The following is a 57,671-nucleotide window of genomic DNA, read 5'->3' as shown; positions in this document are numbered from 1 at the left end:
TAGCATTGTTGATGAATTCAAAGTTAAACGCATGAAGCAGAGCGTCGCGCACGCGCCAGTCTTGGAATGCCTCACGACGGGTGTTCATGACAAAACCTGTGATGCCCGAGGGCCGTTCATGAGGCAGCACTGACTTCACCACGTCGCCCACATCAATTGCGGGGAAGGCGTATTGCTGGTCCCATTTTTGCGCGTTAAATTCACGGTTTGAGTTCAAAACACCTGCTTTGAACGCCTCGAACTGCGCGGTTCCATCCCCGAAAAACTCCATACGCACTTCATCAAGGTTCATGGTGCCACGGCGGAATGGCAGGTCTTTGCCCCAATAATCGTCGTTGCGCTTCATCACCACAACGCGGCCTGCCTCGTATTGATCAACAACATACGGGGAAGTTGTGATGGGCACGATATCAAGACTGCTGTCGGCGAAATCAACGCCGTCCCATTGTGCCTTTTTCAAGATGGGACGCATGCCCGCGATCAACGCAAGTTCGCGATCTGCCTCGTTGAACGTAAACTTCACCGAACGTTCACCGGTTTTTTCGGCACTTTCGATTTTCTTCCAAAGCCCGTGGTAACGCGGATGCCCGACGGTCCCCAATGTTTCGTAAGACCAGATCACATCTTCGACCGTAACGGGGGTGCCATCGGAAAAACGTGCCTCCGGGCGAAGGGTGAATTCGACCCACTCGCGATTCTCACCCACCTCAATCGATTCGGCGAGAAGTCCATAGAGCGTAAATGGCTCGTCCCAAGAACGCCCCATGAGGCTTTCCACGCCCAAAAAGCGCAACTGCCAAGGTGGACTGCCTTTCAATATATAGGGGTTCAAGCTGTCAAAAGTACCAACTTCACCCGTAGCGATAGTACCACCCTTGGGAGCATTCGGGTTTGCATAGGGGAGAGACACAAAATCTGGTGGTAGCTGCGGCTCACCATACATGGCGATCCCGTGTTTTGGCTCGGCAGCTGCGAATCCCGCGATTGAAACTGCTGTAACTACGACCGCTAACATACCGCTATACTTGAAAATATTTAGTTTCATTTTGGAAACAATCCCCCGTCGACCATGTTTAACTGCTATTGGAGCGCAACCACTGGGCTAATACAACGCAAACATTTCTGCTTGGCGCGCCTTAGCGAAACAGATATACCAGTGTTACTGCTCGATAGGTTTCTTGCCTGTATGAAACCTGCCTCAATAACTTACGCCAGCTTCGTGCTGGCGTTTTTTTTGGCCAATCGATTTGATCCGCAGTCATTCAACACAACAATCCGTGAGGGTAAACGCCATTACACTGGCATTTCGCACTCGCAGCATTATGGTGGCTTTAACACTTTGGTAAGGAGCATTCACGAATGGCAATTGTTACGGATTTGACGGGCAAAACAGCGGTAATTACTGGATCAAACTCTGGTATCGGGCTTGGCGTGGCAAAGGAATTGGCGCGTGCTGGCGCGAATGTTGTGCTCAACAGCTACACAAATAACGAGGAAGATCACGCCTTGGCGCAATCCATCGCGGATGAGACGGGTGTCTCAGCGCAATATATTCAGGCGGATATGTCGAAGGCGGACGAGTGTCGCAAGCTGATCGCGGAGGCGGGCGCGTGCGATATCTTGGTCAATAACGCCGGCATTCAGCACGTAGCCGGTATTGAGGAATTCCCGACAAACAAATGGGATGCCATCATCGCAATCAACCTTAGTTCTGCCTTTCACACATCTGCCGCCGCCATCACCGGCATGCGCGCCGCAGGGTGGGGGCGCATAATCAATGTGGCGTCCGCCCATGGGCTGACCGCGTCACCCTATAAATCTGCCTATATTGCCGCCAAACACGGCATCGTGGGGCTTAGCAAAACCGTAGCTTTAGAAACCGCAGAAGAGCCGATCACCTGTAACGCAGTATGTCCGGGCTATGTGCTGACACCTTTGGTCGAGGCGCAAATTCCCGACACCATGAAGGAATACGATATGAGCCGTGAGGACGTGATCAAAAACGTGATGCTCAAGCGCCAGCCTTCCAAGGAATTTGCAACTGTTGAGCAGATGGGCGGCACGATTGCATTTCTGTGCTCTGATGCGGCGGCCCAAATCACTGGCACGACCATTTCCATTGATGGTGGCTGGACGGCGTTGTGACTGGCGCCAAAACGGGCGGGGCGAGCAAGTCGATAAACCTCGCACTGCAAGGGGGCGGGGCGCACGGGGCCTTTACGTGGGGCGTTCTGGATCGTCTTTTGGATGAAAAACGGCTGACAATTGCGGCCATCACGGGAACGTCTGCGGGGGCCATGAACGGGGCTGCATTCAAGTCCGGTATGGTCACCGCAGGGCGCGAAGGTGCGCGGGAAAACCTTAACTGGCTGTGGTCCCAAATTGGGGCGACGGACGCCAGCGGGCTAAGTGATTGGATGCATGGCTCCGCCGCATCTGTGAGCCGCGCTTTTGAAATGTCACCCGCCTTTGCGGCCATTGATCTGAGCAGCCGTGTAATGTCGCCCTATGCGCTTGGGCCGTGGTACAAAAATCCGCTGGCGCGCATTGCAGAGGCGTTTCGGTATGACACGGTTTGCGCCGATGAGGGCCCTGCGCTTTTTGTCTGTGCCACCAACGTGCGCAGCGGTAAAATCCGCGTGTTTGACCACGATGATATCTGCCCTGAGGCGATTATGGCAAGTGCTTGCCTGCCGACACTCTTTAAGGCGGTTCAGATATTTGACCCCAACACGGGCCGCGATGAGGCCTATTGGGACGGCGGATATACCGGCAATCCCGCGCTGTTTCCGCTGTTTCAAGGCGTGCTTCCCAGTGATATTGTCGTGGTTAATATCAACCCGCTGCACCGAGAAGAACTGCCCGTATCTGCGCAGGCCATCCAAAACCGAATTAATGAGATCAGCTTCAATTCGTCCCTGCTTCGCGAATTGCGCGCAATTGAATTTGTGCAGCGGTTGCTGGGCGATGGAACGATTAGCGAAAGTACGATGAAGGCGATCAACGTGCATATGATTGCCGATGATCCGTTGATGAATGAGCTGAGCGTTGCAACAAAATTGCTGCCATCGGGCTATGTTTTGGGACAACTCAAAGAAGCGGGACAGCGCGCTGCAGATCAGTTCTTAACGGATCACTGGAGCGATATCGGTGTCAAAAGCAGTGTGGATTTACCAGCAATGTTTAACTGACACCCATGGCCAAACAACCAATGCTGGCTTAGGTCTCATCATCGTCCATGTGCGGGTTGTTTAGACCAGAAATTACCACAAAGGCCACAATCGCACCAACTCCCACACCAAGGGCCATCAGCGCATCAAACGCTATCCAAACGGTACCGATCAGGACTAACAACAGGGCTACAAAGATCACGTTTCTAGGCATGAGCTAGCCCTTTGCCGGTGCGGATGGGTCTTTAGAATTGGGGTAAACCAAGCCTGCCGAAATAACCAATTTCGCCGCATCTTCGACACTCATTTCAAGCTCGATAACGTCCTCGGTCGGAAAGAACAGCAAAAAACCCGATGTGGGGTTTGGCGTGGTCGGCACGAACACGGACATCATTTTATCTGCGCCGCCTTTGTCCAAAACCTCTCCCTTGGTTGAGGTCGAGATAAAGCCAATAGCCCAGATACCCTTACGCGGATATTCAATTAGGCAGGCCTTATCGAAGTTCGTATCTGTTTGGGCAAAGATCGTTTCGGCGATTTGTTTGACGCCACCGTAAATGCTGCGCACCACGGGCGTCCGCTCAACGATGCCTTCGGCCCACCGCAACAGGCTGCGCCCAATGAACCCTTTGGCAATCCAACCGATAAACACGGTGAACAGCAAAAACATCACAACGCCAATGCCGCGAACATTAATCTGACGATCAACCTCAAGGCCGAAATAGGTTTGGATCAGCCGGTCAGGTTGCCATGAATGGGGCACAAGCGGCAGAACGAACCCGTCAATCCAGCCGACAACAGTCCAGATCAGCCAAATGGTCAGCCCGATCGGTGCGATCACCACTAGACCCGTTAGAAAATTCGACCGCATGCGCGAGAAAAGACCAACACGGCGGGGCGGAAGATCGGGAGAGAACGGGTCAGTGTTTGGCATTTGATCTGCTTGTAAAACGGGGTGTTGAAGACATAGCTAGGCTATGCGCCCTGCGGATACAACGGGCAGCGCCAACATAACGGCGCCCCAACTGCGTTATCTTGATGCGCTGCTTATTTCCGAAGCAATCTGTGCGGCCAAGCGCGCGTTGTTGCGCACCAGTGCGATGTTGGCAGTCAGGGATGCACCGTCCGTCAACTCAAGTATCCGACCCAATAAAAATGGTGTCACTTTCTTGGCGGTAATGTTTTGCGCCTCGGCCTCAGCAAGGGCCTGTTCAATGATTGGGTGCAGCACGTTTTGTGGAATTTCCGCCCCTTGCGGGATCGGGTTCGCAATCAATTGTCCGCCGGGGACGTTCATCTGCATGCGCATCAGATGGGCCGCCGCGATCTGTGCGGCGCTGTCCATCCGCAAAGGCGCGGCGATGTCAGAAGTCGCAGACCAGAACGCGGGCAGATAATCTTGACCAAACGCGATGACGGGCACCCCAAGCGTTTCGAGAACCTCCATCGTTTTTGGCAGGTCAAGAATGGCCTTTGCGCCGGCGGCAACAACTGTGACCGGCGTTTGGGCCAACTCGTGCAGGTCAGCGGAAATATCAAAGCTGTGCTCGGCGCCGCGGTGAACACCGCCGATACCACCCGTTGCAAAAACACTGATGCCCGCCATCCGCGCACCGATCATAGTGGCCGCAACAGTTGTAGCGCCTGTCCCACCTGTTGCGATGCACGCCGCCATATCCGCGCGGCTCAGCTTGGCGACGTTCTCGGCCTGACCAAGCGCATCGAGTTGATCGCTGTTCAGACCGATATGAAGCGTGCCATTCATCACGGCGATTGTTGCAGGCACCGCACCGTTTTTGCGCACCACATCCTCTACACCGCGGGCGACCTCAATGTTTTGGGGGAAAGGCATGCCATGGGTAATGATGGTGCTTTCAAGAGCAACGATAGGCTGGCCGGCTTTGCGCGCAGCCGCAACTTCATCGGAAAAAATCATGGGAACAGTCATTTATGTGCGCCTCCGGCGGGGATATTTTTGAACAAAAGAAATTATAGCCCCGAGACGTAATGGGCCGCCGCAGCAAGGCCATCGGTCAAGGCATCTTCGGGCGAGCGGCCTGCAAGTTCGGCTGCAATATGGGCGGCCATGAACGTATCCCCCGCACCTGTGACGCGCATTTGGGGCACTTTTGGCGGCGTGGCGGACCAGATCTGGCCACTCTCGGCGAAGGCAGCTTGGCGGGCACCATCTGTGACTAGAACGCGTGTCGCTCCTTTTTGGGCCAATGCCTCAGCACCACTTTTTGCATCGCTCAGTTTTTGTTGGGTCAGCAGTTCGGCTTCCTCAAGGTTGACGTAAATCGTGGCCTTGGGGTGGGTGAGTAGTGGCATCAGCCGCATAACTTTACCAGGTGAGGCAGGCGCAATGCGCAGGTCCGCATCTTTGAAACAGGCATCACTTGCGATTTGCGTAAGCAGGCTTTCCGTAAGATTGCCATCAAGGGCAATTACACCGCTATAAGGTTTCAATGCGCTGCCGAGTGTTCCATCTTGCAAAGGGGTTAGAACTTCGCTTCCCGCGGCCTCAAGCGAATGCGCATCTGCGATCGCCGCGATCAGACCATTTGCGCCCTCAATCGCCATATACCGATCTGTTGGCAGGTCTTTGGGGCGGTAAAGTTGCGTTGTGTCCATGCCCATTGTGGCGCAAGCGCGGACCAGCTCGTTGCCTTCTTCGTCTGTACCAACGGCACTGAGCAACACAGGTTTAAGGTCAAAACGCGCAAGCGTCATTGCAATATTGAGGGCGACACCACCCGGAAGGCGCGTGATCCGGCCGGGCCGGTCATTGCCCGCAACCATCTCTTGGTCATGGCGCCCTATGATATCCCACAAGACGGATCCGATGCATAAAATCTGTGTCATGCCGCGCGGTATAGGGGATCACTCTGGCGTCTGAAAGGTCAATGCCGCCCAAAGCGTATCCCAAACCGCATTTGTTTTCACCTGCCGCTCAGTAGAGGGCACGCGCAATGTCACAGCGTCCAAAAGATAGGTGGTATCGGGCTGCAACATGATGTCAGCCACGCCGTTTTCGTTGGTGCGGGTTGTTGTGATTTCGACTATATCATTTGCTGCGCGGGCAAAAATCTCGATCTGCCTGTCAGGTTGCGGCGCGCCGTTCAAAAGCAGTTGCACGGGCAGGGGAGTATTGGGGGCCAACTGATAAGGGTTGGCGAGCGCCACCAGTTCGGTCTCAAGCCCGATCACCGCATCTTGGCCGTCACAAGTGCCGACGCAGGCAAGCATTTTTACATGGCGGGTGTAGGCCTCAACAAAATCGGTCTCGGGCAGGCCGCGGGCATCATGGCGGGTTTTGATGTCGGTGAAATCTTTATGATCGGCGAACGCCTGAAATTTCTCCCATTCTTTATAAGTCAGCGTCGAAACTGTGCTTTCATAACCGATGACTTGAAGGCCTGCTGGCTGGCTTGACAGGCTCAGGGCAGGGCGGTCGCCGATCGTACCGGATACGGGCTTAAGGCCATCTGTGCTCAATACTTCAAAGCGGGTGAAGCTGCGAGGGTTGTAAATAAGTCCACCTCCCACAAAATTCTGTCCGTTTTTGAGTTCGGCGGTGAGTGTTTCGCTGGTTTCTACTTGAAACTCTTCAGCATCCAGCCACACTTCATGCGACAAAGATGCGCTGGTACAGCAAAAATAAGTAAGAAGGGTAAGACTAATGAGATTTTTCATGTGGCTAAAGGTGTTTGTTTTGCTGGCGATGTCAACTGCTGCAAGCGCACATGAGGTGAACCCCACCGTGGCGGATCTGACCATCTCTGAGGGTGAAGTTACCCTTGAGTTGGGCGGGAATTTTGAGAGTTTTCTGGCGGGGATTGACCTGTCCACGGTGGAAAACACCGATGATGCAGCAAACGCCGCGGATTATGATGCGCTGCGCGCACTAAGCGTTGAGGCGTTTGAAACACGTGTCCGCGAGCAGTTTGGCACAATTGCTCAAAACATCCTTATTGAGCTTGGTGGTGAGACAGGTGTCCTCACGCTTAATTCTGTTGAGGTTCAAGACCTTAGCGATCTTGAGTTGCCACGCCTGACACAGATGTCCGCAACCATAGCAAACCCTGAAAACGCCCCTGTCCAAGCTGGATTGTCGCAGAATTACGGCCAACTGATCTTGCGCCAACAAGGGGCAGGCGAGAACGGTTTTGCGGGCCTTTTGGGGGCAGGTGAAATGTCGCCCATCCTTACTGCTGCGGGTGGGCAATCCGAGGGCGCGTGGGACACATTCGTGCGCTACATCCCCGTGGGCATCGAGCATATCGTCCCGCTTGGCCTTGATCACATTTTGTTTGTTTTGGGTCTTTTCTTCCTAGCAGCGCGCCTGAAGCCGCTTTTGTGGCAGGTCAGTGCATTCACACTGGCGCACACTGTGACATTGGCCTTGGGCGCCACTGGCGCGGTGACAGTTAACCCCTCAATTGTTGAGCCGTTGATTGCGCTTTCAATCGTTTATGTGGCCGTTGAGAACATCTTTACGGATGGGCTAAGCCGCTGGCGCCCGGCACTTATTTTTGCATTCGGCTTGTTGCACGGTTTGGGCTTTTCGACAGTTCTGGGTGTCTACGGCATTCCAGAAGGTCAGTTCTTGCCAGCGTTGATCGGCTTTAACATCGGTGTCGAGCTTGGACAGCTGATCGTGATTGCTGTGGCTTTTGCGCTTGTCGGATATTGGTTCCGGGACAAAGCGTGGTATCGCCCTGTGATTGCTATTCCTGCCAGCCTCGGCATTGCGATCATCGGTGCGTACTGGGTGCTTGAACGCACCGTCCTCTAAGCCGTTCTATATGCCGGTCGAAACTTCGGTTTAGCGCCTGTAAATATGGGGCTTGTGCTGGTTGGAGTGCTGGGTTAAACGCGCAGCACTTCAACTCCGCAAGCGGGGATGGGCCATGTGCAGGGAGACATCCTGCAAAGGTCCGCCGGTTGAGACATTTGTCTCTTCCCCCGCTGAGGCTAAACCGGAAAGGATACGGACATGGCCGTCGATTTCACCATGCGTCAGCTCTTGGAAGCAGGCGTACACTTTGGTCACCAGACACAGCGCTGGAACCCACGTATGCAAGAGTTCATTTATGGCTCACGCAACGGCATCCACATTATGGATCTCACACAAACCGTCCCAATGCTCGACGCTGCTCTGAACGCTGTTCAGGAAACTGTCGCAAAAGGCGGTCGCGTGCTTTTCGTTGGTACCAAGCGTCAGGCGCAGCGCCCGATTGCTGAAGCTGCTGAGAAATGCGCACAGTACTACATGAACCACCGTTGGTTGGGCGGCACGCTCACAAACTGGCAGACTGTTTCCAAGTCTATCGCACGTTTGAAAGCCATCGACGAAGCATCTGAGCGTGGCTTTGAAGGCCTCACAAAGAAAGAGCGTCTTGGCATGGAGCGTGAGCAGGGCAAACTGCAAGCGTCTCTCGGTGGTATCCGCGAAATGGGCGGTGTTCCTGATCTGCTTTTCGTCATCGACGTGAAAAAAGAAGACTTGGCAATTGCCGAAGCGAAAAAGCTGGGCATTCCGGTTGTTGGCATCGTTGACACAAACTGCTCACCATCAGGCGTTGACTACATCGTTCCAGGTAACGACGACGCAGCACGCGCGATTGCACTGTATTGCGATCTGGCTGCACGCGCGGCTCTGGAAGGCATGAGCGCACAGATGGGCGCTGCAGGCATCGACCTTGGCGCAATGGAAGAGGCATCTGTTGAAGAAGCCCTTGCAGAAGCACCAGCGGACGCACCAGCAGAAGCGTAAGCTTTACACATGTGTTGAAATCTACGGGGCGCGCGATGGGAAACCACAGCCTCGTAGATATATCTTATTAAATTTAGGAGAGACTTGAGATGGCAATCACTGCTCAACTCGTCAAACAACTGCGTGAAACATCCGGCGCAGGCATGATGGACGCTAAAAAAGCGCTGACTGAAACTGATGGTGACATGGAAGCGGCAATGGACTGGCTTCGCACCAAAGGTCTTGCAAAAGCTGCGAAGAAATCTGGCCGTACGGCTGCTGAAGGTCTTGTCGCTGTTGCTGTTAAAGCCGGTAAAGGCATTGCAGTTGAAGTGAACTCAGAGACTGACTTTGTTGGCAAAAACGCTGACTTCCAATCTATGGTTGGCAACATTGCTACCGCAGCTTTGGACGTGTCTGACGTTGATGCGCTTAAAGCGGCTGAAATCGACGGGAAAACTGTTGAAACAATCGTAAATGACGCGATTGCGACCATTGGTGAGAACATGTCTGTGCGCCGCATGGGTGTTCTTGAAGGTGCGCATGTTGCGACATACGTCCACAACGCTGTTGCAGATGGCATGGGCAAAATCGGAGTGTTGGTTGCGCTGAGCGGCGATAACGAAGCGTTCGGCAAGCAGGTTGCGATGCACATCGCAGCGGTTAACCCGGCGTCTCTTTCAGAAGCTGATCTGGACCCAGCCGTTGTTGAAAAAGAGAAGAACGTCCAAATGGATATCGCTCGTGAGAGCGGCAAGCCCGAAGCTGTGATCGAGAAAATGATCGTTGGCCGGATGAAAAAGTACATGTCAGAAGTGACATTGCTGAACCAACAATTCGTTGTGAACCCAGACCTGACAGTTGCTGAAGCAGCCAAAGAAGCTGGCGTCGAAATCACTGGCTTCTCACGTTTGGAAGTTGGCGAAGGCATCGAGAAAAAAGTAGAAGATTTCGCTGCTGAAGTAGCAAAAACCGCTGCTGGTAGCTAATTTAACTGACCCATCGGTTGATGCAGAAATAGAGGAGGGCGCCCACATGTGGCGCCCTTTTTTTTAGCTTAAAATATTTCGTGACTATTTGCGCAAATAATCTGCTGCGGCGTGCAGTGCCAACTCATAGCCGTACGCGCCAAAACCGCAGATCTGTCCCACAGCGACAGGTGCGATATGCGAAGTATGTCGGAAGTCTTCACGGGCGTGAATGTTCGACAGGTGCAATTCAATCACAGGAACTTCCACAGACGCAATCGCATCGCGTAGCGCAATTGATGTATGCGTATAGGCACCGGCGTTCAGAATGATCAGATCATGGGTGCTTTTTGCGGCGTGAATAGCGTCGATCAAAACACCTTCATGGTTCGACTGCTGAAAGCTTAACTCAAACCCGAACGAATGCGCCAACGTCAAACACTTGGCTTCAATATCCTTCAGCGTTGTCGCGCCATAAACCTCGGGCTGCCGTGTGCCCAACAAGTTAAGGTTTGGGCCGTTTAGGATAAGAAGTGATGCCATTGGATTGCTTTCGTTTTGTTGCCTACGGTTAGCCTAGTTATACAAAGCGATGCAACCAGTGGATGCAGTCAGACTAGGGTCGACGTAATATCAATGCCTTACGAGCCTTACTTAATCCAAGTCATTAGATCAGCATATACATTATTACCATAATACTAATTATCCGATATGTAGAGTGTAGCCGCAAAGCGATAATGTCACCCCTGTGCGATTCAGGAATGTCACTCTCTTGTTCAAGTGAGCAACGGGAGAACGGACATGGGATGGGTGATGATGAGCGAGCGCGAGTTAAATCGCATGGAAGTGTTGGCGCAGATCGATGATGGCCGGCTGAGCGTTGAGAACGGCGCCAACATGCTGGATGTGACGAAGCGCCAGATGTTCAGATTGCTGAAGCGATATAGAACTGAAGGCGCGCCAGCGATCCGCCACCGTGCGCGCGGCAAGGCTCCGAACAACAAGATCCACAAGGCAAAGCGCGATTACGCTTTGGCTCTGGTTAACGAGAACTACAAGGATTTTGGCCGGACGCTGGCAGCGGAGATGTTGGCGGAACATCACGGTTTCAAAGTCTCTCGCGAGACGTTACGCAAGTGGATGTAAGAAGATGGTATCTGGCTGTCGCGCAAACAACGGCGGACTTTTCATCAACCCAGATTACGTCGCGAGTGCTTTGGCGAGTTGATCCAGATCGACGGGTCTGACCATCGCTGGTTCGAGGATCGGGCTGATCCCTGCACCCTTCTCGTCTTCATTGATGATGCAACCAGCATGTTGATGGAACTGCGGTTTGTGCAATCGGAAAGCACCTTCAGCTACTTCGCCACTTTGGAAAGCTATCTGCTCAAACACGGTCGTCCTGTTGCCTTTTATAGCGACAAACACACTGTTTTCCGTGTGGCAAAGCCCAATGAACATATGACTGGCATGACCCAATTCGGTCGTGCGCTTGCAGAGCTAAACATCGAGATTCTATGCGCAAACAGCAGCCAAGCCAAAGGTCGTGTCGAACGTGCAAATCGCACGTTGCAGGATCGACTGGTGAAAGAGCTGCGCCTTGCGGGCATTTCGAACATGGATGAAGGCAACGCATTCCTGTCGGAATTCATGAAGCGCTTCAACACCAAGTTTGCAAAGGCCCCAGCCAAGCCCGACAACCTGCATCGCGCTCGGAACATCGAACCTGATCGCCTCGCGGAGGTGTTCTGCCTGCGCGACAAACGCTACGTGACAAAGGATCTGACGCTCAAATATGACCGCAAACGTATCAAGCTTGAGATCAACGATCTGACGCGCGGCCTCGTCGGCAAATATATAGACGTCTACGAGATGGCAGATGGACGCATTCAGGTCCGCGCCAAAGGCGTTGCCCTGCCCCATATAATCCTGAACCCAGAGCGCCGGATCACCCACGCCTCAATCACCGAGAACAAGCGCCTCGGCGCGGTGCTGGCACACATCAAAGACGAACAGGACAAAGCCCCTATGACGGTGAAGGTCAAACCTGTAAGCGCCAAGAACGGGTACCAGAAAGCAGGACGCCGCTCGCCTGGTCGTCCCTCGAAGATGGACGCATATTACGCCCAAAAACGCGCTGACCGAGAAGCCAGCCAGAGCTCCGATGTGTGAGGTCTACACTCTGACAGGCTGCGCTACCGTTAGCGCCTGTGGTGACATTCCTGCTTTGCGCAATCGGTGACATTTCTGAATGGCATTTACACAGATAGATAAAAAAGGCGATGTAAGAAAGCCCTACACCGCCCATCTTAATTCGCTGACAATAAGTTATTCGAATGTCCGGCCTTCAGGTCCAGACATATCGAACCCGAATGCACGCGCTACTGTGAAGATGTCTTTGTCTCCACGACCGCACATGTTCATCACCAACAAATGATCTTTCGGAAGTTCTGGCGCGATCTTCATCACATGGGCCAAGGCGTGTGATGGCTCAAGTGCGGGAATAATGCCTTCCCGCTCACAGCTGAACTTAAACGCTTCAAGCGCTTCTTTATCGGTGATGCTGACATATTGCGCCCGACCAATGTCGTGAAGCCACGCATGCTCAGGACCGATGCCCGGGTAATCAAGACCCGCAGAAATCGAGAACCCCTCGAGGATTTGTCCGTCGTCATCTTGCAGCAAATACGTGCGATTGCCGTGCAGCACGCCTGGGCGACCGCCCGTCAAAGACGCACAATGCTCCATCTTTGCGTTTACGCCTTTACCGCCCGCCTCAACACCAATGATGTTAACGCTTTCATCGTCAAGGAACGGGTAAAACAGCCCCATCGCGTTGGACCCACCACCGATCGAGGCAATCACTGTATCGGGCAAGCGCCCTTCTGCTGCGTCCATTTGTTCGCGTGTCTCTTTGCCGATGATTGACTGAAAATCACGGACCATCGCAGGATACGGGTGTGGTCCTGCCACAGTGCCAATGCAGTAAAACGTATCGCGCACATTGGTAACCCAATCGCGCAGCGCATCATTCATGGCATCCTTCAACGTACCGCGGCCTGAGGTTACAGGCACGACCTCAGCGCCCAAAAGCCGCATACGGAACACGTTAGGCGCTTGACGTTCAACGTCATGCGCACCCATATAAACAACGCATTTCAGGCCGAACTTCGCACAAACGGTCGCTGTTGCTACACCGTGCTGCCCTGCTCCGGTCTCGGCAATAATACGTGTCTTGCCCATGCGGCGCGCCAAAATAATCTGGCCCAAAACGTTGTTAATCTTGTGTGCGCCTGTGTGGTTCAGCTCGTCGCGCTTGAGATAAATTTTAGCGCCACCAAGGGCCTCGGTCATGCGCTCTGCGAAATAGAGCGGCGACGGGCGGCCCACGTAATGGGTCCAAAGATCATGCATCTCGGCCCAAAAGCTATCGTCGGTTTTGGCGTTCTCGTACTGCGCTTCAAGCTCGAGGATGAGTGGCATAAGCGTTTCAGAAACAAACCGCCCGCCGAAATCACCAAAGCGGCCGTTCTCGTCAGGCCCGTTCATAAAGCTGTTAAAAAGTTCAGTCATCGGTCTGTTCCTTTAGCTATGGGCCGCATCGGCAAGGGTTTTTACAAAGCTCAACACATCGGCGGGCGCATCGCCGCGACCAATCCGCTCAACGATGGCAGATCCTACAACAGTACCATCTGCGATCGCTGCAATATCGCGTGCAGCTTCGGGTGTTTTCACGCCAAATCCAACAATCACAGGCAAATCAGTAGAGGCTTTGATGCGGTCAACTTCTGGTTTTACATCAACGGCTTGGACTGCGGCACTACCGGTCACGCCGGTCATAGACACGTAATAAACAAAGCCAGAGGTGTTTTGCAGCACCTTGGGCAGGCGCGCAGCATCAGATGTGGGGGTCGCGAGGCGGATAAAGTTCAGGCCAGCTTCTTGCGCAGGCAAGCAAAGCTCCACGTCTTCTTCTGGCGGTAAGTCCACAATAATCAGGCCGTCGATGCCAGCCTCTGATGCGGCGGTAAGAAACGTATCAACGCCCATTGAATAGATCGGATTGTAATAGCCCATCAGAACAATTGGGGTTGTCTGGTTTGTCTCACGAAATTTAGTCGCAATTTGCAGCGTCTTGGTGAGGGTTTGACCCCCTGCCAATGCGCGCTGGCCCGCCAACTGAATCGTGGAGCCATCGGCCATCGGATCTGTAAACGGCACACCAAGCTCAATAATATCGACGCCCGCATCGGGCAGCCCCTGCAACACCTCAAGCGAGGTATCATAATCCGTATCACCGGCCATGATATAGGCGACGAATGCCTTTTGGTTCTGGGTTTTGAGACGGGCAAATGTGTCGTCGATGCGTGTCATGTGGCTTCTCTCGTTTTGCGTTACGTCTTATTGAACGGTCTTTGGCAAGGACGCAATCGCTTGCACACAAATCAGCCAAATCTGTCGCGGTTTTGGGGTATTTCAGACGGGCTGTTAGGTGACGCGGCGTGTGATCTTGAACTCTGGCCTATCCCACAGCCGATCATTCATCACGTGCTCCAATATTTCGGTGGCGCGGATCACATCTGCCTCATCGAGATAAAGCGGTGTGAAGCCAAACCGCATGATGTTTGGCGCGCGGAAGTCACCGATCACGTCTTGTGCGATCAAGGCCTGCACAATCGCGTAGCCCTCGGGGTGGGAAAATGAGACTTGGCTGCCTCGTTCGGCACCGTTGCGCGGGCTTGCAAGTTGCAAATCAGGGCAGCGGGCCTCAACCTGTGCAATGAAAAGCTCGGACAATTCAAGACTGGCGAGGCGCAGTTCCTGCATGTCGACATCGTCCCATGCCTCAAGGGCTTTTTCCAATGCGCTTAACTGCAACACGGGCGGTGTTCCGACGCGCATCCGCTCAATCCCTACCGCGGGTCTGTAAGACGGCTCAAACGCAAAAGGTGCATCATGCCCCAGCCAACCGCTTAGCGCGGGATCAATTTTTGGGATCAAATCGGGACGCACGTAAATGAACGCGGGCGCGCCCGGCCCCCCGTTGAGGTATTTGTAGCTGCACCCAACCGCAAAGGCGCAACCGCTGGCCTCAACATTCACAGGCACGGCCCCAGCACTGTGGGCCAAATCCCACAACATCACCGCACCCGCATCATGGCCCGCATCGCTTACGGCCTGCATGTCGTGCATTTGGCCTGTGCGGTAATCCACTTGGGTAATCATCGCCACAGCGACGTCGCGTGTCATGGCATCGCTCACGTCTTCGGGCGCCACGATGCGCAACTCATGCCCCTGCCCCAAATGTTTGATCAGCCCTTCTGCCATATAGATGTCGGATGGAAAGTTGCCGCTATCTGTCAGAATGACTTTTCGGTCAGGATTAAGGTTTAGTCCGGCTGCTAACGCCTGATATACTTTAATGGAAAGCGTATCGCCCATCGTAACACAGCCCGCAGGCGCGCCGATTAGTGCAGCGATTTTGTCGCCGACGCGCGCGGGTTGCGCCATCCAGCCATCCACGTTCCAGCCTTTGATCAAATGCGCGCCCCATTGATCCACCGCGGCGGTTCGTAGCGCCTCATCGACACCACGTGGCAGCGGGCCAAGGGAGTTGCCATCAAGATAAATCATGCCCTCAGGCAGGTGAAACCGGTCTTTTACGGGCAAGCGGACGGGCGTCTTTGTCATCGGGTTCTCATCTTACGTCTGGGATTGGTCGTTACCAACAAAGCAGGTGGTAAGCGCACTTTGCGGGTCTTTCAGCCCTTCAATGACAGAGAAATGATCATGAGTGCCGTCAATGTGCAAGGTGATCTCTACGTCAAAACCTGACCACACATTATGCAGGAGGCGCGCTTGCCGAATGAACTCTGGCCGCTCACCCCCGCCGACCCATGCGGTCATCCGCGCCGCTTGGTGCGGGTCTTGAAGTGCAGCACTTTCTTGGCGTGCCTCACCTGTATCAAGGCCAAGTTTGTCATTCATTTCCGTACGCATAATGGGACGCAAATCGTGAAGGCCGCTGATTGAAACACAGGCTTCAAGACGCTCCATCACGTCTGCTGCCAAGGGCTTATCTTCACACATCATGCGGCTGACCAAATGCCCACCAGCGGAATGACCAGCCAGACGAATTGGCCCTAAAACTAACTGAGCTGCCGATGAAATTGCGCGCCCAATCTGTGCTGTCATCTGCGAAATACGGGCATCGGGTGCCAGAGTATACTGCGGCAAACACACGGCCCAACCTTGCTGACGTGCACCTTCTGCAAACTGTGACCAGTCGGATTTTCCAGTCCTCAGCCAATAGCCACCGTGAACAAATACTGCCAACCCTTTTGGCTGTGCCCCTGGCCAAAAAATATCAAAACGCTCGCGCGGATCAGTGCCGTATGAATGTTCGTCCCACTGTACGCCGCTGTCGCGATACGCTGCACCATCGGCCTCCCACATCGCCGGAAACGCGTCTGATCCAGCAACATACGCCATATTGGCATAGGCATCATCCCAGTCAGTTTTCGTACTCATGTGATGCTCCCCGCGCTATGTGTCGGGTATCTATGCACGAGGTGGCAGAAGATGGAAATGCCGCGCAGAGGAATTTAAGATACCTAAAACTGGTGTGGCCTAGTTTTGGCGGCGCCCCACTTGACGGCACAAGATGATCACGGGGATCAACCCCAACGCCGCGATCACAAGAGACGGGACTGCGGCGCCTTCCAAGCGCTCGTCCGAGGCAAGCCTATAGGCCTGAACGGCAAGCGTATCAAAATTAAAAGGCCGCATGATCAGGGTGGCAGGAAGCTCTTTCATCACATCAACGAACACGATGACCAGCGCCGTAAGTAGACTTGGCTGCAAAATAGGCACATGCACACGGCGCACCGTCGCCAAAACCCCCTGCCCTAAGACACGCGAGGCCGCATCCATATTGGTACTGACCGCGGCAATGCCCCCCTCATACGCGCCAAGGGCCGCGGCGGAAAAGCGGATCATATACGCGCCGACCAAAAGCCAGATCGAACCGGTAACGAACAGCCCTGTTGAGATACCAAACTGCGCGCGCATCGCCGCGTCAAGTGCGTTATCAAAGGCGGCGAATGGCACGATCAGCCCCACTGCAATAACGCCGCCGGGCACGGCGTAGCCTAATCTCGCCGCATAAAGACTGCTGCGGGTCAAAAAGCTTGGGGCAACCCGCTGAATTGAGCCAAGTACAATCGCGCCCAACACCGTCAACCCCGCAGCCGTTCCTGCAAGCGTGAGCGAGTTGCTTGTAAATGCCAGATACCGCCTACCAAACAGATTTTGCTCGGACCCGATCGCCATGGTCAAAAGGGCGACCGTGGGAATGATAACACCGAACAGCACCGGCAGCGCACAGAATGCCGTGGCAGCCACATTTGCGCCCCCGCTTAGGGGAATGCGAGCAAGGCGTTGGCTCACGCGGGCGCTGTCGTATCTGGCAGCGCCCCGGCTGGTACGCTCAAGAATTGCCAAGAACAGCGCAATGACCAAAAGCCCAAGTGCAAGCTGTGCTGCAGCCGCACGGTCCGCCAACGTGAACCAGCTTGTGTAGATGCCCGTGGCAAATGTTTGCACACCAAAATAACTGACAGTGCCAAAATCAGCGATTGTCTCCATGGCCGCGAGAAGCACGCCAGAGGCAATCGCCGGCCGCGCCATGGGAATGCAAACAGTGCGAAAGGCGTTCCAAGGGCTGCGTCCCAGGGCGCGTGCGGCATGAAATGTTGTCGCCCCCTGCCCCAAGAAAGCAGCGCGCGCGAGCAGGTAGACATAAGGGTATAGCACCAGCGTCAACATCACTGTTGCGCCACCCAAACTGCGGATTTCGGGAAACCAGTAATCGCGTGGGCCAAGGCCCGTTACGGCGCGCAGGGTGGATTGAACAATGCCCGGATGGTCCAGAAGATGCGTGTAGGCATAAGCCAAGACATAAGCGGGAAACGCCAAGGGCAGCACCAATGCAATCTCAAAAATGCGTCTGCCGCGAAATTCGGTCATGCTGACAAGCCACGCAGTGCCAGTTCCCAAAACGAATGTGAAAAAACCAACCAAAGACACTAACCACAGGGTGGTGCCAGCGTAATTCAACAGAACCGTATCAAAAAGGGCGGCAAGCGTGTCTGTCGATCCCGAAAACGCAGCCACAAGCACACCCAAATGCGGCAGCGCAAAGAGCACCCCAAGGGTCAGCGCCAAGCCGGTTAGGAATTTCTCGCCAGCTGATTTTGGCCGCTTTGCCATAGAGCGTTCCCTCAACACCGTTGTTAAGTGCGGGATGCCTATTCAGATTAAAATAGTCAAGTAAAGAGCGTAAGCTTAGACCGACAAACAAGCGACCAAGCTTCCCCAATCTTAGCCCAGTGCGTATCCTGCTCCACGCACAGTGCGCAGCGGATCATTGCCGCCGTGGGTACAAAGTGATTTCCGCAAGCGCCCCACATGTACATCAACTGTCCGCGTATCCACATAGATATCGCGCCCCCAGACCCGGTCCAAAAGCTGATCGCGCGACCACACCCTGCCCGGTTTTTCGATGAACGTGGCAAGCAAGCGAAACTCGGTCGGGCCAAGCTTAATGTCACTGCCATCGCGGGTCACTTTATGCGTTTCACTGTCCAGAATAATGTCATCAAAACGCAACGTCTGGCCAACAGTTGATGGGCGGACGCGGCGCAATTGAGTGCGCACCCGCGCCATCAACTCCACCACCGAGTACGGCTTGACCATGTAATCATCCGCACCTGTTTCAAGGCCGCGCACTTTGTCGACCTCCTCAGAGCGGGCAGACAACATGATGATCGGTGTGCCAACTGTATCAGGCCGCGCCTTAAGGCGGCGGCATACTTCGATGCCACTCACGGCTGGTAGCATCCAATCAAGCAAGATGATGTCTGGCGCCTGCTCATCCACGGCCAACATGGCATCTTCGCCTGTTTCCGCAGTCACGACCCGAAAGCCCTCGGCCTCAAGATTATAAACCAGCACTTCGCGTTGTGCCATCTCGTCCTCAACCACCAATACAACCGGCTGATCAACTGACATGTTTCTTTAGTCCTCGGTCACAGAGGCAGGATCGTAGGGATCACCGGCCACTTTGGGGCGCTCATCATCAGGCATTTCGCCCGTGACTTGATAGATCACTTGCTCGCAAATCGATGTCACATGGTCACCCATGCGTTCGACATTTTTGGCGATGAACTGCAAATGCATACAGCTTGTGATGTTGCGCGGATCTTCCATCATGTAGGTCAGAAAGTTGCGGAAAAGACTGTTATACATCTGGTCCACATCTTCATCGCGCAGGATCACCGCTTGGGCCAATGCGGCATCTTGGCGTACGTAAGCATCAAGTGCTTCGCGTAGCATCGCCTCAACTTCGCGGGCCATCCGGCGCACCGATGCGGGCGCGCCATTTACGGCTTGGACTTCGGCCAAAACTGCTGTGCGCTTGGCCATGTTTTTGGTGTAATCGCCGATGCGTTCAAGCGCGCCGCTGATTTTGATCACAGACAGAACCGTGCGCAAATCGCGGCCCATGGGGGCGCGCAACGCGATCAGGCGCGCAGCCTCATCGTTGATTTTCTCTTCCAGCTCATCAATCCGTTTATCCGCAGCGCGCACTTCGGCGGCCAATTCCAGATCACGGGTTTCAAGCGCTTGCGCACTTTTCAGGATGCTGTCTTCGACCAGCCCTCCCATCTTCATGATCGCAACCATGACCCCTTCAAGATCACGGTCATAAGCAGAAACGATATGTTGTTGGTCACTCATACGCTTATCCAATCCGTCCAGTGATGTAGCTTTCAGTGCGGCTGTCTTGTGGGTTGGTGAAAATCTGGCTGGTGTCGCCAAACTCAACCAGATTGCCCAAGTGGAAGAAGGCGGTGCGCTGGCTGACCCGCGCGGCTTGCTGCATCGAGTGCGTGACGATCACAAGCGAATAGCTTTGACGCAACTCGTCAATCAACTCTTCCACTTGCGCAGTGGCGATTGGGTCAAGCGCAGAGCACGGCTCATCCATCAACAACACTTCAGGCTCCGTTGCGACAGCACGCGCAATGCACAAGCGTTGTTGCTGCCCGCCAGAAAGACCTGTGCCCGGTGCATGAAGGCGGTCTTTAACCTCGTCCCAAATCGCACCACGGCGCAGCGCTTTTTCAACGATCACGTCCAGATCAGCTTTGGACTTTGCCAGCCCGTGCACTTTGGGACCGTAAGCCACGTTATCGTAAATTGATTTCGGGAACGGGTTCGGCTTTTGGAAAACCATACCGACTTTCGCACGCAGCTGAACGGGATCAACGGCGTTGTCATAAATGTCATCGCCGTCTATTTTGATGGTCCCTTCGACACGGCAAATATCGATGGTGTCATTCATTCGGTTCAAACACCGCAGGAACGTAGATTTGCCGCAACCGGACGGGCCGATGAAGGCCGTCACAGTCTTGTCTGCAATCTCAACATTTACGTCTTTGATGGCCTGGTTATCGCCATAGTAGATCTGCACATTGCTGGCGGAAATCTTGGTATCTTGGTCCACGGGCATCTCCATATATCTTAGATCGTCCATTGTTCTTACCCTTCTACCTACCAACGGCGCTCAAAGCGACGACGAAGTAAAATTGCGATGATGTTCATGGTCATAAGGAAGACCAACAAAATGATGATGCCACCCCATGCGCGCTCGTAGAATGCAGGGTCTGCGCGCTTGGCCCACTCAAAAATCTGGGCAGGCATGGCCGAGTTAGGGTCTGTGAAGCCAGACAACACGCTGTCGGGGTAGTTTGACGCGATATAGCCGACCATGCCGATCAACAGCAGCGGTGCAGTCTCACCAAGTGCTTGGGCAAGGCCAATAATCGTGCCTGTCAAAATTCCAGGCGCGGCAAGAGGCAACACATGGTGGAAAACAGTCTGCATTTTTGACGCGCCAACCCCAAGTGCCGCATCCCGAATAGAGGGCGGAACCGCCTTTAGGGCCGCGCGGGTGGAAATGATGATCGTCGGCAATGTCATCAACGTCAGCACTAGGCCACCTACCAACGGGGCACTTGCTTTCATAGCTGCAATGCCAAGATAGCCGCCACAAAACTGAATAAAGAACGCAAGGCCCAAGATGCCGAACACGATCGAAGGCACCGCTGCGAGGTTAGAAATGTTCACCTCGATCAAATCAGTCAGGCGGTTTTTCGGCGCGAATTCTTCAAGATAAATCGATGCGGCAACGCCAATGGGAAGTGCCAAAAACAGCACAACCAACATCATAAAGAGCGAGCCTAACATCGACACGCCAAGCCCCGCCTGTTCTGGCCGGCTTTCTGATGCGTCTGCGCCGAAAATGAAACTTGGGTTGAACTTTTTGCGTACAACACCCGCCTCAATCATCTGATCGACCAGATCAAGATGTTCAGCAGACAGGTTCTTGTCGCGGGCCAAATCTTCACGGGTCACGCGGCCCTTGATATAACCATCGACGCGCGATGAGGCGAAGAAATCAAAAGTCACGGTCTGGCCGATTTGGTCCGTGTTTTCAATCACATAGGCGCGCATTTGCCCGACAGCACTTGAGGACAGAAGTTTGCGCAACTCTTTGCTTTTGGTGATTTCAGTTGTGAAGCCACCTTCTGCAATTACAGCGGACAAAGCATCGCCCAACAGCGGATTATAACCAAACGTCGAGACCTTTTTGATGTCTTCAAGGTTTCGATTGCCCTTTTTGTCTAGTTTATCTTCGCGCAGCTCAACAGGCACCGAAATGAACGTTTGGGTGAATGCACCAGTACCGCGACTGATAATCGTTGTCAGCAGAACCGCCAAAAACAACAGCCCCAGCGTGATGGCGATGATGCCATACATCTTGAAGCGCGCCTCAGCGGCGTTTCGTTTCTTGGTGCGCGCATCAACGACGAGCAGGGATTTTTTCTCGCGCAGCGGTGCTGCGTTGCTCGCATCGGTCATTCGTATTGCTCCCGATATTTACGCACAATTCCAAGTGCGATGACGTTCAATCCAAGGGTGATCACAAAAAGGGTCATGGCCAATGCAAAGGCTACCAAAGCCTCGGGGCTGGCGAAATCCGCGTCGCCTGTAAGCTGGGACACGATCTTGGCCGTTACGGTCGTCATTGCATCAAACGGGTTCATCGACAGGCGCGCGGCGGCCCCTGCCCCCAAAACAACGATCATCGTCTCCCCAATGGCGCGGGACGCGGCCAACAAAATTGCGCCAACAATACCGGGAAGTGCCGCAGGTATCACCACTTGGCGGATGGTCTCCGATGGCGTCGCACCCAGCCCCAACGATCCATCTCGAAGCGCCTGTGGCACCGCGTTGATGATGTCGTCTGACAGTGAAGACACGAACGGGATCAACATGATGCCCATGACCAAACCGGCGGTCATCACAGCTGTGCCGCCTTGCATCCAATTGACGCCCAAAATGCCGCCGTCACCGAACACGTTCACCAACAAAGGTCCAACCGTCAAAAGCGCAAACAAACCGTAAACGATAGTGGGAATGCCGGCCAAAACCTCAAGCAAGGGTTTGGCAAAGGCGCGCACTTTGGGCGACGCGTATTCAGACAAATAAATCGCGGAAAAAAGTCCCGTTGGAACAGCAACCATCAGCGCGATTAAGCTGATGTAAAGCGTGCCCCAAAGAAGCGGGAAAACACCCAATTCAGAACCGCCGCCGAAACTTGGGGACCACGTGAGACTCAGGAAAAAGTCTTTTGCGGGATAAAGTTGGAAAAACTCGATCGTGTTGAAAATCACCGAAAAGACAATACCAAGGGTTGTGAACACCGCCACACTGGCCGCCGCAATCAGCGTCCAGCGCATGCTGCGTTCAACGGAGTTTCGTGCGCGGTACGTGGCCGATGTCTGCATGAAACCGTAGGTCAGCCCCAAAAGCGCTACGCCAATCACCGCAATCATTCGCAGAGTTGCGCCGCTGCTTTGCATCGCCCTGTAGCTCTGCGCAGCCTTCAAAATGGCAGGATCAACATCTGCACCAAGCGCCACACCAACCGAACCAAGAATGCCCCGAATATCATCCGCGCCCGTGCTCAAGGTTGCTGCAGCGTCGCTGCTAAGCGCGCCTTCCGCAACGGCTGTATCAAGACCGTTCGCAATCCGCTGCACATCCCCCATCAAAAGGCCAACGGTCTGGCCTTCCGCAATCGCAGATGCCGGTATCAACTCAGCAACCGAGGATTGCACCAGAGTAGATTGTCCAAAGCCCCAAACGACCATAAGCGCCACAGCTGGCGCGATCGTCAAAATAGAGGCCGAAAATCCGTAGTAATGTGGACGTGAATGCAATGCGCGCTGGTCACCGCCAACAGAAGATAACGCTTTGCCGCGCGCAAGAATAAAAGCCAAAGCACCAAGGCCCAAAACGATCAATAAAAGAACAATTCCAGACATTTACAGACCTCAGCTAATGTAGATCGCCAAATTCACTGGCGCCGTCTTTATGCAACACACCGCCGAGTCGCCCTCGGCGGTGTGTTATGTCTTTAACCAATCGCGCCCTTATGAGCCAGATGCGATGGTCTGCTCGTTTGCAATCGCTTCTTGAGTAAGAGCCAACTCTGGGTCTGAAACCAGACCGTACTCAGCCAACGGGCCATCTGGGCCAGCAACTTCGTCACTCACGAAGAACTCAGCATATTCTTTCAAGCCAGGGATCACGCCGATGTGCGCTTTTTTGACATAGAAAAACAGCGGGCGAGACACAGGGTATTCACCTGTTGAAATGCTTTCTGTTGTTGGCGTCACACCTGACATTGTCGCCACTTGCAGCTTGTCTGTGTTGTTCTCATAGAACGCCAGACCAAATACGCCGATGCCGTCTTTGTTGGCATCAATCCGTGCAAGGGTTTCAGTGTAATCGCCATCAATGTCTGTAGACAGACCGTCGGTGCGCACTTTGATGCAAGCGTCTTCTGCGTCATCCTCGGACATGCCAGCGGCTTCCATCGCCTTAAGCGCGCCGGTTGTTTCACAGCCAACAGCCAGAACTTTTTCTTCAAACACTTCACGTGTGCCGTGCTTTGTGCCTGGAATGAACGCCGCAATCTGCTGTGCCGGGAACGCAGGGTTCACGTCGGCCCAAGTCTGGTTCGGGTTGTCGATGATCGCGCCGTCGACAAGCACTTTTGGTGACAATGCGTTGAACCAGTCAGCGGGGGTGAATTCGAATGTCGCACCATCAATGTCGGACGCAAATACGATGCCGTCATAACCGATGCGGACTTCCATAATGTCAGTCACGCCATTGTCGGCACATGCTTTGATCTCTTTTTCGCGGATCGCGCGAGATGCGTTTGCAACGTCAACAGTGTTTGCGCCAACGCCTTCGCAAAAGCGCTTCAGGCCCGCAGATGAGCCACCGGATTCAACAACAGGTGTCGGGAAATCAAAGTTCTCACCGAAAGCTTCCGCAACGATTGATGCGTAAGGCAGAACAGTAGAAGAACCGGCAACTTGCACGTTGTCACGCGCGAATGCAGGTGCGGAAACAGCAGCGATCGCAACGGCTGATGCGGTGAGTTTAAGAAATGACATAAGGCAGCTCCTTTTGGTTATGTCAGCCTCACAGGTCGGCGTATCCCTCCTGCAAGCAACTTATGGCGTCTGCCTAAGCTGGTCTCGCTAAGCTTTTGTGACAGGAACGTAACAGCTATGTGACAAAACCTGAAAATGACGGATTTTCGCGGCTAAATTGCCCGAAATTTGTGAAAAATTAAGGTGCTGACGTATCAGCAGGCAAGATCGCCGTGAAACGACTACCGATTCCCAGTTTGCTTTTGATCTCTAGACGTCCGCGATGCCGCGTGATGATGTGTTTTACGATGGCAAGGCCAAGACCGGTCCCCCCCACCTCACGAGAGCGGTGGCTATCCACGCGGTAAAACCGCTCTGTCAGGCGCGGGATGTGCACCGGATCAATCCCCTGCCCGTCATCCTCAATAATCAAACGCACCCCGTTTCCATGCAGCGCCACCTCATAAGCAGGCGCGGTCAAACGCACGCGCACTTCATTGCCACTTGGTGAGTAGGCAATGGCGTTTTCGGCCAGATTACGTAACACCTGAACCAGCTGCCGCTCATGCCCCGTCACGTGACATGGGGCGTCGGGTAGCTCGATCTTAAGCGAAATACCTCGGGCTTCCGCCAACGGCTGTAGTACTTCCGCGGTGTGCGACACCAGTGCGTTCAGCGCAACGCGGTCCATGGGGCGGACCTTTTCATCGACCTCAACGCGGTTCAGCGACAACAGATCATGGACAAGACGGTTCATCCGCTCGGCCTCTCGGGCCATCAAAGATAAAAAGCGGTTACGGGCGGCTTCATCATTGGCCGCGGGCCCTTGAATGGTTTCCACAAAGCCAAGGATCGATGTGATGGGCGTTTTTAATTCATGACTGACGTTTGCAACGAAATCACTCCGCATGGCTCTGATTTCGCGCGAAGACGTGACATCCTCAAAGCTAAGCGAGACATGGGCGCGTCCTTCGACCTCAAGCGGGCTGCAGATCACTTTGAAGTGTGATGTTCGGCCTTTGATGTTTTCAGAAAACTCCGCCTCTTCCGTGGCGCCGACACCGAACGCACGCTCAACCGCATCCAGAATACTGGGACGGCGGCAGGCACGGGTATAATGGCGATCAACGATGTCCTCGCCCAACACGTCGCGCATTGCTTGATTGGCCGCCACAATTGTGCGGCGCGCATCAATTACAGCGAAAGGCGTGGGGAACGCATCGGTCAGCGTGCGCATCGTGCTCAGTGCTGTCATGGCCTTGCCCCCTTTGTCTTTCGTCAGACCCCGTCCAGTGCCGCGGTGAATTCAGAGATAAGCATGTCCACATCCTCAACCCCGACCGAGACGCGGAAGAACCCTTCGGGCATGCCCAACGCCAAACGCGCCTCAGCACTTAGCGCGCGGTGCGATGACGTGGCGGGATGCGACAAGGTTGTCCCGATATCGCCCAGAGTTGGGGCAAACGCGATATGCTCAAGCGCGCCGACAAACGCATTTGTTTGCTCGCGCCCGCCGCGCAGCACGAAACTGACCATATTGCCTGTCTGATCTCCTAACATGTCGCTCACACGGTTATGGTCCGGATGATCTGTGCGCGCAGGATAGAGCACTTTTTCAACTGCGCTATGTGTGGCCAATGCGTCCGCTAGCTTTGCGGCATTTTCTTGGGCGCGGTCATAGCGCAACTCAAATGAATAAAGCCCGCGTTCCGCCAGCCAGCAATCAAATGGTGATGGCGTAAATCCCCATGTGACCGCCTTGACCACCATTGCATCGCGCAGTGCCGGATCACGGGTCGCCGTGTAGCCCAGTGTCACATCCGAGTGCCCGGCCAACAGTTTGGTGACAGAGTGGATCACGATATCAGCGCCGTTATCAAATGCACGGTATCCCCGCGGAGTGGTGAACGTATTGTCGATCATCACAAGAACACCGCGTGCGTGGCAAGCCTTTGTAATCGCAGAAATATCTGAAAGCCGAAGCGTTGGGTTGCTCATAACTTCGAGCAGAACAAGCCGCGTGTTGGGCTGGATCGCGGCAGCAAACGCGGCCGCATCTGTGGGATCCGCCAGCGATGTTTCAATGCCAAGGTCAGGCAAATCTTGGCTAAGCATCCTGAGCGACCGCCCATAAAGTTGATCCCCACCCAGAACGTGATCACCCGCTTTGCACACCCCAAGAATTGCAGCAGAAATCGCCGCCATGCCGCTGCTGGTGATGAAGCCTGCGCCCATCTGCGGTGTCACACCTTCAAGCTGGTCGATCTTGCGCGCCAAAACGTCTGCATTGGGGTGCCCTTCACGGGCGTAGGTATAGCCCTGCGCACCACCCAGATATTGCGCATCCAATGCATCAGGCGTGTCGCTTGCATAGACAACAGACGGCTGAAGCGGCGTGACGACCGCACGGCTTGAGCTTTGTGGAAACGCCATGCGGCGCACCATTGAGGGTGTGTTGAGGCGTTTGTCACTCATAGTGCGCTTAGTCCTTTTCTGAAGCGTTCTGCATTTTTCTGGTAGCCGAGCGCTGATTTCAACAAACTGTCAATCGCCTCTTTGTCGAGCGCGCGGCGCACTTTTGCGGGCGCGCCAACCACAAGCGAGCCATCTGGGATAACTGCGCCTTCTGTGACCAAAGCGTTCGCCCCAATCAGGCAGTTCTTGCCGATAACAGCCCCGTTAAGCACCGTGGCGCCCATCCCGATCAGCGTGCAATCACCAATCGTGCAGCCGTGCAAAATAGCTTTGTGCCCGATCGTGCAGTTAGCCCCGATAAAAAGTGGGAAACCCATGTCCGTGTGCAAAACGCTGCCCTCTTGCACGTTCGCCCCCTCGCCCACGGTGATCCGTTCGTTATCACCACGCAGCGTGGCGCCAAACCAAACGCTGCTTTTTGCGCAAAGAGTAACCGCGCCAATGATGTTGGCATCCGCTGCAACCCAAGCGGTTGGGTCAATTTCGGGGGTGATTCCATCAAGCTTATAAATCATTGGCGGGCCTCAAATTCTGCGTTCAAATCACGTACAATATCGGACATTTGCGGTTGTTGGCTAAGGCGCAGACGTTCTGCGCTGACGATTGATTTCAGCCGTTCTTCCGTTTGATCAAGATCATCGTTGACCAAAACATAGTCATATTCGGGCCAGTGACTAATCTCATCGCGGGACTTTTTCATTCGTCCTGAAATAACCTCGTCGCTATCCTGTCCACGTCCGCGCAACCGTCGCTCCAACTCTGCAATTGAGGGCGGCAGGATAAAGATCGACAACGTGTGCATTCCCAAAACAGAGTTGCGTATTTGCTGCCCACCTTGCCAGTCGATATCGAACAGCACATCGCGCCCGTCGTTGATCGCCGCTTCAACGGGGCCCCGTGGGGAGCCGTATAAATTGTCAAACACCTCGGCGTGTTCCAGCATATCGCCCCGCGCGACCATATCTTCGAAACCTGTCCGGCTTTCAAAATAGTATTCAACGCCGTGGGTCTCACCTTCGCGCGCAGCACGCGTGGTGGCTGATACACTAAACGCCAGGCTCGGGTCCCATTTCATAAGCCGCTTGGCCAGCGTCGATTTACCCGCACCGGAAGGCGAGGACAAAATGATCAACAGCCCACGACGGGCGGCGGTACTTTTGGGGGCAGACATCACTTACTCCACGTTTTGGATTTGTTCACGCATTTGGTCGATCACGGCCTTAAGGGCAAGTCCGATTGTCGTCAGTTCCGTGTGGTTCGCCTTGGCGCACAGAGTGTTCGCTTCGCGGTTGAATTCTTGGCTAAGAAAATCAAGTTTACGGCCCTTGGCGCCTGTTTGGGCCAATAATTCCCGCCCCGCAGCGATATGCGCGCGCAACCTATCCAGCTCTTCAGCCACATCAGCCTTCACTGCCAAAAGCGCAATTTCCTGTGCCACACGCCCCGCGTCGATGTCATCTGAAAGGTTTGCAGAAACCCGTGTCAGACTTTCAGCAAAGCGCGCCTTCATGTCGTCTGCACGTGTTTCGATGATGTTTGCGGCCTGATACGTGAGCACTTCAATCTGGTTTAACTGGTCTGTCAGGATGCCGTGCAAAGCCGCGCCTTCATCGCTTCGCATCTGGTTAAAGCTGTGCAACAGCGTTGGTAAATCGCCCAAAATTGCCGCTGATAAGGGCGCCGTATCAGTACTGGCTGCCTCTGTGTCCACAACCCCGCGGTAGGCTAAAATCTCGACGGTGCTTGGCGGCGTTGTGTCTAGACCGTGATCCGCAGCCGCTTGCGCAATCTGTTTGAGCGCGCTCAAGACATCATGAAGCCGTGCCTCATCTACCGTGAACCCTGCGCCATTATCTTGCCGCGTTACTTTGCAATTCAGCGTGATGTTGCCACGCTCGGCAGCACCTTGTGCGGCTTTACGCGCAGCGACCTCAAGACCCTCAATCCATTCGGGGACGCGGATGCGCAGATCAAGACCACGGCCGTTTACGGCACGTATTTCCCACGTCCAACTATAGCCGTCTAATTGCCCTGAACATGTGGCAAAGCCAGTCATTGAAAGTGTCATTTTGGCCTCGCGTCAGTGGATCCTTAGCCCCATTTGTGACGCCCTGCTGAAAGCAAGGCAAGGCCTGATACGTGCCCCGCGCCAGATGCGTTAACCACTCGTTTACATTTTGCACCGCGACACGCTAATTTACGGTATAGTGAGGATTAGTCGACTTGCAGATTTTACACGGATCCTTGAGCCATGACCTCTAAACCCAATGCGCCACGTCTTGCGCCCCCTACCAATGTTGTCTCGATCTTTGATCATCGTGCAGAGCTTCGGTTCCCAGCGATTGCGCAGACAGAGGCCTATTGGGAAGCGCTTCGCGGTACACGCTTGATGCCAGATCGGGCGGATGTGAACCCGCGCGGCATAGAGAATCTGTTGGAATACGCATTTATTGGTGAACGTATCGCCCCGGGCCTTGTACGTTTACGGCTTGCGGGCATGCACATGTCTGATCTGATCTGATCTGATGGGTATGGAAGTGCGCGGCATGCCATTGTCGAGCTTTATTGTTCCGCACGAGCGTCAACAGATGGCCGAGGCCATTGACCAAATGTTCGACAGCCCTGCTTGTGTCACCCTTACGCTGCGCGCTGAAACAGGTGTTGGGCGTGACAGTTTGGACGCGAAGATCATTCTGTTGCCGCTCAAATCAGACTTCGGTGACGTAAGCCGCGTTTTGGGTGCCTTTGTCACCAACGGCAAAATTGGACGCGCACCGCGCCGGTTCAACATTCTTGAGACAGATGTCCGGCCGCTGCTGAAAGACCCGACGGGTAGTACAGCTGACGCAATTCTAAGCAGTAGACCAGCGCCGCAACCAACAGAAGATACCCCTGTAATTAGCGCGGATGAATTTCAGTCTAAGTCCAGTAAAAAGCCAAATTTACAAGTACTTACATTTGACAGATAATCCTTTTTCTTAGGATTAAGAATTTGTTTAGACATACAAAAAGCCCCGAGCGCTAACTTGGGGCTTAGTTTGTTTTATTATGATTACTTTAGATCAGCTCGCTGCGGCCTGTTGGGTCGCATTACGCAGGGCCGATAGCTCTTCGGATACCAAAAACGCCAGCTCAAGAGACTGCGACGCGTTCAAACGTGGATCGCACGCTGTGTGGTAGCGATCAGACAAGTTCTCATCGGTTACCGCACGGACACCGCCTGTACATTCGGTCACATCTTGCCCAGTCATCTCAAAATGCACACCACCGGGGATTGTGTTTTCAGCACGGTGGATTGCAAAGAATTCCTGAACCTCACGCAGAACGCTTTCAAACGGACGGGTCTTGTACCCTGACGCCGCTTTGATCGTGTTACCGTGCATCGCGTCACAAGACCAAAGCACGTTCGCACCCTCTTCTTTGACCGCTTGAATGAGGCGCGGCAGGTGATCGCCCACGCTGCCCGCACCGAACCGCGCGATAAGGGTCAAGCGTCCCTCTTCGTTTGTCGGGTTCAGTTTTGACATCAGAACTTTGAGGTCTTCGGCTGTTGTCGTTGGTCCGCACTTCAAACCAATCGGGTTTTGCACACCGCGGCAGAATTCAACATGGGCACCATCTGGCTGGCGTGTCCGATCACCGATCCAGATCATGTGACCAGAGCCAGCAACAGGCAGACCTGTTGTGCTGTCTTCACGGCACATGGCTTCTTCATATTCCAACAGCAACGCTTCGTGTGACGTGTAGAAATCAACGGATTGCAACGTATGCGCCGTCTCTTGGGTCACACCAGCAGCTTTCATAAAGTCGAGCGTGTCTGAAATACGGTCTGCGACCTCACGGTATTTTTGCGCCTCGCCACTGCCCGTAAAACCCAGTGTCCAAGCATGGACCTGATGAACGTCAGCATAGCCACCGGTTGAGAAAGCGCGCACCAAGTTCAAAGATGCCGCCGCTTGGGTGTAAGCCTGCAGCATGCGCTTTGGATCGGGGATGCGTGCCTCTGGCGTGAAGTCGAACCCGTTGATGATATCACCACGGTAGCTCGGCAATTCCTGATCGCCCTTTGTCTCGGTCGGTGCGGAGCGTGGTTTGGCAAACTGGCCTGCCATCCGGCCAACTTTGACCACGGGGACTTTGGCGCCATAGGTCAAGACCATCGCCATTTGCAGCATGACTTTGAATGTGTCGCGAATGGTGTCTGCAGAAAATTCAGAGAAGCTTTCGGCGCAATCGCCGCCTTGTAACAAGAACGCCTCACCGCGCGATGCGGCGGCAAGCTCGGCCTTCAAACGGCGCGCTTCGCCTGCAAAAACCAGCGGTGGATATCGGCGCAACTGTTCCTCGACGCCGGCCAATGCCGCAGCATCGGTGTAGTCTGGCATTTGTACGCGCGGTTTTGCGCGCCATGCATCTTTGGTCCAGTTGGTCATTGGGTATCCTCGTCACGACGTTAGCGTTAGCACAAAAGCTGATACCCCGACTTTTGCACAGTTCCAATGGGCTTTGTCACCCGAGGCGCGTTTTTCCTTGAATAAGATGCAGTTTGGTGCTGTTGCTATTTGACGTTGCGTTTTCGGGAGAGGCAAGAACATGGCGGAGAAACATCAGATCATCGAGGTGAAAACGGACGGCAAACCTAAACGGATTGTGTTTGTCCTACTCGAGAACTTTACGCTGTTGTGCTTTTCTGCGGCAGTGGAATCGCTGCGTCTTGCAAACATGATGGCGAGCAAGCCGCTCTATGAATGGCGTCTTGTTGGCGAGATGGGCGCGAATGATGATAGTGTCGTCACATGCTCTGCAGGCATTCCGTTTCAGCTTCAGGGCGGCCTTGATGAGTTGAGCCGCGATGACATTGTGATGATTTGCGGCGGCCTTGAGGTACAGCAAGTTACCACCACCAAACTGATGAACTGGATGCGCCGCGAAAGCCGCCGTGGGGTGCAAATGGGTGGCCTGTGCACAGCTGCTTTTACAATGGCGAAAGCGGGTTTGCTTGACGGACGCCGCGCGACGATCCACTGGGAAAACCAAGACAGCTTTGCCGAGGAATTCGAGGATGTGGAACTGACGAAGTCCGTCTTTGTGATGGACGGCAACCGCTTCACCACTGCCGGAGGCACCGCATCGATTGACCTGATGCTCAAGATTATTGCCGCAGAACACGGGCAAGATTTAGCTAACTCTGTCGCGGATCAGCTAATTTATTCCTCTATTCGCACGGACCAGGACAGCCAGCGTTTGTCTATCCCCACGCGCATTGGCGTGCGGCACCCGAAATTGAGCCTGGTTATTCAGATGATGGAAGCCAACATCGAAGAACCGATCAGCCCCGGTGTACTTGCAAAAGACGTGGGCATGTCGACCCGACAGCTTGAGCGGCTTTTCCGTAGATATCTGTCGCGCAGCCCTAAGCGCTATTACATGGAACTGCGTTTGCAAAAGGCGCGGAACTTGCTGATCCAGACGGATATGAGTGTCATTAACGTAGCACTTGCGTGTGGTTTTGCCTCGCCATCGCATTTTTCCAAATGCTACCGGTCCCACTATGACACCACACCCTACCGCGAACGGGGTGCGCACGCAGGCCGAGGCTAAGGATCAGGCTAATTTTATTGCGCATTTCATCTCATTAATCGGCTGTTTACGTTAGGAAACTGCTTCCCTATTTGCGAATCTATGCGTAATGTCGTGAACGGACATTTTAGATCCGACATGGGAGATTGTTATGAAAAAATTGTTGATGGCGACAGCACTTACAGCTGTTACGGCAACAACTGCCTTTGCAGGCGGCCACGGTAAAGAAGTTAAACTCGGAATCATTTTGGGCTTCACTGGCCCGCTTGAATCTCTGGCACAGCAAATGGCTGGCGGCGCAGAAGCAGCGATTGAAGAAGTAACTGCTTCAGGCATGCTGTTGGACGCGGCAAAAGTAACTGGCGTACGCGCAGACAGCACATGTATTGATGCAGCTGCGGCAACGGCTGCTGCCGAGCGTCTGGTCACATCCGACAAAGTCGACGGCATCATGGGCGCTGACTGTTCAGGCGTCACCGGCGCGATCCTGTCAAACGTTGCTCTGGCAAACGGCACTGTCATGATCTCGCCATCCGCGACATCACCTGGCCTTTCCACAGCAGAAGACAACGGTCTGTTCTTCCGCACAGCACCATCTGACGCGCGCCAAGGCGTTGTAATGACAGATGTTCTGCTCGAAGAAGGCATCAACGAAGTTGCGTTGACCTACACAAACAACGATTACGGCAAAGGCCTTGCTGATGCGTTCCAAACTGCGTTTGAAGCAGCTGGCGGCACAGTAACAATTTCTGCAGCACACGAAGACGGCAAAGCAGACTACTCTGCTGAAGTTGGCGCGTTGGCATCCGCTGGTGGTGACCGTTTGGTTGTCGCTGGTTACGTTGACCAAGGTGGTTCGGGCATCGTTCGTGCGGCTCTCGATAGCGGCGCATTCGACACATTCCACTTCCCTGACGGTATGATTTCTGACGCGCTTGTTGAGAACTTCGGCTCAGAGATTGACGGCTCAACAGGTCAAAACCCGGGCACAGACAGCCCAGGTGCGATGAAATACGCAGAGCTGATCGGCGACAAGTTCAACCCAACATCACCTTTCTCTGCAGAAAGCTATGACGCGGCAGCACTTATCATGCTGGCGATGCAAGCAGCAGACAGCAAAGATCCGTCTGACTACAAAGACCACGTGATGGACGTTGCAAACGCACCGGGCATCGAAATCTTCCCCGGTGAGTTGGGCAAAGCGCTCGAACTGATCAAAGCCGGCGAAGAGATCGACTACGTTGGTGCGTCTGCAGTTGAGCTGATCGGACCCGGCGAAAGCGCTGGTAACTACCGTCAGATCACATTCGAAGGTGGCGAGCTGAAAGTGGTCAAGTACCGCTAAGCCGACCTATCACAAAACTAAAGAACAGCCCGATCTTGTGTCGGGCTGTTTTGTTAAGGGGAACTCAAGATCATGATCAAAGTGGACAATCTGTCCAAGCACTTTGGCGGCTTTCGGGCAGTCGATGGCGCTAGCCTCGAGATCCAGAGCGGGTCAATAACGGGCCTTATCGGACCTAATGGTGCAGGAAAAACAACTCTTTTCAATGTGATAGCGGGTGTTCTTAAACCGTCTGGCGGCCGTGTGACAATGGACGGCGAAGACATTACGGGACTTGAACCGCACCAGCTGTTTCACAAGGGCTTGCTGCGTACCTTCCAGATTGCCCATGAGTTTTCATCTATGTCGTGCCGCGAGAACCTGATGATGGTCCCGGGCGCGCAAGCCGGTGAAACCCTTTGGAACACGTGGTTTGGCCGTAAGCGGATCGCTGATCAGGAACGTGCGTTGCGTGCCAAAGCCGACGAAGTTTTGGAATTCCTGACCGTTGAGCACCTTGCAGATCACAAAGCGGGACAGATTTCTGGTGGTCAGAAAAAGCTGTTGGAACTGGGGCGCACCATGATGGTTGACGCCAAGATTGTGTTTCTTGATGAAGTTGGCGCCGGTGTGAACCGCACCCTTCTCAACACGATCGGGGACGCGATTATCCGGCTCAACAAAGAGCGTGGCTATACATTCGTCGTGATTGAACATGACATGGATTTCATCGGCCGGCTTTGCGACCCAGTGATCTGTATGGCAGAAGGCAAAGTCCTTGCCGAAGGCACCCTGCCCGAGATTAAAGCCAACGAGCAGGTCATCGAAGCCTATTTAGGCACTGGCCTGAAAAACAAAGACAAAGCACAGGCCGAGGTGACGACATGAGCGAGCCATTCTTGATCGGGCGCGACATGACCGGCGGCTACGGCAAAGGCCCCGACATTTTGCACAATTGCACCATTGGCGTCGATAAAGGCGAGATTGCCGTCATCGTTGGACCTAACGGGGCCGGTAAATCAACCGCAATGAAGGCCGTTTTCGGCATGCTGGATGTGCGCCAAGGCGGCGTGTTTCTGAACGGGAAAGACATCACGAAACTCAGCCCTCAGGCGCGTGTGCGCGAAGGCATGGGCTTCGTGCCGCAGACCTCAAACATCTTTACGTCCATGACTGTCGAAGAAAACCTTGAGATGGGCGCGTTTATCCGCACGGATGACATCAAAGACACGATGGAACAGGTCTATACGTTGTTCCCGATTTTGCGTGACAAGCGCAATCAAGCAGCAGGTGAGCTGTCAGGCGGGCAACGTCAGCAAGTGGCCGTGGGCCGCGCGCTCATGACAAAACCAACGGTCTTGATGCTGGATGAGCCTACTGCTGGCGTAAGCCCAATCGTGATGGACGAGCTTTTTGACCGCATTATCGAAGTGGCACGCACAGGCATTTCCATCTTGATGGTGGAACAAAACGCCCGCCAAGCGCTTGAAATTGCAGACAAAGGCTATGTGCTGGTCCAAGGCGCAAATGCGTTTACAGGCACCGGCAAAGACCTTCTTGCGGACCCTGAAGTTCGTAAATCATTCTTGGGAGGCTGAACGATGGACTATCTTAACGCTATCGTCGCACTAACAAATTTCGTGCTTATTCCCGCAACCGCATACGGCGCGCAGCTGGCCCTTGGTGCATTGGGCGTTACGCTGATTTACGGCATTTTGCGATTTTCAAACTTCGCACACGGCGACACAATGGCTTTCGGCACTATGGCCACAATCGGCGCAACGGTTGTACTGCAAAGTTGGGGCGTCAGCTTTGGACCGCTTCCCACAGCCCTTCTTGCGCTTCCCTTTGGGATCGCCGCAACGATCGGGCTGGTTCTGCTTACGGATGCGGGCGTTTACCGCTTTTATCGCACCCAAAAAGCCGCACCTGTGATTTTCGTCATCGTTTCAATGGGTGTTATGTTCATCATGAACGGTCTGGTTCGCATTCTGATCGGCCCCGATGATCGCCGCTTTGCCGATGGTGAGCGGTTCATCATTTCTGCGCGAGAATTCAAGGAAATGACCGGCTTGCGCGAAGGACTCGCACTCAAAACCACCCAAGGCATCACAATCGTTGTTGCTGTGCTGGTTGTTGCGATGCTCTTTTATTTCTTGAACCGCACACGAACCGGTAAATCCATGCGCGCCTACTCTGATAACGAGGACCTAGCGCTGTTGTCCGGCATCAATCCCGAGCGTGTGGTTATGGTCACGTGGATGATCGTGGCAACGCTGGCGACAATTGCGGGTGTGCTTTACGGATTGGATAAGTCATTTAAACCGTTCACATATTTCCAACTTCTTCTGCCAATTTTTGCCAGCGCAGTTGTAGGTGGTTTGGGCAATCCGCTTGGCGCGATCTTCGGGGGCTTTCTGATCGCCTACTCCGAAGTTCTCATCACATATGCGTGGAAAAAAGTGCTTGTCTACACCCTACCCGACGCGCTTGAGCCGACCGGTCTCGTACAGCTTTTGTCCACCGATTACAAATTCGCCGTCAGCTTTGCATTGCTTGTCATTGTCTTGCTCTTCAAGCCGACGGGTCTGTTTAAAGGGAAGTCAGTCTGATGGTTTCTGTCAAAAACACCGCCCTCTTTGCCGCCGTCTTTGGCCTGATCTTGCTGACAGGATTTACCTCTGGTTGGAACTCGGCGCTGTTGATCCTGAACATGGGGTTGATCTCGGCCATTATGGCGATCGGCGTTAACCTTCAGTGGGGTTTTGCAGGCTTGTTCAACATCGGCGTCATGGGCTTCTTGGCGCTTGGCGGCCTTGCTGCTGTGCTTGTCTCGGAACCCGTTACACCGGGTGCATGGTCCGCTGGTGGGTTCCAAGTCATCGCAGCCCTTTTGATGGGGTTTGCCACAATCGCCCTTACAATTTTTGTGCGTGGCAAAACAACAGGGCGCGTGCGCACCATTGTCACGCCGCTTCTTCTTATTGTCGGGTTCTTCATCTACCGCGCCATTTTTGATCCCGCTGTGGCACGTATCGAAGCAATCGATCCTGCGGTTTCAGGCAACATTGGTGGGCTTAATCTGCCCATTCTGTTCGCGTGGCCTGTTGGCGGTGTGTTTGCTGCCGCAGCTGCTTGGGTGATCGGCAAAACGGCTCTTGGCCTGCGCAGTGACTATTTGGCCATTGCGACCCTTGGTATTTCCGAAATTGTCATCGCGGTGATGAAAAACGAAGACTGGCTTGCCCGTGGGGTTAAAAACGTCATCGGTATTGAGCGCCCTGTACCGTCAGAAATCGAGTTGCAGGAAAGTGCGCAGTTCGTAGAGCGCGCAGCCTCGCTCAACATTGATCCGGTCACGGCCTCGACACTTTATGTCAAACTCAGCTATTCGGTGTTGTTTGTCATTGTCCTATTGCTGATTTTCCTTGCCGCAGAGCTGGCGCTGAAATCCCCATGGGGCCGCATGATGCGCGCTATCCGTGACAATGAAACCGCTGCCCGCGCGATGGGCAAAGATGTCACGGCGCGGCACCTGCAAATCTTTGTTCTGGGATCGGCTATTTGCGGCGTTGCGGGGGCAATGATGGTCACACTTGACGGTCAACTTACCCCAAGCAGTTATCAGCCGCTTCGTTTCACATTCCTCATCTGGGTGATGGTGATCGTTGGGGGCTCGGGCAATAACTACGGCTCCGTGTTGGGTGGCTTTCTGATCTGGTTCCTGTGGGTTCAGGTAGAACCATACGGTGCGGCCCTTATGGGCTTTATCACAGACCCGATGCCTGACGCGTGGTGGATCAAAGAACGCCTTCTGGCCAGTGTTGCACATATGCGTTTGCTGACGATGGGATTGATCTTGCTGCTGGTTTTGCGGTTCTTCCCCCGTGGGTTGATCCCAGAGAAGTAAATGGAACATATTTCATCAAAGAATTAACAAGGGGCGGTCGATTGGACCGCCCCTTTTCATTTGCTTAGAAAGTTAACTCAGTCGATCTGAAAATTGCTGATCTGCGCACGAATAACGCTATCGGTGTCATCGCTATCGCTAGAGACGGCAATCCCTAAAAGTTTGCCCGATGTCCCGCCGAAAGCTTTACGAAAATCATTCGATAAATTAACGCTTTCAGAATGTGTTCCCGTACCAGCCGGCCGCAACGCAACCGTCACCCCTTGGCCCGGCTGGTAAGGTGATTGCAACAAAGCGCCGCGGCTATGATTACCACCCCATGCATATTGGATCACGCGCAGGTCATCATTTCCCAACAGCGATCTGATGCCAGCGCCAGCCAACTTTTCGGCCTGATCATCGGGGGCAAACAGAAAATAGATCGAGATGTTGCGATCATCACCGCCTTTCACGCTCAGATCTGTTGCAGGAACAGATTGGCTCACGGACCAGTTCCATGAGGCGCGCTCGGCCTCCCAAAAACTGCGCGGCAGTTTGCGCCACGCAATGGACACAGCCCCATCTGATGCAATGCCCAGGCTCTGACCGAAGTCGTAATCGTTCTTTGAAAACAGTGACAGCCGTTGGTTTTTCCATCCTTCAGCCAAACTGACAGAGGCCGCCAGTGCAGATGAGCCGAAGGAGATGAGGGCTGTCGCGCTTACCGCCGCAAACAGAGCTTTTTTCAACATGATAAGTCCTATACCGTTACTTAATAAACCATAAACAGAAGCTGTGGCAGAGGGGCAGTACAAAGCCCGCGCCTCATCAAAACGTGAACCACCCGTGAACGGGTAAGGCGCACACCAGAAAGCAGAAATACCTGATGCACCTCGCCATTCTTATTCCCGCCGCAGGTGCCTCAACGCGGATGCGCGGCGCTGACAAGTGTTTTGAAGATGTCAGCGGCACACCTTGTCTAACGGCAATGGTTCAGCGCGCCCTAAAGGTGACTGATGATGTTATCGTGACGGTTCCAGCTGCAGATCATCCGCGCATGAGTTTAACAGACGGCGCGACCGCTGTTATATGTAAAAACGCCCATGAGGGCATGTCTGCTTCGCTCAAAGCTGGGGTCGCTTCCCTGCCGTCACACGTGACCGCCGTGATGATCTTACCCGCGGACATGCCAGCAATTACCGCCAGTGATCTGTCGATGATATGGGCCGTGTTTCAGGCCTCGCGCCTCAAAATCCTTCAGGCCGCCACTGCCGATGGAAAAGCGGGTCATCCGGTGATCTTTGATCGCTCGCTCTTTGTACAATTTGACGGGCTTTCGGGAGATCGGGGCGCTGCATCTATCGTGAGCGACAACGCCAAACATCATGGTTCGATCCCACTTGAAGGCGACCGCGCCACCCTTGATCTTGATACGCCAGAAGCTTGGCAGACTTGGCGCACCAGCCATGGGCTGAGCGGTTTGGCTGCCTTACTTGGGAACCAATAGCCGCGCCTCATAGGCTTTCAGCGATTTACGTGCACTGGTGTAATCTTGCATGCCAGCATCGCTATTCAGTTCCGGAAACAGCGAGAAAATCTCATCGCGCTGAGCACGATCAATACCCCGCATGGTGTAGTCACCGGGCTGAAAACTCTCGGACCATGTACCGTCAGACAACACAACCTCATGCTGGTCGAACATGAAGTGGATATAGCTGGCACTTTTCGTGTCCAGCCGCTCAATTCCATCGCTACCTACTAAATGTTTAGCACTGACAAGCACCTCACGCTCTTCGAAGTACAGCTCTGCGCGGTCGTTGGCTATTAGCATCCTATGGTTCGGACTGACGATCATGTCGCGTTCTGGTAGGTCATTCCCCAACGCGCCTGCCCTAATGATCACAGGCTTGAGCTCCGGCGCGCCGGCCAGCCCTTTGTGGTTCACGTCTTTGCGGCCAACCCATCTGATTTCTTGGATACCGTTGTCCCGTGTAATCACGCGGTCCCCATCGCGCAGGTCTTGGACCAAGCGCTCACCCTTATCTGTCGCGATGCGCGTGCCAGGCGTGAAACAGGGGATAACATTCTCAATTTCGAAAAACCTAAGCGATCCCGTGACTGCACCACCCGCGCCATCAAGAAACCGCACGGTGCCCGCTTCTTCGTCATCGGGGTCCATTTGAACACGCAAATGCCCGCTGCCGCGCAAATCCAGCGTATCTGTGTCCTGCCCATCGGGGTCTTCACCGCCAATGATTTCATCACCCGCACCATCCGCGGCCGAGGTAACCCGGAACGTATCATCACCGCCTCCACCAGACAGGTGATCCGCCCCCGCTTCACCGTGCAAAACATCATTCCCAAGGCCACCGCTGACATCATCATCGCCAAGGCCCGCAAACACCGTATCGTTGCCATCGCCCGCAAGAATAATATCGTCATTGGGTCCTTCGCCTGTGACCACTTCATCAAGGGCATCAACACGGTCATCGTCAGGATCACCTCGGTAGGCCAGATCGATCAGATCATCACCCGAGGTCCCCATAATGGTCCCGTCCCGAGGTGCCTCTTTGACAGTAACAACAGCAATTGCGTCCGCCGCGTTCCCTTCAAGGTCTTCTGCGGTGTAGTTTATCGCGGCTTCGCCTGTGAAATCGGCAACCGGTGTGAACACGATCTTGTTGGAGATGATCTCAACGGTGCCTTGGGTCGCTGAAACAAATGCTGAGGTGATCTTTAGTGCACCGCCTTCGGGGTCCTCGTCATTTGCAATCACATCGACGGTGATCGGAATGCTTTCCACTGTGGCCGCCGTATCATCGCGCGCAATCGGTGCGCTGCTAACGCGATCTCCTTAAATTTGCTCGATCTCAGCATAAGCAAGGGAATGCGTGACCGTGCCGTCGGTATCCAAAAACTCAACCCGCCCCGAAGTTGAGTTTTCATCCGCATCGAGGCTGTGTTGAACAACCCGAAAAGGGCCAAGCCCCCGAAGATCAAGAATGTCGATGTCATCCGCATCGTTGGCCGTACTTGACCCCGTACCGCCAGTTACAACGTCACCTGCCGTTCCTCCCACGATGACATCACGGTCATCGCCCCCGTCAATCGTATCGGCGCCGGCACCGCCTGTAAGAACATCATCCCCAGCCCCGCCCATCAGCTTATCGCCAAGATCACCTTCTGCGTTATCGACAGTAAGGGACAGATTATCAATTGCACCAGATCCATGAAGGGTCACAACCATTTGCGCCGCACCGGATTGATCAATGTCGAGGGTAATCGCCTCTCCATCGTCGGTTGATATTGTCTGGACGCTGAGTAACACGCCTTGATCGTCAAAAAGCGAAACAGTCGCGCCGCTTTCCACATCAAAAAGTGTCAAGGAATGTACCGTGCTGGGGCCATCAAAATCAAAAATGAAACTGCCGCCGGCCGCGTTATCGTCAGGATCGTTCTTGTCGCGGTCCTCAGATAGGATCAGAACTTTGCCTAATGTATCACTGGCAAGGTCCGTGTCACCGCCCGTTGGCTGCGCACTATCAAACACCATTACGGGTGTTTTGGGGTTGCCGCTGCTAACCGTAAACCCTTGATGCGCAAGTTGGGTCGTTAGTATCTCGCCTATTTCAAGCCCATTGAAATCAATTACTTGGCTGATGTCCGTTCTGCCACCAACGAGTGTATCATTGCCGTCACCGCCGCGAAGCGTATCCCCACCTGCGCCACCAATAAGTGTGTCATCGCCATCGTTGCCCTGCAGGTCATCGGCGCCAAAGCCACCTGTAAGGATATCAAAACCGCCACCGCCGATCAGACTGTCGTTACCAAGGCCGCCAGAAAGAACATCGCGGCCAAGCCCGCCGTCCAGCGTATCGTCCCCCACGCCACCAACCAAACTGTCTGCGCCGTCATCGCCGTAAAGGGCATCGTCACCTGCACCGCCAGAGACGTAATCCTTACCAGCACCGCCCCTTAGAAGGTCGTTACCCTCACCGCCAAACACATCATCAGAGCCGTCAGCTGCATAAACCGTGTCATTACCCGCCCCCGCCAAGACGACATCATCGTTGGGCTGCGCACGGGGCAGCAAGGCGTCAGCGTCATCAATCTCATCGCCATCGATATCTTCAAACCTATGATCAATCAGATCATCATCATTAGTTCCATCCACATAGCCATCGGGATCTTCGTTAACCACCAAGTTGAACCCAATTTCAGAGATCCCAATAATACCGCTTGCTGGTAGATTTGTTTCCGACTTTACGTGGATGATCTGCAGCGTTTTCACCGCACCAGATATGGTCACGCCAACCGGTGGCGCTTCAAACAGTTCGGCCACCCCAGTGATCGAATTGCCGTCAACGGATTGCGCGTCAGTGACATTGCTGAACGTTACCGGAAGCTCGTTTCCATCTGCATCGCGCGCGATAATTGTGACGGTGTCGCCCCACCCGTCCGCATTGCTGCGGTCGATGTCGAGCAAGTTGAACGTCACATCCGTGATAGGCGCTGAAAAACTTAACGATGCAACATTCGGCTGATCCGCATGCTCTGACGTAAGCGCCTGAACACCGTTGAACTCGGTCACTTCGGTTACGGCGCCAGTCCCGTTTGAGGGCGTGTCAATAACAACGGCCACATCTGAACTGCCATTGCTCAGCGTAGTTGTTTCGCCATCAATGCCCGCAACAGAGGCCCAATCAAGAGTGTAGTCGCTCATTAGTCTACTCCAATATTGACACCACGTTGATAAATTTCAGGGGCATCAATTGCGGGCCGCCGCCCATTGAATACGAAGTCCGCATTGGCAGAGACGCCGAATATAAACGCGCGCGCACATTTGCGCCGTAGCGATACAGGTCTTGCAATGTCGGGAAGGTGCTCTGCACCGGATCATTCACTTACTAACGAATGGGGCCACTAGGATCGGCCCACGGTCTGCATAAGGTAAGAGCATACAGTCACCAAAGACAAAAATAACGCTAGATGAACAAACCAAGCGAGCCAGATGCCATCAGTAGCCGCGTTGGACACAAATCTGACGGGGCCTATTGATAGATTGTTTCAACACGCGAACCTAATCGCAACTCATCGTTAATCATAAAAAACTTTGAAATACGGTGCGTTACAAGCAGCAGCTGCCATAAAAAACGTCTACGGGTTAACCATAACTCAGAAACAATCATGTGGGCTTCAAACACGGCGATTATCACTAACCTAGTTTGAATATTTCTTCGAAATTGCACCACGGAAAGCAAAGATCACACCGCTCTTAAGCGCCACGACTAAGAATCATATTTTCTAGAAGACCTCTGAACGCCCGCCTAAACCGTGCGGCGCAGGCATTCCATTTTACTGTGGTACCGGTGGTCGGACTCGAACCGACACGATGTCACCATCGGGGGATTTTGAATCCCCTGCGTCTACCATTCCGCCACACCGGCGTAACACAGTAGGCGCGGTTTAGCGCCGGTCTTCGGCGGCGTCAACGGCTTCTCGCACCTTGTCTCTGGCCTTTTTGCAAAAGCCACTATAAGGCGCACACAACACGTCCCTCTATATAGGCAAAAACCCAATGGATATGCGCAATATTGCGATCATCGCCCACGTTGACCACGGCAAAACGACCCTTGTTGACGAACTTCTCAAACAGTCCGGTGCTTTCCGCGAAAACCAAGCAGTGGCCGAACGCGCCATGGATAGCAACGATCTGGAGCGTGAGCGCGGCATTACGATTCTCGCCAAAGCGACATCTGTTGAATGGAACGGTTTGCGCATCAACATCGTTGACACCCCCGGTCACGCGGACTTCGGCGCCGAGGTAGAGCGGATCTTGTCGATGGTTGACGGTGTTGTTCTGCTCGTGGACGCCGCAGAGGGTCCGATGCCCCAAACAAAATTTGTAACCTCGAAAGCACTCGCGCTTGGGCTCAAGCCAATCGTGGTTTTGAACAAAGTTGATAAGCCTGATGCGGAACCTGATCGCGCGCTTGACGAAGTCTTTGATCTGTTCGCTTCGCTTGACGCAACTGACGAGCAACTTGATTTCCCATCGCTCTACGCTTCTGGCCGTAACGGTTGGTGTGACGACAGCCTTGAGGGCGACCGTCAGAACCTTGATGCGCTGTTTAAGCTTGTCGTTGATCACGTCCCTGCCCCCAAGCAAATCCAGAAGCGTGAAGAGCCTTTCCGCATGCTGGCGACTACGCTGGGTGCTGATCCGTTCATCGGCCGTATTTTGACTGGCCGCGTTGAGGCAGGCACGTTGCGTACTGGTGAAACAGTAAAAGCGTTGTCTCGCGATGGTACTAAAGTTGAGCAGTTCCGCGTTACTAAAATTCTGGCGTTCCGCGGTCTTGCCCAATCTCCGATTGATGTAGCGGAAGCCGGCGATATCGTAAGCCTTGCGGGTATGACCAAAGCGACCGTGGCCGATACGATCTGTGATCTTTCTGTTGAGGACGCGATCCCTGCACAACCGATTGATCCCCCCACCATCACAGTCACTTTCGGCATCAACGACAGCCCTCTTGCGGGTCGTGACGGCAAAAAAGTACAATCACGTGTTATTCGCGAGCGCCTGATGAAAGAGGCCGAAACCAACGTAGCGATCCGTGTCACGGACACCGCCGGTGGTGACGCCTTTGAAGTTGCGGGCCGCGGTGAATTGCAGATGGGCGTTCTGATTGAGAACATGCGCCGCGAAGGTTTCGAGCTTTCAATCTCGCGCCCACAGGTTCTTTTCCGCGAAGAAGACGGCCAGCGTCTTGAGCCAATCGAAGAAGTCACAATTGACGTGGATGACGAATATTCCGGCGCAGTGATCGAGAAAATCACTGGTGCACGTAAAGGCGAGATGACCGAGATGAAGCAACAAGGCGGCAAGACCCGCATTATTGCGACCATCCCGTCACGTGGCCTGATTGGTTATCACGGTGAATTTCTGACCGATACGCGCGGTACAGGCGTTTTGAACCGCGTTTTCCACGGATGGGCACCGCATAAAGGATCGATCCCTGGCCGTCGCGCTGGCGTTCTGATTTCCATGGAAAATGGTGTGTCTGTTGCTTACGCAATCTTCAACCTTGAAGACCGTGGTCGTTTCTTCATCGGTAGCCAAGAAGACGTATACCAAGGTATGATCATTGGCGAGCATAGCCGTGAAAATGACCTTGAGGTGAACCCCCTTAAAGGCAAAAAACTGACGAACGTCCGCGCGTCCGGCACAGATGAAGCCGTTCGTTTGACCACTCCAATCCGTTTGTCCCTTGAAGAAGCGATTGCCTATATCGACGATGATGAGTTGGTTGAGGTGACACCAAACGTCGTGCGTCTGCGCAAACGCCACCTTGACCCGCATGAGCGTAAACGCGCGTCGCGTTCAGCGTAATCTACCCTTAGAATACTCCAGACATAGAAACGGCGGCCTGATCAAAGGGCCGCCGTTTTACGTTGTTATCTTCACTTTCTAAGCGTTTAGATTTCTTCAACAATCACCAGTTCACGCTCACTCGCCACCCGCGCATGGACCAATGCCTGCTGATAAGTGGCTGAATTATAGCATTTTTCGGCAATCTCGAGGCTATCAAACCGCGCCACTACATTGCGTGGCCGCTCCATGCCTTCTTTTTGAACATACGCGCCGCCGCGCGCTAAAAATACCCCGCCGTGTTCGGCAATCGCTTGGGTCGCAAGCTTGGCATATTTCGCATATTCCACGTCATCGGTGACCGTAACATGACTGATCCAAAGTGCGCTCATCCTTCAAGAACCTTTCGTGCTGCTGTCATCGCGGCATCAGCACCGCTAATGTCTTTTGCTCCGCCCTGCGCCATATCCGGACGGCCACCGCCACCTTTGCCACCCATTTCGGCAACAGCCGCCTTTACCAAGTCAACCGCAGATACAGTGGCCGTTTTATCATCCGTCACACCGGCAGCGACGGCGACTTTTTCGCCCGCATCAGCAATTAGCAACACAGCGCCCGAGCCCATTTGCGACTTCATTTCGTCAATAATGCCAGGCAAGTCTTTACCCGTCACGCCTTGCAAAACTTGCGCCTGAAACGCGGTGCCGTTTACCTCTTCCACTGCTGGTGCTGCTGCACCGCCGCTCATGGCTAGCTCGCGACGCAGTTGTGCCACTTCGTTTTGCAGCGCTTTTCGCTCGTCCATCAGCGATTTTACCCGCTCGGCAACATCCGCAGGCTGCGCCTTCAATGATGTCGCAACTTGCGCCAATCGCTGATCTTGCGCGCTTAGATAATCAAAGGCCGCGGCACCGGTCAGCGCCTCAATACGGCGCACACCTGCACTCGATGCGCTATCACCAAGCGCCACAAACACCCCGATATCACCCGTCTGGCGCACATGCGTGCCACCGCAAAGTTCAAGCGAATACGTCTTACCATCAGCACCTTTGCCAGTATCCGCACGGCCCATTGATACAACGCGCACTTCATCACCGTACTTCTCACCAAAGAGTGCTTGCGCGCCCATGTCACGCGCATCATCAGGCGTCATCACTCGTGTCTCTACGGCTGTATTCTGCCGAATGTAGCTGTTCACTTCCGCTTCAACCCGCTGCAGATCTTCAAGGCTGATCGCTGCGTTATGGCTGAAATCAAAGCGCAATCTGTCTGGTGCGTTCAATGAGCCGCGCTGCGCTACGTGCTCACCCAAAGTGCCGCGCAGAGCTTCGTGCAACAAGTGCGTCGCAGAGTGGTTCGCACGGATCTGCCCGCGCCGCGTTGGGTCAACGGCAAGTTCCACACCGGCACCAACATTTAACTCACCCGATTGAATGCTACAGAAATGAATGAAGACATCCGCTTGCTTTTTGGTGTCAGTCACTGTGGCTAAGTTGCCATCAAAACTGATCTGGCCCATATCGCCAACCTGACCGCCGCTTTCCGCATAAAACGGGGTCTGGTTCAGTACGATCTGAACCTCGTCACCAGCTTTTGCCGTCTGGACCTGAACACCATCTTTGATGATCGCAATGATCTGACCTTCGGCATTTTCGGTGTCATAGCCCAAGAAGTCAGTCGCCCCATGGGCATCCGCGATATCGAACCAAACTTGTGCATCAGCGGCCTCGCCCGTACCAGACCACGCCGCGCGCGCTTTGGCTTTTTGCTCGGCCATAGCCGCATCAAAGCCATCTGTATCTACACCGCGATCTTTTTCGCGAAGCGCGTCTTGGGTCAGATCGAGCGGAAAACCGAATGTGTCGTACAGTTTGAACGCCGTGGCACCAGGCAAATCGGCACCGTCTGGTAGCGAGATCAACTCCTCATCAAGCAGCTTCAACCCGCGATCAAGGGTTTGGCGGAAACGCGTTTCTTCAGCACGCAGAGTTTCCTCAATCAAAGCCTGTGCTTGGCCCAATTCGGGATAGGCCGCTCCCATTTGGCCAACAAGTGCCGGCACCAAACGGTGCATCAGCGGGTCAGCGGCCCCCAGAAGATGGGCGTGGCGCATCGCGCGGCGCATGATCCGGCGCAAAACATACCCACGGCCATCTTTTGACGGCGTCACACCGTCCGCGATCAAAAATGCCGTTGAACGCAGGTGGTCAGCGATCACGCGGTGGTGGGTTTTGCCCGGACCATCAGGGTCCGACGACGTGGCATTTGCGCTGGCCTCAATGAGGTTGCGCATAAGGTCGGTGCCATAGTTATCATTCGTGCCTTGCAACAACGCCGCGACACGTTCGATCCCCATGCCAGTGTCAATTGACTGGTTCGGCAGATCAACGCGGGTGCCGTCTTCGCGCTGCTCATATTGCATGAAAACAAGGTTCCAGATTTCAACGAACCGATCACCGTCTTCCTCAGGCGAGCCGGGAGGTCCACCCCAGATGTGATCGCCGTGATCGTAAAAAATCTCGGAACACGGACCGCAAGGACCAGTCGGGCCCATCATCCAAAAGTTATCATCTGTGGCGATCCGAATGATCCGCTCATCAGACAGACCAGCAACGCGTTTCCAGATAGCTGCGGCCTCATCATCGGTGTGGTAGACAGTGACATAGAGGCGGTTCTTATCAATCCCGAGCTCTTTTGTGATCAACTCCCAAGCAAATTTGATCGCGTCTGCCTTGAAGTAATCGCCAAAACTAAAATTGCCCAGCATCTCAAAAAACGTGTGGTGGCGTGCGGTGTAGCCCACGTTATCAAGGTCGTTATGTTTACCGCCTGCGCGTACACATTTTTGCGCGGTCGTCGCGCGTTGGTAGTCGCGCGTTTCCACACCGGTGAATAAATTTTTGAACTGCACCATCCCAGAGTTGGCGAACAACAAGGTTGGGTCGTTGCGCGGCACAAGGGGGCTGCTGTCCACAACCGCGTGCCCTTGCTTTTCAAAGTAGGTCAAAAAGGTCGAACGAATGTCATTCAGCGTACGCATCAGGAGGCCCTTAGGGTTATCGGTGGCAAGTTAATTCACTCTGATTTATCCCTGCAGGCCCAAGGTGTCCATGGTCATTGCACCTGCGGCGAAACCTCACTTACAAACCAAAAGGGCCAGCACTTACGTACCAGCCCTTTCTAAATTAGCGTTACAACAGACTAACGTGCATCGCCCATTATTCGTCTAGGACATCATCACCGTCATCTTTGACTTGTTCTTCTTTTGGCATCTCGAAATCCAAACCGTGCGCCCCGCGGATTTTATCTTCGATTTCCCACGCAACTTTGGGGTTTTCGCGCAAGAAGTTCTTGGAATTCTCACGGCCCTGCCCCATGCGTTCATCGCCGTAGCTAAACCACGCGCCAGATTTCTCAACGACACCTGCTTTCACACCCAAATCGAGCAGTTCGCCCATTTTGGAAATGCCTTCACCGTACATGATATCAAACTCAACTTGTTTGAACGGTGGTGCGACTTTGTTTTTCACAACTTTCACACGGGTCTGGTTACCAACAATTTCATCGCGGTCCTTGATGGCGCCAATGCGGCGGATATCGAGGCGGACAGAACTGTAGAATTTAAGCGCGTTACCACCAGTAGTTGTCTCAGGGCTACCAAACATCACACCGATCTTCATACGGATCTGGTTAATGAAGATTACCATGCAGTTGCTACGCGCAATCGAACCCGTCAATTTACGCATCGCCTGGGACATCAAGCGGGCGTGCACACCCACGCTGCTGTCACCCATATCACCCTCAAGCTCCGACTTTGGGGTCAGTGCCGCAACAGAGTCGACAACCACAAGGTTAACCGCGCCAGAACGAACAAGCGTATCAGTAATTTCGAGTGCTTGCTCACCCGTGTCGGGTTGAGAAATCAGCAACTCATCAAGGTTAACGCCCAGCTTTTTAGCATATTGCGGGTCAAGCGCGTGTTCCGCGTCAACGAACGCACAAACGCCGCCCTTTTTCTGTTCCTCAGCAACACAGTGAAGCGTCAGCGTGGTCTTACCAGAGCTTTCGGGACCATAAATTTCAACGATACGGCCTTTTGGCAAACCGCCAATGCCCAAGGCGATATCAAGGCCGAGTGAACCAGTTGACGTCGCCTCGATCTGCTGAATGGCGTTCTCACCACCCAATTTCATGATCGAGCCTTTGCCGAATTGGCGTTCAATCTGCGACAGCGCGCTATCGAGCGCTTTTTGTTTATCAGAAGCTTTTTTGTCCATCGTGAGTAGATCTGCCTGTGCCATGAGTTTATTCCCTTATTTCACAGCGCAACACCCTGAGCAATCACTCACATGTTCACGCCCTGTTCTGCTTTTCTCGTTATGAGATCAAAAAGAGAACATTTCAACATAAATCGTAGTTAGCTCATAGCGCGCCTAAGTAAACGCAGCTTGAACACCCATAAAAATATGAAGATCAGCGAATTTATGCCGGCTCGTCGTGTAGTTGCGCTTTGACCGTATTGGTTAATTCAGACAACGAAAACGGCTTAGGCAAGAACACAGCATTGGGAATCGCTTGTTCCCCTTCTTTGAACGCGTCTTCAGCGTAGCCCGACACAAATACAACGCGCGTATCCGGACGGCCCTTAAGCGCTTGGCGGACCCACGTTGGTCCATCAAGACCAGGCATCACAACGTCCGTGAGGAACATATCAATCTTGGTATCCATGGTCTCAAGCTTTTCAAGCGCCATCTCGGCACAGTCCGCCTCAATCACCGTGAAACCTTGCATTTTTAGCGCCCGAGACGCAAAGGCGCGAACGGGCGCTTCGTCCTCTACAAGCATGATCACGCCTGTATCTTGAACGACTTGCTCAACGGGCTTTGCGGCCGGTGGAAGTGGGGGCGCGACTGTTGCGCCATCGAACATCGGAAACAAAAGCTTGAACGACGCACCGCGCCCCACAACGCTTTCTGCAAAAATGAAGCCACCCGTCTGCTTGACGATGCCGTAGGCCGTCGACAGGCCAAGCCCTGTCCCCTCACCGGTTTTCTTGGTCGTGAAGAACGGCTCAAAGATCTTACTTAACTGCTCGGGCGGAATACCGATGCCTTCGTCACAAACAGTGACTTTGGCATAATCACCGATTGGCACGGCAGCACTATCACGTTCCTGCACTTCTGTGACCGTATAAGCCTCTGTATCAATGGTGATTTTACCACCATCGACCATGGCATCCCGCGCGTTGACGACCAAATTCATCAAGACCTGCTCAAGTTGGCGCTTGTCAGCGCGCACAGGCCCAAGCGAGGGATCATGGGTCAGTTCAAGTTGCACTTTTTCGCCCACAAGCCGGTCCAACAGATGGGTCAATTCAGAAAGCGTGGTGCGCAGGTCAACCACTTCCATTTTAAGGTTCTGTTTGCGTGAAAACGCCAGCAATTGACGTACGAGCGAGGCCGCGCGGTTGGCGTTTTGGTGAATTTGAAGGAGGTCGGGATATTCCTCGTCATCTTGATCATGGCGCAGCAACAAAAGATCGCAATGCCCAGAAATGGCGGTGAGCAAGTTGTTGAAATCATGCGCAACGCCGCCTGCGAGTTGGCCAATTGCCTGCATTTTTTGGCTTTGAACAAATTGCGCCTGAAGGGTCTTAAGCTCGGTCGCGTCATTGATCAGCGCTACAACCGAATTGCTGTTCATGCCGTCCAGCTGGCACAGCGTAATTTCAAGGTATCTGTCTTGATCCGTATTCAACACGCGCAATACTTCAGGTTTGCTCAGTTTGTGACCAGCCGCGGCTTGGGCCACCCAATGGCTCACGTCGCGGCCAAGCCCGCCCACAAGGGCTGCGATTGGCTTGCCTACCACCTGATCTTCCTTAAGGGCCAAACAGGCGGCGGCGTTAGCACTTTGCACTATGCCGTCAGACCCAATTGTCACAACTGCCATCGGCAAACTGTTGAGCACCGCAAGGGGTTCGGGGCCGCTGAGTGTCGTTGGCTGGGCCATAGTCACTGGGAAAAAGAAAATCTCGCGACGCCCGTCAGGTCCGGCCACGTCACACACCCGAACGCTCGCGTGCCCCTGTTCTGTAGCGACACGGTGGATGCAGTCAGAGGCAAGCGGCATATCGCGAATAATATCGCCCAGCCGTTTCGGGCGCCCGCCTAGAAATTTGCGGCAGGCGTCATTCATAAATAGAACCGTATCGGTTTTAGACACAGTCATCATGGGAAGTGCGATGCTATCACCCTGCCCGACACCGCCAGTTGGACGCATTTGCTCAAGCCGCCACACAAAACCGCAGCCCTCAAGGTGCTGCACGCTAAGTCGCATTTGCCCCTGTCGGGTAATCAGGTCCTCTTGCCCGGTGCCCTGTTTGGTCGCTTGCGTATGAAGGCGGTTCACCACGCCTGCTGGATTAGCAAACAAAGGACGGATGACCGCAGCCATCGTCAGGTCTTTACCAACCGCATCAGCCGTGGCCGTTGGATCAGTCCGCGCCATTGCGTTGCGAAACAGCACTTCACCTTCTGGATCGACAATAAACGTTCTAACGGGATCAGCCTCACAGACTTCGCGTAGTAACTCTAGGCGCTCAGAATGCGCACCACGCCGCGCCCCAAGGACTGACCACATCAACGCGGCACAGCTTAGCAGAACGCCAACGCCCATAACGGTTTCGTCCAGACGAATATCCGTAAGCGTAGACAGGCCGACAAGCCCAACCCCGAGCACCAAAAGCCCAAGTTGAAGCCCCGCATCACGCAAAAGCCTTTGTGTCGCTGGTGCAAATCGCATCCAAGTGTTCCCCATCTAACCAACGCACATATGCCCGTTACTGGTTAATAAACACTTAATGCGGGTTATCTTTAGGTGGACACAACCTTAAAGTGTATTCATTATAATAAAGTTGATTAACGAAGTGCTAAACACCAGACATGCTAAACACCCTAGGCTTGCTCAAAAATCGCACAAAAGAAGCCATCTCCGTCCTGATCCATCGCAAAGCGTTCTTGGCGGACACATGTCCACTTTGGCAGCGAAGCCTCAACAAACGCTACTTGATCGTCGTTTTCATCACGCAGCAACGAACATGTCATGTAAACAAACCGCCTAAGTGCGTGGCCTTGAGCCTGCCCGATAATATCACGCTGAAGTTCGACCAAATCCGCCAAATCTTGCTCCGTAAAGCGCCATTTCGCATCCGGTGTACGGCGCCACGTCCCGCTGCCTGAACACGGTGCATCAATGACAACAGTATCAAATTGCTGGGTAATTTCGGTAACTTGAGGAATTGTGACGCCTGCCCGCTCTGCACGTGGGCCGATATCTTTCATGCGCTTCGGGTCAGCATCATGGGCGGTCACTGTGTAGCCCATAGCAGCCAGTGCAAGTGATTTGCCGCCACCCCCCGCACAATAGTCCAGCAACGTCTCACCATCCGCCGCACCAAGCATCAGGCATGCCTTTTGGCTGGACGCGTCTTGTAATTCAACTTCACCAGACAAAAACGGCGCGCTTCGGGCGACTTGCCGCGCCCCTGATGTGACGCGCAGCGCTGTAGTGGCTCCGGCAAGATTTGAAGTAGAAATTCCTTCTTTATCAAGCGACTGTTCGGCATTTCTAATGTCAATTTTCTGCGTATTCACACGTAAGAAGACATCTGCCCGCTGCCGAAACTGCTCAGTTAGCTTTTGAAAATCAGGCCCTGCCACGTCGCGCAGCTTTGGCAATAGCCATTCAGGCAGATCCACTGCATCCGCATCAGGGGCAAGACGTGCCAGTTCTGCATCATCAAGGCGTGCAGCGGCATAACCCTGCCCAGAAAAAACTTCGTCTAGATCAGCATTTTGCGCCAACAAACATCCCGCAACGATCGCGCGCCCCGTCTGACCACCGCCTTTAGCCGCAAAAGACGCTTTGGAGCGCAAACAATCGAACACATGGTCGCGAACCGCCGCACGGTCTTTGGAACCTGCGTAACGGTTGCCGCGCGCCCACTTCAAAAGTGCCGCTTCCGCAGGCTGGCCGTCCAAAATTTGGTCTAGTACATCAATTGCGGCGGCATAGCGTGCTGCAGGGGTCATTGGTTAATCCTCATGTATTATATGAGCATCACCCCATACAGCATTGTTATATCAAGAAACTCTGTAGTTCGGACTTTCGCGCGTGATCTGAACATCATGCACGTGGCTCTCTTTCAGCCCCGCGCCGGTGATCTTCACAAACTCACACCCAGAACGCATCTGCGCGACTGTTGCGGACCCCGTGTAGCCCATGGCAGCGCGCAAACCACCAACCAATTGGTGTACAACTGCGCCCGCAGACCCTTTGTAGGGAACCTGTCCCTCGATCCCTTCTGGAACCAGTTTGTCACTGGCCGCGTCTTTTTGGAAATACCTGTCGGCTGAGCCGCGCGCCATGGCGCCAAGACTACCCATACCGCGGTACGATTTGAACGAACGGCCTTGATACAAAATGACTTCGCCAGGGCTTTCGTCTGTTCCCGCGATCATGCTACCAACCATCGCACAGGACGCGCCTGCCGCGATTGCTTTGGCAAAATCACCAGAAAACTTAATACCACCGTCTGCGATGATCGGGATGTCACCTGCTGCGGCCACACAATCCATGATTGCCGTCAGTTGCGGGACCCCAACACCTGCCACCATGCGGGTGGTACAGATAGATCCCGGGCCAATACCCACTTTGACAGCATCCGCGCCTGCATCTATCAAGGCGCGCGTTGCGGCACCCGTTGCCACGTTACCCGCAACAATTTGTACGTGACCCGCGATTGCTTTGGCGCGGCGCACAGCTTCGGCCACACCGCTTGAGTGCCCGTGGGCCGTATCAATCACGACCATATCAACGCCCGCGTCAATCAACGCCTCGGTCCGCTCAAAACCTGCGTCACCTACAGTTGAAGCGGCAGCAACACGTAAACGCCCCAACTCATCTTTGGTGGCTTGGGGGTTAATGACCGCCTGCTCGCTGTCTTTCAGGGTCAAAAGACCTGTCAGCTTTCCAGCACCATCAACGACCAACAGCTTTTCGATCCGCCGCGAGCGCATCAGGCTGCGCGCTTCTTCCAAATCGGCTGGCTCTTGCAGCATCGCCAAATTATCTGACGTCATCATCACAGAAACAGGCGTATTATCATCCGTTGCAAAACGCATATCGCGGTTTGTGACAATACCAACAACGCGGCCATCACCGTCCGTGACAGGAAAGCCAGTGACGCGGTACCGCTCCATCAACGCCTTTGCATCCGCAAGAGTTTGATCCGCAGTCAAGGTGATCGGGTTATACACAATGCCGCTTTCAAAGCGTTTCACACGGCGCACATCGCGGGCTTGCTCTTCGATGGTCAAATTACGGTGGATGACACCCATACCACCCGCCTGCGCCATCGCAATGGCCATACGGCCTTCTGTGACGGTATCCATCGCAGAGCTTAGCAGCGGAATGTTGAGCGAGATCGATTTCGTTACAAAAGTCGACGTATCAGCCGTGGACGGCAACACATCAGAGGCCGCAGGGACCAACAGAACATCATCAAAGGTGAGTGCCTCGCGAATTTCCATAATTGATCCCCCTAAGGTGCAGCTTGGAATGCTTCGTTTGACAATGCCCTTTCCCACAGATGCACAGATTTGGCCAGAGGAAATTGCGTTACGGGACGGCTTTCAACCGCTTGCCCAACACGCCAGACGAAGGTACGGAGTGCCAAGCATGTTCTAAGGGGCCTTTTGGTATGACAAAATCGAAGTCTGGCATCGATCTGGTTGTGGATATTGGTGGTACAAACACCCGTTGTGGCTTGGCCCGTGACGGTGTTCTGGACGTCTCTACGAACGCGCGTTTTTTGAATGCGGCCCGCGATGGTCTTTCGGGCATTTTGACCGAGTACTTGAGTGCACATAAAGACCAAGACATTAACGGCATTTGCGTAGCACTGGCAGGCCCCATCAAGGACGGTATCGGCACGCTGACAAATCTGTCGTGGATCATCCGCCCGCAAGATTTGATTGATCAGACGAACGCGAAAGAAGCGCATATTATCAACGACCTACAGGCCCAAGGGTACGGGTTGGCAGGATTAGAACCTGAGGCGTTGGCCCCTGTCATTGATGCCCCAACGGCGCCAAACGGAAGTACGAAACTGGTACTGAACGTAGGCACAGGCTTTAATTGTGCGGGTGTTATCACTCTGCGCAACGGTGTGCATGTGGCCGCCGCAGAAAGTGGTCATATCGGCTTGCCCGTGCGTGATGCTCAGGACCTTGATCTTTCAAACCACGTCAAAAGCGCACATGGGTTTGCGGCTGTGGAAGATGTTCTTTCCGGTCGCGGCCTTGAACGTGTTTACACATGGCGCTCGGGCGGCATTGATAAATCCGCAGCCGATCTGATGAATGACGCAGAGAACGGTGATGCAATTGCATTAAAGACAGTGGAAAGTTTTATTCGGATTTTGGGCGCGGTGGCGGGGGATCTCACTCTGATCCACCTGCCCTATGGCGGCGTTTATTTCGTAGGCGGCGTGGCACGCGCCATGAAACCCTATTTTGAGCGTATGGGTTTTGGCGACAACTTTCGTGATAAAGGGCGCTTTGCTACGTTTATGGACGATTTTTCCGTACAGATCGTGGAAGATGACAACGCAGCCATGATCGGCTGTGCGCAATTCCTTAAAAATTCGCGCTAAATTTTAGAAATCAAAGCCACGCCGGAAACCTTTTCTTAACAGAGCACCCGCTACTCCTCAGCCTTAACACGGCACAAAACAGGAGTGATTGCGTGAATACTGGAACAGATTTGGGCGCCCTAGATGGCTCTCAGGCCCCATCCGCCACTCTGACGTTACCTGCCAAGCTGGATTTAGCAGCTTATGAAGGTGTTCTGCAGGGGCTTACAGCCGCCGTCCCGAATATCGCAATTGATGCAAGCGCTGTAGAAAGCGTGGGCACACTGTGCCTGCAAGCCTTAATGGCCGCGCATCAGTCCCACCCTGATAGTTTTTCAATCACAGCAAGCAGCGATGCATTCGCCGCCCAAACAGCGTTTCTAGGCGCACCCTTTGCACAGATTATTCCGCAAGGAGACACGCTATGAGCCTTTCTATTTTGGCCGTCGATGACAGCAAAACCATGCGCGACATGATCGCGCTCACTTTGAATGCTGCCGGTATGACAACAACGCTGGCCGAAGACGGGGTGCACTGGGTTGATACCCTTGAGGCAATGGACCCGCCAGACGCAATTATCTCCGATATCAACATGCCACGCCTTGATGGTTTTGGTTTCATCGAAGCGGTCCGCGCGCGCGAAGCCTTCAAGGGCACGCCAATTTTGGTTCTGACAACCGAAAGCGGTGCAGACCTCAAGGCGCGTGCCCGAAGTGCCGGCGCATCGGGCTGGATTGTGAAGCCGTTCGATCCCGAAAAACTCGTGCGCGCGCTTAAAATGGTTGCGGGGTAAAAGCAGATGACTGACCAACTTGACCCCCTTGCTGAAATTAAGGCCTCGTTCTTTATTGAATGTGATGAGCTGCTCGAAGCGCTCCAAGATGGCCTTGAAACAATGGACAGCCCCGAGCGTTCCGCCGAGACCATCAACGTGGTTTTCCGCGCCGTCCACTCCATCAAAGGGGGTGCGGGTGCATTCGGGCTCAATGATTTGGTCAATTTTGCACATTGCTATGAAAGTGTTCTTGATAATGTGCGCTCTGGCCTTCTTGAACCTGACACCGACATCATGCGCACGTTTTTTCAAGCAGGCGATATATTGCAAGACCTCGTGCGGCTGTCGCGCGATGAATTGCCGATTGAGCCCAGCCTAACAGCGGCAACATTGACAGACCTCGAAGCGCTATTGTCGGACGAAGTTGAAGAAACCGTTGAATTTGCGCCTCTCGTACTCAGCTTTGATCTAGACGAAGACTTCGGATTAGATGATGTCGCGCCAATGCCCGCACAGCATTCATTCACCTTTCAGGCCAGCGCAGAACTCTACGCAAGCGGCAACGAACCCGCTAAACTTTTCCGCGCGCTCACAGAACTCGGGACTGTCACCTGCACACCCGACCTGACGAAGCTGCCGAATTTAGGCGCGTTGGCAAATGCAGAGTGTTTTATACCTTGGCACATTTCTGTCGACACTGATCGTACGTTCGAAGACGTTCTTGAGGTTTTCGATTTCGTTGATGGGCTTTGCACAATTAAGCAAATCACACCACAAACAGACGCCCCACTCCCACTGATCGACCTGCCAGATGTCGCTAGTGCTGCAGAACCTGTAGACCCCGCACCCGACCACATTGAAGAACCGGCTGATGTGAAGCCGGCAGAGCAGCCTTCTACCGAACCAGACGGCAAGAAAGTAGCAGCACCCAAAGCGACGGTCCGCGTGGATGTGGACCGTATCGACAGGCTGGTTAACCTTGTGGGCGAATTGGTTATTAATCAGTCGATGCTGTCTCAAAGCATCGTGTCAGCACAGGCTTCAAACTCCACGGAGGTCGACGCAGGCCTTGAGGAATTCATGCG

At 53.9% G+C, this 57,671-nt stretch carries 52 protein-coding genes, 1 tRNA gene and 1 pseudogene (2 of these 54 running past the window's edge); 20 read left to right on the top strand and 34 right to left on the bottom strand.

All coding sequences use genetic code 11. The features are described 5' to 3' along the window. Positions 1-1,045 carry the 5' portion of an extracellular solute-binding protein gene (locus NIG5292_RS01315; RefSeq protein ID WP_048597535.1) on the bottom strand. 776 nt of this gene lie to the left of the window's left edge, so only the first 1,045 of its 1,821 coding nucleotides appear in the window; its start codon is at positions 1,043-1,045; its stop codon lies off the left edge, out of view. A gap of 314 nt (positions 1,046-1,359) precedes the next feature. On the opposite strand from NIG5292_RS01315, the gene NIG5292_RS01310 reads away from it, so the two are divergent. Then, a complete protein-coding gene (locus tag NIG5292_RS01310) occupies positions 1,360-2,145 on the top strand; it encodes a 3-hydroxybutyrate dehydrogenase (RefSeq protein WP_048597534.1) in 786 nt (261 codons plus the stop codon). After that, on the top strand, positions 2,142-3,191 hold the full coding sequence (locus tag NIG5292_RS01305; protein WP_048597532.1) for a patatin-like phospholipase family protein: 1,050 nt from the start codon (positions 2,142-2,144) through the stop codon (positions 3,189-3,191). The genes NIG5292_RS01310 and NIG5292_RS01305 overlap by 4 nt, the downstream gene beginning before the upstream one ends. 28 nt (positions 3,192-3,219) lie before the next feature. Here NIG5292_RS01305 and NIG5292_RS14910 read toward each other — a convergent pair whose 3' ends face one another. From NIG5292_RS14910 to NIG5292_RS01285, 5 genes are all read right to left on the bottom strand, one after another. Further along, complete coding sequence (locus tag NIG5292_RS14910) at positions 3,220-3,384, bottom strand: hypothetical protein (protein ID WP_158441637.1); 165 nt, start codon at positions 3,382-3,384, stop codon at positions 3,220-3,222. 3 nt (positions 3,385-3,387) lie between these two features. After that, positions 3,388-4,104 (bottom strand): DUF502 domain-containing protein, encoded by a 717-nt coding sequence (locus NIG5292_RS01300; RefSeq protein WP_048597530.1) that lies wholly within the window; start codon positions 4,102-4,104, stop codon positions 3,388-3,390. Positions 4,105-4,200: 96 nt separating this feature from the next. Continuing rightward, positions 4,201-5,118, bottom strand: coding sequence for a pseudouridine-5'-phosphate glycosidase (locus NIG5292_RS01295; RefSeq protein WP_048597529.1), 918 nt, complete (start codon positions 5,116-5,118; stop codon positions 4,201-4,203). Positions 5,119-5,159: 41 nt separating this feature from the next. Next, a complete protein-coding gene (locus NIG5292_RS01290; RefSeq protein WP_048597527.1) occupies positions 5,160-6,035 on the bottom strand; it encodes a PfkB family carbohydrate kinase in 876 nt (291 codons plus the stop codon). An 18-nt stretch (positions 6,036-6,053) separates the two neighbouring features. Further along, positions 6,054-6,866 carry a DUF4198 domain-containing protein gene (locus tag NIG5292_RS01285; protein ID WP_048597526.1) on the bottom strand — a complete coding sequence of 271 codons (813 nt, stop codon included), beginning with the start codon at positions 6,864-6,866 and terminating at the stop codon, positions 6,054-6,056. On the opposite strand from NIG5292_RS01285, the gene NIG5292_RS01280 reads away from it, so the two are divergent. The 3 genes from NIG5292_RS01280 (at position 6,865) to tsf (ending at position 9,917) form a co-directional block, all read left to right on the top strand. Then, positions 6,865-7,968, top strand: a complete 1,104-nt coding sequence (locus tag NIG5292_RS01280; RefSeq protein ID WP_233488135.1) for a HupE/UreJ family protein — start codon at positions 6,865-6,867, stop codon at positions 7,966-7,968. The two genes, NIG5292_RS01285 and NIG5292_RS01280, sit on opposite strands and share 2 nt — an antisense overlap. Before the next feature lie 201 nt (positions 7,969-8,169). Then, positions 8,170-8,949: a 30S ribosomal protein S2 gene (rpsB, locus tag NIG5292_RS01275; protein ID WP_048597522.1), complete on the top strand. Its 780-nt coding sequence runs from the start codon at positions 8,170-8,172 to the stop codon at positions 8,947-8,949. Positions 8,950-9,038: 89 nt separating this feature from the next. After that, positions 9,039-9,917 (top strand): translation elongation factor Ts, encoded by an 879-nt coding sequence (tsf, locus tag NIG5292_RS01270; RefSeq protein ID WP_048597520.1) that lies wholly within the window; start codon positions 9,039-9,041, stop codon positions 9,915-9,917. 84 nt (positions 9,918-10,001) lie between these two features. Here tsf and aroQ read toward each other — a convergent pair whose 3' ends face one another. After that, positions 10,002-10,439 carry a type II 3-dehydroquinate dehydratase gene (gene aroQ, locus NIG5292_RS01265; RefSeq protein WP_048597518.1) on the bottom strand — a complete coding sequence of 146 codons (438 nt, stop codon included), beginning with the start codon at positions 10,437-10,439 and terminating at the stop codon, positions 10,002-10,004. A gap of 258 nt (positions 10,440-10,697) precedes the next feature. On the opposite strand from aroQ, the pseudogene NIG5292_RS01260 reads away from it, so the two are divergent. Further along, positions 10,698-12,068: pseudogene (locus tag NIG5292_RS01260) on the top strand (ISNCY family transposase). Between the two features lie 156 nt (positions 12,069-12,224). Here the strand turns inward: NIG5292_RS01260 and trpB are convergent. The 16 genes from trpB to NIG5292_RS01180 all read right to left on the bottom strand — a co-directional run bounded on the left by trpB (position 12,225) and on the right by NIG5292_RS01180 (position 29,006). Beyond that, positions 12,225-13,469, bottom strand: a complete 1,245-nt coding sequence (gene trpB / locus NIG5292_RS01255; protein WP_048597517.1) for a tryptophan synthase subunit beta — start codon at positions 13,467-13,469, stop codon at positions 12,225-12,227. A 12-nt stretch (positions 13,470-13,481) separates the two neighbouring features. Beyond that, positions 13,482-14,270 carry a tryptophan synthase subunit alpha gene (trpA, locus tag NIG5292_RS01250; RefSeq protein ID WP_048597515.1) on the bottom strand — a complete coding sequence of 263 codons (789 nt, stop codon included), beginning with the start codon at positions 14,268-14,270 and terminating at the stop codon, positions 13,482-13,484. A 114-nt stretch (positions 14,271-14,384) separates the two neighbouring features. After that, positions 14,385-15,587 carry a kynureninase gene (gene kynU / locus NIG5292_RS01245; RefSeq protein ID WP_048597514.1) on the bottom strand — a complete coding sequence of 401 codons (1,203 nt, stop codon included), beginning with the start codon at positions 15,585-15,587 and terminating at the stop codon, positions 14,385-14,387. Between the two features lie 12 nt (positions 15,588-15,599). Continuing rightward, positions 15,600-16,427 (bottom strand): hormone-sensitive lipase, encoded by an 828-nt coding sequence (locus tag NIG5292_RS01240; RefSeq protein ID WP_048597513.1) that lies wholly within the window; start codon positions 16,425-16,427, stop codon positions 15,600-15,602. Positions 16,428-16,526: 99 nt separating this feature from the next. Beyond that, positions 16,527-18,167, bottom strand: a complete 1,641-nt coding sequence (locus NIG5292_RS01235) for an ABC transporter permease (protein ID WP_048597512.1) — start codon at positions 18,165-18,167, stop codon at positions 16,527-16,529. A gap of 111 nt (positions 18,168-18,278) precedes the next feature. Next, positions 18,279-18,968 carry a phosphate regulon transcriptional regulator PhoB gene (phoB, locus tag NIG5292_RS01230; RefSeq protein WP_048597511.1) on the bottom strand — a complete coding sequence of 230 codons (690 nt, stop codon included), beginning with the start codon at positions 18,966-18,968 and terminating at the stop codon, positions 18,279-18,281. A gap of 6 nt (positions 18,969-18,974) precedes the next feature. After that, the gene (gene phoU, locus NIG5292_RS01225; protein ID WP_048597510.1) at positions 18,975-19,697 is read right to left on the bottom strand and encodes a phosphate signaling complex protein PhoU; all 723 of its coding nucleotides are present in this window, start codon (positions 19,695-19,697) and stop codon (positions 18,975-18,977) included. Positions 19,698-19,701: 4 nt separating this feature from the next. Next, positions 19,702-20,496 carry a phosphate ABC transporter ATP-binding protein PstB gene (pstB, locus tag NIG5292_RS01220; RefSeq protein ID WP_048597509.1) on the bottom strand — a complete coding sequence of 265 codons (795 nt, stop codon included), beginning with the start codon at positions 20,494-20,496 and terminating at the stop codon, positions 19,702-19,704. A gap of 17 nt (positions 20,497-20,513) precedes the next feature. Then, positions 20,514-21,884: a phosphate ABC transporter permease PstA gene (pstA, locus tag NIG5292_RS01215; RefSeq protein ID WP_048597508.1), complete on the bottom strand. Its 1,371-nt coding sequence runs from the start codon at positions 21,882-21,884 to the stop codon at positions 20,514-20,516. Further along, positions 21,881-23,353: a phosphate ABC transporter permease subunit PstC gene (gene pstC / locus NIG5292_RS01210; protein WP_048597507.1), complete on the bottom strand. Its 1,473-nt coding sequence runs from the start codon at positions 23,351-23,353 to the stop codon at positions 21,881-21,883. Before pstC ends, pstA begins: the two co-directional genes overlap by 4 nt. A gap of 108 nt (positions 23,354-23,461) precedes the next feature. Then, complete coding sequence (locus tag NIG5292_RS01205; RefSeq protein ID WP_048597506.1) at positions 23,462-24,496, bottom strand: substrate-binding domain-containing protein; 1,035 nt, start codon at positions 24,494-24,496, stop codon at positions 23,462-23,464. A 178-nt stretch (positions 24,497-24,674) separates the two neighbouring features. Then, positions 24,675-25,730, bottom strand: coding sequence for a sensor histidine kinase (locus tag NIG5292_RS01200; protein ID WP_048597505.1), 1,056 nt, complete (start codon positions 25,728-25,730; stop codon positions 24,675-24,677). A gap of 23 nt (positions 25,731-25,753) precedes the next feature. After that, complete coding sequence (locus tag NIG5292_RS01195; RefSeq protein WP_048597504.1) at positions 25,754-26,950, bottom strand: trans-sulfuration enzyme family protein; 1,197 nt, start codon at positions 26,948-26,950, stop codon at positions 25,754-25,756. Then, positions 26,947-27,465, bottom strand: coding sequence for a gamma carbonic anhydrase family protein (locus NIG5292_RS01190; RefSeq protein ID WP_048597503.1), 519 nt, complete (start codon positions 27,463-27,465; stop codon positions 26,947-26,949). Before NIG5292_RS01190 ends, NIG5292_RS01195 begins: the two co-directional genes overlap by 4 nt. Then, positions 27,462-28,121: a guanylate kinase gene (gene gmk / locus NIG5292_RS01185; protein ID WP_048597502.1), complete on the bottom strand. Its 660-nt coding sequence runs from the start codon at positions 28,119-28,121 to the stop codon at positions 27,462-27,464. The genes NIG5292_RS01190 and gmk overlap by 4 nt, the downstream gene beginning before the upstream one ends. A gap of 3 nt (positions 28,122-28,124) precedes the next feature. After that, the gene (locus tag NIG5292_RS01180; protein ID WP_048597501.1) at positions 28,125-29,006 is read right to left on the bottom strand and encodes a YicC/YloC family endoribonuclease; all 882 of its coding nucleotides are present in this window, start codon (positions 29,004-29,006) and stop codon (positions 28,125-28,127) included. A 195-nt stretch (positions 29,007-29,201) separates the two neighbouring features. Between NIG5292_RS01180 and NIG5292_RS15105 the strand changes: the two genes are divergently transcribed. Both NIG5292_RS15105 and NIG5292_RS15100 read left to right on the top strand, forming a co-directional pair. Further along, complete coding sequence (locus NIG5292_RS15105) at positions 29,202-29,471, top strand: PAS domain-containing protein (RefSeq protein WP_053084816.1); 270 nt, start codon at positions 29,202-29,204, stop codon at positions 29,469-29,471. A gap of 4 nt (positions 29,472-29,475) precedes the next feature. Continuing rightward, the gene (locus tag NIG5292_RS15100; protein ID WP_053084815.1) at positions 29,476-29,919 is read left to right on the top strand and encodes a PAS domain-containing protein; all 444 of its coding nucleotides are present in this window, start codon (positions 29,476-29,478) and stop codon (positions 29,917-29,919) included. 93 nt (positions 29,920-30,012) lie between these two features. Here the strand turns inward: NIG5292_RS15100 and NIG5292_RS01170 are convergent, their stop codons facing one another. Next, the gene (locus NIG5292_RS01170) at positions 30,013-31,383 is read right to left on the bottom strand and encodes a class II 3-deoxy-7-phosphoheptulonate synthase (protein WP_048597500.1); all 1,371 of its coding nucleotides are present in this window, start codon (positions 31,381-31,383) and stop codon (positions 30,013-30,015) included. A 160-nt stretch (positions 31,384-31,543) separates the two neighbouring features. Between NIG5292_RS01170 and NIG5292_RS01165 the strand changes: the two genes are divergently transcribed. From NIG5292_RS01165 to NIG5292_RS01140, 6 genes are all read left to right on the top strand, one after another. Beyond that, positions 31,544-32,551 carry a GlxA family transcriptional regulator gene (locus tag NIG5292_RS01165; RefSeq protein ID WP_048597499.1) on the top strand — a complete coding sequence of 336 codons (1,008 nt, stop codon included), beginning with the start codon at positions 31,544-31,546 and terminating at the stop codon, positions 32,549-32,551. Between the two features lie 130 nt (positions 32,552-32,681). After that, entirely contained in the window at positions 32,682-33,875 is a 1,194-nt protein-coding gene (locus tag NIG5292_RS01160; RefSeq protein WP_048597498.1) for an ABC transporter substrate-binding protein, read from the top strand. Between the two features lie 72 nt (positions 33,876-33,947). Then, positions 33,948-34,742 carry an ABC transporter ATP-binding protein gene (locus NIG5292_RS01155; protein ID WP_048597497.1) on the top strand — a complete coding sequence of 265 codons (795 nt, stop codon included), beginning with the start codon at positions 33,948-33,950 and terminating at the stop codon, positions 34,740-34,742. Then, a complete protein-coding gene (locus NIG5292_RS01150; RefSeq protein ID WP_048597496.1) occupies positions 34,739-35,452 on the top strand; it encodes an ABC transporter ATP-binding protein in 714 nt (237 codons plus the stop codon). Before NIG5292_RS01155 ends, NIG5292_RS01150 begins: the two co-directional genes overlap by 4 nt. 3 nt (positions 35,453-35,455) lie before the next feature. Next, entirely contained in the window at positions 35,456-36,466 is a 1,011-nt protein-coding gene (locus tag NIG5292_RS01145) for a branched-chain amino acid ABC transporter permease (RefSeq protein ID WP_048597495.1), read from the top strand. Then, entirely contained in the window at positions 36,463-37,764 is a 1,302-nt protein-coding gene (locus NIG5292_RS01140) for a branched-chain amino acid ABC transporter permease (RefSeq protein ID WP_143081953.1), read from the top strand. The genes NIG5292_RS01145 and NIG5292_RS01140 overlap by 4 nt, the downstream gene beginning before the upstream one ends. Before the next feature lie 77 nt (positions 37,765-37,841). Here NIG5292_RS01140 and NIG5292_RS01135 read toward each other — a convergent pair whose 3' ends face one another. Further along, positions 37,842-38,495, bottom strand: a complete 654-nt coding sequence (locus tag NIG5292_RS01135; RefSeq protein WP_048597493.1) for a DUF3047 domain-containing protein — start codon at positions 38,493-38,495, stop codon at positions 37,842-37,844. 134 nt (positions 38,496-38,629) lie between these two features. Between NIG5292_RS01135 and NIG5292_RS01130 the strand changes: the two genes are divergently transcribed. After that, entirely contained in the window at positions 38,630-39,250 is a 621-nt protein-coding gene (locus tag NIG5292_RS01130; protein WP_048597492.1) for a nucleotidyltransferase family protein, read from the top strand. Here the strand turns inward: NIG5292_RS01130 and NIG5292_RS15245 are convergent. The 3 genes from NIG5292_RS15245 to NIG5292_RS01115 form a co-directional block, all read right to left on the bottom strand. Beyond that, positions 39,233-40,573 (bottom strand): Hint domain-containing protein, encoded by a 1,341-nt coding sequence (locus NIG5292_RS15245; RefSeq protein ID WP_503121275.1) that lies wholly within the window; start codon positions 40,571-40,573, stop codon positions 39,233-39,235. The two genes, NIG5292_RS01130 and NIG5292_RS15245, sit on opposite strands and share 18 nt — an antisense overlap. A 24-nt stretch (positions 40,574-40,597) precedes the next feature. Then, positions 40,598-42,466 carry a calcium-binding protein gene (locus NIG5292_RS01120; RefSeq protein WP_048597490.1) on the bottom strand — a complete coding sequence of 623 codons (1,869 nt, stop codon included), beginning with the start codon at positions 42,464-42,466 and terminating at the stop codon, positions 40,598-40,600. 638 nt (positions 42,467-43,104) lie between these two features. Beyond that, positions 43,105-43,190 (bottom strand) — tRNA-Leu (locus tag NIG5292_RS01115). A 131-nt stretch (positions 43,191-43,321) separates the two neighbouring features. Here NIG5292_RS01115 and typA point away from each other — a divergent pair. Continuing rightward, positions 43,322-45,136: a translational GTPase TypA gene (gene typA, locus NIG5292_RS01110; protein WP_048597489.1), complete on the top strand. Its 1,815-nt coding sequence runs from the start codon at positions 43,322-43,324 to the stop codon at positions 45,134-45,136. An 86-nt stretch (positions 45,137-45,222) separates the two neighbouring features. Here typA and NIG5292_RS01105 read toward each other — a convergent pair whose 3' ends face one another. The 6 genes from NIG5292_RS01105 to guaB all read right to left on the bottom strand — a co-directional run bounded on the left by NIG5292_RS01105 (position 45,223) and on the right by guaB (position 54,708). Next, positions 45,223-45,507, bottom strand: coding sequence for a DUF1330 domain-containing protein (locus NIG5292_RS01105; RefSeq protein WP_048597488.1), 285 nt, complete (start codon positions 45,505-45,507; stop codon positions 45,223-45,225). After that, positions 45,504-48,155, bottom strand: a complete 2,652-nt coding sequence (alaS, locus tag NIG5292_RS01100; RefSeq protein WP_048597487.1) for an alanine--tRNA ligase — start codon at positions 48,153-48,155, stop codon at positions 45,504-45,506. Before alaS ends, NIG5292_RS01105 begins: the two co-directional genes overlap by 4 nt. Before the next feature lie 178 nt (positions 48,156-48,333). Next, complete coding sequence (gene recA, locus NIG5292_RS01095; RefSeq protein WP_048597486.1) at positions 48,334-49,416, bottom strand: recombinase RecA; 1,083 nt, start codon at positions 49,414-49,416, stop codon at positions 48,334-48,336. A 181-nt stretch (positions 49,417-49,597) separates the two neighbouring features. Beyond that, positions 49,598-51,919 carry an ATP-binding response regulator gene (locus NIG5292_RS01090; protein ID WP_048597485.1) on the bottom strand — a complete coding sequence of 774 codons (2,322 nt, stop codon included), beginning with the start codon at positions 51,917-51,919 and terminating at the stop codon, positions 49,598-49,600. A gap of 152 nt (positions 51,920-52,071) precedes the next feature. Next, positions 52,072-53,208, bottom strand: a complete 1,137-nt coding sequence (locus NIG5292_RS01085) for an RsmB/NOP family class I SAM-dependent RNA methyltransferase (protein WP_048597484.1) — start codon at positions 53,206-53,208, stop codon at positions 52,072-52,074. A gap of 51 nt (positions 53,209-53,259) precedes the next feature. Further along, the gene (gene guaB / locus NIG5292_RS01080) at positions 53,260-54,708 is read right to left on the bottom strand and encodes an IMP dehydrogenase (RefSeq protein WP_048597483.1); all 1,449 of its coding nucleotides are present in this window, start codon (positions 54,706-54,708) and stop codon (positions 53,260-53,262) included. A gap of 170 nt (positions 54,709-54,878) precedes the next feature. Between guaB and NIG5292_RS01075 the strand changes: the two genes are divergently transcribed. The 4 genes from NIG5292_RS01075 to NIG5292_RS15095 form a co-directional block, all read left to right on the top strand. After that, positions 54,879-55,832, top strand: coding sequence for a glucokinase (locus tag NIG5292_RS01075; RefSeq protein ID WP_048597482.1), 954 nt, complete (start codon positions 54,879-54,881; stop codon positions 55,830-55,832). Between the two features lie 92 nt (positions 55,833-55,924). Next, positions 55,925-56,239 carry an STAS domain-containing protein gene (locus tag NIG5292_RS01070; RefSeq protein WP_048597481.1) on the top strand — a complete coding sequence of 105 codons (315 nt, stop codon included), beginning with the start codon at positions 55,925-55,927 and terminating at the stop codon, positions 56,237-56,239. Next, a complete protein-coding gene (locus tag NIG5292_RS01065) occupies positions 56,236-56,604 on the top strand; it encodes a response regulator (protein WP_048597480.1) in 369 nt (122 codons plus the stop codon). The genes NIG5292_RS01070 and NIG5292_RS01065 overlap by 4 nt, the downstream gene beginning before the upstream one ends. 6 nt (positions 56,605-56,610) lie before the next feature. Then, positions 56,611-57,671 carry the 5' portion of an Hpt domain-containing protein gene (locus tag NIG5292_RS15095; protein WP_233488134.1) on the top strand. The gene runs 46 nt beyond the window's last position, so 1,061 of the gene's 1,107 nt are visible here — the first part of the coding sequence; its start codon is at positions 56,611-56,613; the stop codon falls past the right edge of the window.

The sequence above is a fragment of the Nereida ignava genome (genome assembly GCF_001049735.1).
Classification (GTDB): domain Bacteria; phylum Pseudomonadota; class Alphaproteobacteria; order Rhodobacterales; family Rhodobacteraceae; genus Nereida; species Nereida ignava.
This window is presented reverse-complemented; position numbering and strand designations above follow the sequence as displayed.

Coding starts and splice junctions, on each gene's coding strand:
- NIG5292_RS01310 (WP_048597534.1), top strand. CDS start 1,360: ATGGCAATTGTTACGGATTTGACGGGCAAAACAGCGGTAATTACTGGA.
- NIG5292_RS14910 (WP_158441637.1), bottom strand. CDS start 3,384: ATGCCTAGAAACGTGATCTTTGTAGCCCTGTTGTTAGTCCTGATCGGT.
- NIG5292_RS01300 (WP_048597530.1), bottom strand. CDS start 4,104: ATGCCAAACACTGACCCGTTCTCTCCCGATCTTCCGCCCCGCCGTGTT.
- NIG5292_RS01295 (WP_048597529.1), bottom strand. CDS start 5,118: ATGACTGTTCCCATGATTTTTTCCGATGAAGTTGCGGCTGCGCGCAAA.
- NIG5292_RS01290 (WP_048597527.1), bottom strand. CDS start 6,035: ATGACACAGATTTTATGCATCGGATCCGTCTTGTGGGATATCATAGGG.
- NIG5292_RS01280 (WP_233488135.1), top strand. CDS start 6,865: ATGTGGCTAAAGGTGTTTGTTTTGCTGGCGATGTCAACTGCTGCAAGC.
- NIG5292_RS01285 (WP_048597526.1), bottom strand. CDS start 6,866: ATGAAAAATCTCATTAGTCTTACCCTTCTTACTTATTTTTGCTGTACC.
- rpsB (WP_048597522.1), top strand. CDS start 8,170: ATGGCCGTCGATTTCACCATGCGTCAGCTCTTGGAAGCAGGCGTACAC.
- tsf (WP_048597520.1), top strand. CDS start 9,039: ATGGCAATCACTGCTCAACTCGTCAAACAACTGCGTGAAACATCCGGC.
- aroQ (WP_048597518.1), bottom strand. CDS start 10,439: ATGGCATCACTTCTTATCCTAAACGGCCCAAACCTTAACTTGTTGGGC.
- trpB (WP_048597517.1), bottom strand. CDS start 13,469: ATGACTGAACTTTTTAACAGCTTTATGAACGGGCCTGACGAGAACGGC.
- trpA (WP_048597515.1), bottom strand. CDS start 14,270: ATGACACGCATCGACGACACATTTGCCCGTCTCAAAACCCAGAACCAA.
- kynU (WP_048597514.1), bottom strand. CDS start 15,587: ATGACAAAGACGCCCGTCCGCTTGCCCGTAAAAGACCGGTTTCACCTG.
- NIG5292_RS01240 (WP_048597513.1), bottom strand. CDS start 16,427: ATGAGTACGAAAACTGACTGGGATGATGCCTATGCCAATATGGCGTAT.
- NIG5292_RS01235 (WP_048597512.1), bottom strand. CDS start 18,167: ATGGCAAAGCGGCCAAAATCAGCTGGCGAGAAATTCCTAACCGGCTTG.
- phoB (WP_048597511.1), bottom strand. CDS start 18,968: ATGTCAGTTGATCAGCCGGTTGTATTGGTGGTTGAGGACGAGATGGCA.
- phoU (WP_048597510.1), bottom strand. CDS start 19,697: ATGAGTGACCAACAACATATCGTTTCTGCTTATGACCGTGATCTTGAA.
- pstB (WP_048597509.1), bottom strand. CDS start 20,496: ATGGACGATCTAAGATATATGGAGATGCCCGTGGACCAAGATACCAAG.
- pstA (WP_048597508.1), bottom strand. CDS start 21,884: ATGACCGATGCGAGCAACGCAGCACCGCTGCGCGAGAAAAAATCCCTG.
- pstC (WP_048597507.1), bottom strand. CDS start 23,353: ATGTCTGGAATTGTTCTTTTATTGATCGTTTTGGGCCTTGGTGCTTTG.
- NIG5292_RS01205 (WP_048597506.1), bottom strand. CDS start 24,496: ATGTCATTTCTTAAACTCACCGCATCAGCCGTTGCGATCGCTGCTGTT.
- NIG5292_RS01200 (WP_048597505.1), bottom strand. CDS start 25,730: ATGACAGCACTGAGCACGATGCGCACGCTGACCGATGCGTTCCCCACG.
- NIG5292_RS01195 (WP_048597504.1), bottom strand. CDS start 26,950: ATGAGTGACAAACGCCTCAACACACCCTCAATGGTGCGCCGCATGGCG.
- NIG5292_RS01190 (WP_048597503.1), bottom strand. CDS start 27,465: ATGATTTATAAGCTTGATGGAATCACCCCCGAAATTGACCCAACCGCT.
- gmk (WP_048597502.1), bottom strand. CDS start 28,121: ATGTCTGCCCCCAAAAGTACCGCCGCCCGTCGTGGGCTGTTGATCATT.
- NIG5292_RS01180 (WP_048597501.1), bottom strand. CDS start 29,006: ATGACTGGCTTTGCCACATGTTCAGGGCAATTAGACGGCTATAGTTGG.
- NIG5292_RS15105 (WP_053084816.1), top strand. CDS start 29,202: ATGACCTCTAAACCCAATGCGCCACGTCTTGCGCCCCCTACCAATGTT.
- NIG5292_RS15100 (WP_053084815.1), top strand. CDS start 29,476: ATGGGTATGGAAGTGCGCGGCATGCCATTGTCGAGCTTTATTGTTCCG.
- NIG5292_RS01170 (WP_048597500.1), bottom strand. CDS start 31,383: ATGACCAACTGGACCAAAGATGCATGGCGCGCAAAACCGCGCGTACAA.
- NIG5292_RS01165 (WP_048597499.1), top strand. CDS start 31,544: ATGGCGGAGAAACATCAGATCATCGAGGTGAAAACGGACGGCAAACCT.
- NIG5292_RS01160 (WP_048597498.1), top strand. CDS start 32,682: ATGAAAAAATTGTTGATGGCGACAGCACTTACAGCTGTTACGGCAACA.
- NIG5292_RS01155 (WP_048597497.1), top strand. CDS start 33,948: ATGATCAAAGTGGACAATCTGTCCAAGCACTTTGGCGGCTTTCGGGCA.
- NIG5292_RS01150 (WP_048597496.1), top strand. CDS start 34,739: ATGAGCGAGCCATTCTTGATCGGGCGCGACATGACCGGCGGCTACGGC.
- NIG5292_RS01145 (WP_048597495.1), top strand. CDS start 35,456: ATGGACTATCTTAACGCTATCGTCGCACTAACAAATTTCGTGCTTATT.
- NIG5292_RS01135 (WP_048597493.1), bottom strand. CDS start 38,495: ATGTTGAAAAAAGCTCTGTTTGCGGCGGTAAGCGCGACAGCCCTCATC.
- NIG5292_RS01130 (WP_048597492.1), top strand. CDS start 38,630: ATGCACCTCGCCATTCTTATTCCCGCCGCAGGTGCCTCAACGCGGATG.
- NIG5292_RS01120 (WP_048597490.1), bottom strand. CDS start 42,466: ATGAGCGACTACACTCTTGATTGGGCCTCTGTTGCGGGCATTGATGGC.
- typA (WP_048597489.1), top strand. CDS start 43,322: ATGGATATGCGCAATATTGCGATCATCGCCCACGTTGACCACGGCAAA.
- NIG5292_RS01105 (WP_048597488.1), bottom strand. CDS start 45,507: ATGAGCGCACTTTGGATCAGTCATGTTACGGTCACCGATGACGTGGAA.
- alaS (WP_048597487.1), bottom strand. CDS start 48,155: ATGCGTACGCTGAATGACATTCGTTCGACCTTTTTGACCTACTTTGAA.
- recA (WP_048597486.1), bottom strand. CDS start 49,416: ATGGCACAGGCAGATCTACTCACGATGGACAAAAAAGCTTCTGATAAA.
- NIG5292_RS01090 (WP_048597485.1), bottom strand. CDS start 51,919: ATGCGATTTGCACCAGCGACACAAAGGCTTTTGCGTGATGCGGGGCTT.
- NIG5292_RS01085 (WP_048597484.1), bottom strand. CDS start 53,208: ATGACCCCTGCAGCACGCTATGCCGCCGCAATTGATGTACTAGACCAA.
- guaB (WP_048597483.1), bottom strand. CDS start 54,708: ATGGAAATTCGCGAGGCACTCACCTTTGATGATGTTCTGTTGGTCCCT.
- NIG5292_RS01075 (WP_048597482.1), top strand. CDS start 54,879: ATGACAAAATCGAAGTCTGGCATCGATCTGGTTGTGGATATTGGTGGT.
- NIG5292_RS01065 (WP_048597480.1), top strand. CDS start 56,236: ATGAGCCTTTCTATTTTGGCCGTCGATGACAGCAAAACCATGCGCGAC.